The organism is Streptomyces aureoversilis, assembly GCF_042657885.1.
GTDB classification, from domain to species: Bacteria; Actinomycetota; Actinomycetes; order Streptomycetales; family Streptomycetaceae; genus Streptomyces; species Streptomyces aureoversilis.
This window is the reverse complement of sequence record NZ_JBHSKJ010000001.1, coordinates 287168-342851: the sequence shown is the minus strand read 5'-3', so window position 1 is coordinate 342851 and position 55684 is coordinate 287168. Positions and strand designations below refer to the sequence as shown.

Here is a 55684-nt window from a genome sequence, read left to right as displayed (position 1 = left end):
CGAAGAGCACGGCGCGGGCGTGCAGGCGCACGGGGCGCTCGCGCTCGCCGCTGAAGCCCGCTCGGGTGCGGCCTTCGCGGCTTCTGCCGGTGCCACTGCTGCGGGCATCCGAAACGTCGTCGCTCCCGCTGCCGGAGGCCGCACCGCCCTCGCATCCCGCGTTCGCGCCGGCCTCCTCGCCCACGAGCGCGTGCACGCTCCACACTTCCTCGTCCTGCCGCGTGACGGCCCACACGTGGTGCCCGGCCAAGTGCGCGGCGCCGCTCACCTCGAAGCGCCCGCGCAGCTCGGTGAAGGCGGCCCAGTCGTGGTGCAGGGCCTGCGGGCGCGCGGCGCCCAGGCCCGGGGCGGGGTGGCGGAAGTACTGGCCGCCTGTCCGTGCGGCGGCGTCCAGGACGGCGACGGACAGGCCGAGCCGGGCAGCGGTGGCCGCTCCGGCGAGGCCGGCGGGGCCCGCGCCGATCACGGCGAGGTCGTACGGTTCAGACGGCGAGCCCGGCACGGCCGTGTCCTTCCTGGGTGGTGACGGCGTCCCCCGGCCGGGCGGGCACCAGGCAGGCCCGGCGGTTGGGCTCGCCGTTGACGGTGGCGAGGCAGTCGTAGCACTGCCCGATGCCGCAGAAGGCCCCGCGCGGGCGGCCGCCGTACCGGGTGGTGCGCCAGGCGAGGATGCCCGCCGCCCACAGGGCGGCGGCCACGGACTGGCCGGGCAGGGCGGTGACCGTACGGCCGTCGAAGGTGATCTCGAAGGGCGGGTCGGGCTCCGCCCTGACCAGGTCGGCGGGGGTACGGGCCACGTGCGGGCCTCCTCTCGGGACGGTGCGGGGCAACGGGTGGACGCGGGGCGGGGGTTCGGGCGGCGGAGGTTCGGCAGTGAGGGTTCGGCGGTGGGGGTTCAGGCGGCCGGGGCGAAGCGGCCGGGGTGGAACGGGCCGAGGTCGAGCGGGGGTTCGCCGCCCGTCAGCTGCCGGGCGACGGCCAGGCCGGTGGCGGGGGCGAGCCCGATCCCCGCGCCTTCGTGGCCGCAGGCGTGCAGCAGCCCGGGGACGTGCGGGTCGGGTCCTATGGCGGGCAGGTGGTCGGGCAGGTACGGGCGGAATCCGGCGTACGTGCGGATGGCCCGCACCCCGGCCAGCACCGGGAACAGGGCCGTGGCCTGGGCGGCGAGGCGCCGGAGCACCTCCACCGACAGGGTGCGGTCGAAGCCGACCCGTTCGCGGCTGGCGCCGATCAGGACCGGGCCCGCCGGGGTGCCCTCCACCACGGCGGAGGTCTGCAGCGCCGCCGAGCCGCTGGCCACGTCGGCGACGTAGTCGGCCGCGTAGACCTTGTGCCGCACCACGCGCGGCAGCGGTTCGGTGACGAGCACGAAGCCCCGGCGGGGCAGTACGGGCAGGTGCCCGCCGGCCAGCCGGGCCACCTCGCCGCCCCAGGTGCCGGCGGCGTTGACGACGAAAGGCGCGTGCAGCTCGCCGGCCGCCGTGCGCACACCCCGCACCCGGCCGTCCGTACCGGTGAGGACGGCTGTGACCTCCTCTCCGGTACGCACCCTTGCGCCGGAGGCGCGCAGCAGGTGGGCAGCGGCGAGGGCGGGCTGGACCTGGGCGTCCTGCGGGTAACGGAAGCCGCCGCCGAGGCCGGGGGCCAGGTGCGGCTCCACGTCGTGCAGCCGGTCGGCCGGGATCTCCTCGGCCGTGACGCCCGCCCCGGCCTGCGCGGCGGCGAACTTCCGCAGCGCAGCCATGGCGGAGGCGTCGGAGGCGACGACGAGGCCGCCCTTGGCCTCGTACTCGATCCGGGCCGGGAGCTCCCGGGCCAGCTCGCGCCACAACCGCGTGGAGAGCAGGGCCAGTTCGAGCTCCGGTCCGGGTTCCTTGTCGGAGACCAGGAGGTTTCCCTCTCCGGCGCCCGTGGTCCCGCCGGCGACGGGGCCACGGTCGACCACGGTGACGGAGAGGCCGCTGCGGGCGGCGTAGTAGGCGCAGGCGGCGCCGACCACACCCGCTCCGACGACGATGACGTCCGAGGAGGAGTTGCTCATGAGCACGTCAGTAATATTTCACATTGCACTGCGTGCTGCCAAGAGCCGGTCCGTACCTTGTGGTTGACGGTTCCCCGATCCCCCCGGGAGTTCGTCTATCCCTCGAGGAGTTCTCCCATCCACGTCTCGACAGCGTCGGGCGTACGGGGCAGCGCGTGCGACATCAGCCGGGCCCCGTCGGCGGTGATGACCAGGTCGTCCTCGATCCGCACGCCGATGCCGCGCAGTTCGGCCGGAAGCGTCTCGTCGTCGGGCTGGAGGTAGAGCCCGGGCTCGACGGTGAGGACCTGCCCCTCCTCCAGGACGCCGTCGAGGTAGGCGTCCGCCCGCGCCTGGGCGCAGTCGTGGACGTCCAGGCCGAGCATGTGGCCGCTGCTGCACAGGGTGTACCGGCGGTGGAAGTCGCCTTCGGCGCTCTTGAGCACGCCCCACTCGGCGAGCCCCTCGGCGATGACCCGCATGCCGGCCCGATGGAAGTCGCGGAAGCTCGCCCCCGGCTTGAGGGCGGCCATGCCCGCGTCCTGGGCGGCGAGGACGAGTTCGTAGACCTGCCGCTGGACGGGTGTGAAGCGTCCGGACAGCGGCAGGGTGCGGGTGATGTCGGAGGTGTAGAGGGTGTCGGTCTCCACGCCCGCATCCAGCAGGAGGAGTTCGCGGGGGTCGAGCCGGCCGTCGTTGCGTATCCAGTGCAGGACGCACGCGTGCGCGCCGGAGGCCGCGATGGTCTCGTAGCCGGGGCCGTTGCCCTCGGCGCGGGCGCGCAGGCCGAAGACGCCCTCGATCCACCGCTCGCCGCGCGGGTGGGCGAGGGCGCGGGGCAGCGCCCGCACGACGTCCTCGAAGCCGGCGGCGGTGTGGTCCACGGCCAGCTGCAGCTGGCCGATCTCCCACGCATCCTTGACCAGGCGCAGTTCGCTCAGGGCGGCGGCGAGTTCGTCGTCGCCGGAGGCGTCGCGGCCCGGTGGCAGCCGGTCGTACTCCTCCCGGTGCACGCAGCGGATGCCGGTCATGCGCTCGGCCTCGGCGAGGTCGGGGCGGCGGCCGACCCAGAACTCGCCGTAGCGCCGGTCGCGGTAGAACTCCGCGCCGGCGCGCGGCGACCGCGGCCGCACGTACAGCACCGCCTCGTGCCGGTGCGGGCCGTCGGGCTCCAGAACCAGCACGTGACCGGCCTGGTCCTCGCCGGTCAGTCCGGTCAGCCAGGCGTAGGCGCTGTGCGGACGGAAGCGGTAGTCGCAGTCGTTGGAGCGGACCTTGAACTCGCCCGCGGGCACGATGAGCCGCTCGCCGGGAAAGCGTGCCGACAGCTTCGCGCGGCGCGCAGCGGCGAGGTCCGCCACGGGCAGCCGGATGTCGGCGGGCAGCGGCGTCGCCGCCCAGCCGTTCGTCATGAACGCCTCGAACTCGGCCGAAACCGGCAGGTCATGACTGACCGTACGGATCGCGGCAACTGCGGGTTCCTGCACGGGACTCCCCCTTGGACACAGGTGGGTAACGGAGCGACTGACGCCTTGTCAGTGCAATTTCACATTACTATGTTACGGGTCACATTTCAGCCGTCGGGCTGTTCGACTGTTCACGGAGTGACCACTGATGAACAAGCGCACGTGTACTGCCATGGCCGCCGTGCTGGCGGCCTCCCTCGCCCTGGGGACGGCCGGGTGTTCCGGCGGAAAGCGGTCGGCCGGCGGCAAGGACGGCGGGAAGAACCCCGCCACCGCCCACGAGGGCAAGGCGATCGGGGGCACCCCGCAGAAGGGCGGCACGCTGACGGTGCTGTCCAACCAGGACTTCACCCACCTCGACCCGGCCCGCAACTGGGTCATGAACGACATGGACTTCGGCACCCGGCTGCTCTACCGCACCCTGGTCACCTACAAGGCCGCGCCCGGAGCGCAGGGCGGCGGGCTGGTCCCCGACCTCGCCACCGACCTGGGCACGCCGTCCGCCGACGCCAGGACCTGGACGTTCCACCTCAAGCCGGGCGTGAAGTACGAGGACGGCTCGCCCGTCACCGCGCAGGACGTCAAGTACAACGTCGAGCGGTCCTTCTCCCCCGACCTGCCCGGCGGCGCCGACTACGCCGCCCGCTACCTCGTGGGCGCCGAGGGCTACCGGGGCCCCGCCCGGGGCGAGCACCTCGACTCCGTCAAGACGCCGGACGACCGCACCATCGTCTTCGAACTGCGCAAGCCCTTCGCCGAGTTCCCCAACGCCACGGTCATGCCCACCTTCGCTCCCGTACCGCAGGCGCGGGACAAGGGCCCGCAGTACGACAACCGGCCGTTCTCCTCGGGCCCGTACAAAGTCGACTCCTACGCGCGCGGCAAGAAGCTCGTCCTCGTCCGCAACGAGCACTGGGACCCCGCGACGGACGAAGTCCGCAAGGCGTACCCGGACAAGCTGGTCGTCATGATGGGCCTGAAGCCCAACCAGATCGACGACCGGCTGATAGCGAGCCAGGGCGCCGACGCCTCCGCCGTCTCCTGGGGCGCCCTGCGGCCGGAGAGCGCCGCGAAGGTCCTGCCCGACGCCGGGGTGCGGGAGCGGCTGCTCGCCGAGTCCACCAACTGCACCGACATGGTCCAGATGCACACCGGCCGGGCGCCCTTCGACGACGCCAAGGTCCGGCAGGCCGTGCAGTACGCCCTCGACCGGGACGCCGTCCTCACCTCCTCCGGCGGCCCCGCCTTCAACGACCCGTCCACCGCCTACATGCCGGCGTCCCTCTTCGGCGGCAAGCAGCCCGACACCCTGAAGATCCCCGCGACGGGCGACACGGAGAAGGCCAGGCAACTGCTGAAGGAGGCCGGCAGGCCCGACGGCTTCTCTACGAAGATCACCGCGTCGGTCGGCGACAAGGGCCGGGCCGAGGCCGTCCAGCAGGCCCTGGGCCGGGCCGGCATCAAGGTCACCATCGAGACCGTGGACCCGTCCGCGTTCTACGCCACCATCGGCGACACCGGGAACCGCACCGACATGGTCTACACCGGCTGGTGCCCCGACTACCCCTCCGGCTCCACCTTCCTGCCCTTCGTCTTCGACGGCCGCTTCATCAAGGAGAAGGGCAACTCCGGCAACCACTCCCTCTTCCGCGACGAGGCGACGATGAAGCGGATGGACGCGATCGCCGCCATGACGGACGCCAAGGAGGCCGCCGGGGCCTGGCAGCAGCTCGACGGGCAGATCCTCGCCCAGGCGCCGGCCGTCCCGGTGCTCGTCCGGCGGTGGCCGCTGGTCCTGGGCACCAACGTCGCGGGCGCGTACGGGCACACCTCCTTCGGCGGCCAGATCGACTACGCCACGGTCGGTCTCAAGGACCCCGCCAAGAGCCGGGACTGAGTCGCGCCGTGACCACCACCGCGAACACCACCCCACCCGCCCCGGCGGCCGTCCCCGCGGGCAGCGGACCCTGGCAGCTCGCCCGCGCCGAACTGCGCCGCCGCACCGCCGTCAAGGTCTCCCTCGCCGTCGTCGCGCTCTTCCTGCTGATGGCGGCGGGCGCCCCGCTGCTGAGCTCGCTCGCCGGCTGGTCGCCCGAGGAGTTCGACAAGACCGCCGTCGACCCCTACCTCGGCGGCCGCCCACTCGGCCCGCTGGGCGGCATCTCCGCCGACCACTGGCTCGGCGTCGAACCCGTCACCGGCCGCGACCTGTTCGCCCGGGTCGTGCACGGCGCCCAGGTGTCACTGCTGATCGCCCTCACCGCCACCGCGATCGTCGTGCTCGCCGGGACGGCGGCCGGCATCACGGCGGGCTACTTCGGCGGCCGCACCGACGCCGTCCTCTCCCGCCTCATGGACCTCACGATGTCCTTTCCCTCCCTCATCTTCATGATCGCGATGATGTCGGTGGCCAAGGACGTCAACCGCATCCTGCTGATGACGGCCGTCATCGGCCTGTTCGGCTGGCCCGGCGTCGCCCGCGTCGTACGCGGCCAGACCCTCTCGCTCCGGCATCGCGAGTACGTCGACGCCGCCCGCGTCGGCGGCTCCGGGCCCTGGCGCATCCTCACCCGCGACATCCTCCCCGGCGTCGCCGGGCCCGTCATCGCCTACACCACCCTCATCGTCCCCGGCATGATCGCCACCGAGGCGGCCCTGAGCTACCTGGGCGTCGGCGTCCGCCCGCCCACCCCCTCCTGGGGCCAGATGATCGCCGAGAGCGTCGCCTTCTACGACACGGACCCCATGTACTTCGTCATCCCGAGCACCTGCCTGTTCCTGACCGTCCTCGCCTTCACCCTGCTCGGCGACGCGCTGCGCGACGTCCTCGACCCGAGGAGCGGCCGCACATGACCCTCTACCTCGGCCGCCGCCTGCTCGCCGTCGCCGGCGTGCTCGTCGCCATCGCCGCCGTCACCTTCACCGTCTTCTACGTGCTGCCCTCCGACCCCGCGGCCGCCGCCTGCGGCAAGTCCTGCAGCACCGACCGCCTGGAGGCCATCCGCGCCCACATGGGCCTGGACCGGCCGCTGTGGCGGCAGTTCGCGGACTTCGTCACCGGCATCTTCACCGGCCGCACCATGGGCAGCGGCCAGTACGCCCTGCACTGCGGCTTCCCCTGCCTCGGCTACTCCTACGAGAACTCCGAGGCGGTCTGGGACCTGCTGACGGACCGCCTGCCGGTCTCCGCCTCCCTGGCGCTGGGCGCGGCCGTGCTGTGGCTGGCGCTCGGCCTGAGCGCCGGCGTCACCGCGGCCCTGCGCAAGGACACCCTCACCGACCGCGCCCTGATGGTCGGCGCCGTAGCCGCGGCCTCGCTGCCCGTCTACTTCACCTCGATGATGCTGATCTACGGCCTGATCCGGACGGCCGGGCTGCTGCCGTACCCGCAGTACGTGCCCCTCGGCGACGACCCCCTGCGCTGGGCGTCCAACCTGCTCCTGCCCTGGCTGGCGCTGGCCGTGCTGTACGCCGCCATGTACGCCCGCCAGAGCCGCAGTTCGATGATCGAGACGATGGCGGAGCCGTACATCCGCACCGCCCGCGCCAAGGGCCTGCCGCACCGCACCGTCGTCGTCAAGCACGGGCTGCGGGCCGGCATGACGCCGATCCTCACCCTCTTCGGCATGGACCTGGGCGGGCTGCTCGCCGGCGCCGTCATCACCGAGTCGATCTTCGGGCTGCCGGGGATCGGGCGGCTCTTCTACGGCGCGCTGTCCACCGGCGACCAGCCGGTCATCCTCGGCGTCACGCTGATGGCGGCCGCCTTCATCGTCGTCGCCAACCTGGTCGTCGACCTGCTCTACGCCGTCGTCGACCCGCGAGTGAGGTACTGATGGCCGTACCGGCCGTTTCACAGGAACAGCCCCTGCTGTCCGTCACGGACCTGACCGTCACCTTCCCCACCCGGCACGGGGACGTACGGGCCGTGGACTCCCTGAGCTTCGCGGTGCGCCGCGGGCAGACGCTCGGCATCGTCGGCGAGTCCGGCTCCGGCAAGTCCGTCACCTCCCTGGCGGTGATGGGGCTGCACACCGGCGCCCGGGTCACCGGCTCCATCGCCCTCGACGGCCGCGAGCTGACCGGCCTGCCCGAGCGCGAGCTGAACCGGCTGCGCGGCCGCCGCATCGCGATGATCTTCCAGGACCCGCTCTCCAGCCTCCACCCCTACTACACGGTCGGCGAGCAGATCGCCGAACACCACCGGGTCCACTTCGGCTCCCGCAGGGCGGCGGCCCGCAGACGGGCCGTCGAGATGCTCGCGGAGGTCGGCATCCCCGAGCCCGCGCGGCGGGCCGGCGAACACCCGCACCAGTTCTCCGGTGGCATGCGCCAGCGCGTGATGATCGCCATGGCCCTCGCCTGCGAGCCCGACCTGCTCATCGCCGACGAGCCGACCACCGCCCTCGACGTCACCGTCCAGGCACAGATCCTGGAGCTGATCGCCCGCCTGCAGGAACAGCGCGGACTCGCCGTCGTCATGATCACGCACGACCTCGGCGTCGTCGCCCGCGTCGCCCGCGAGGTGCTCGTGATGTACGGCGGCCGGGCGGCCGAACAGGCCCCGGTCGACACGCTGTTCACCGACCCCGGCCATCCCTACACCCGCGGGCTGCTCGACTCGCTCCCCCGTCTCGACGACGCCGACGACGCACCCCTGCGCGCCATCCCCGGCAGCCCGCCCTCACTGCTGGACCCGGCCCCGGGCTGCGCCTTCGCCCCGCGCTGCCCGCGCGCGGCCGCAGCGGCACCGGCCGAGCGCGAGCGCTGCGCCGCCACCCGGCCCGGACTCCGGCCTTCCAGGGGGCACCTGGTCTCCTGCCACCTGTCCCTGCACACCGCCTCCCACGTGCCGGGAGGCACCCGATGACCGCCGGAACCGCACCCCTGCTGTCCGTACGGGACGTGACCATGGCCTTCCCCGGCAAGCGGGGCCGCGCGGCGCCCGTCCGGGCCGTCGACGGCGTCTCCTTCGACCTGGCGGCGGGCGAGACCCTGGGCCTGGTGGGCGAGTCCGGCTGCGGCAAGTCCACCACCGGCCGCATGATCGTACGGCTCCTGGAGCCGACCGCGGGGTCGATCACCTACGACGGCCGCGACATCAGCCGGCTCGGCAGGCGCGAGCTCAAGCCGCTGCGCAAGGACCTGCAGATGGTCTTCCAGGACCCGCACTCCTCCCTCAACCCGCGCCAGACCGTGGCCCGCATCATCGCCGACCCGCTGCTGGTCCAGGGCATGCCGGCCGCCGGGGCGCGCGAGCGGGCGGCGGAGCTGATGGAGCTGGTCGGGCTCATCCCCGAGCACATCGACCGCTATCCGCACGAGTTCTCCGGCGGGCAGGCGCAGCGCATCGGCATCGCCCGCGCGCTGGCCACCGGTCCGCGCCTGATCGTCGCCGACGAACCGGTCTCGGCCCTGGACGTCTCCGTGCAGGCCCAGATCGTCAATCTGATGGAGCGGCTCCAGCGTGAACTCGGGCTCGCCTACCTCTTCATCGCCCACGACCTGTCGGTGGTGAAGCGGGTGTGCGACCGGGTGGCCGTGATGTATCTGGGGCGGATCGTCGAAGTCGGCGCCAAGGAGCGCGTGTACGCGGCCCCGGCCCACCCGTACACGCAGGCCCTGCTCTCGGCCGTGCCGCTGCCGGACCCGGCCGCCGAGCGGACGCGCGAGCGGATCACGCTGCTCGGCGACCCCCCGAGCCCGGCGGCTCCCCCGCCCGGCTGCACGTTCCACCCGCGCTGCCCGAGGGCGCAGGAGATCTGCCGGACCGAGGCGCCGCTGCTGCGGGTCGCCGTGCCGGGCGAACCACGCGAAGTGGCCTGCCACTTCGCCCTCGCGGACAACCCGTAGCGCCTGAGGGGTTGTCAGTACCATTTCACATTACTACGTTACGCATGACATGGCGCAGCAGCGGCCCCCCACGTGCCGCCTGTCAGACGGCAGTTGAACCACCCCCTGCGCCACGGCTTTCGCTGTTCTCGCTTTTCTCGCTGTTTCCGCTTTGCCGCGCGCATGACCTCGCTTGACGTGCACGCGGCAACCCACACCTCCCACACAGGAGTCATCGGTGTCCCACTCCAGATCGCTGCGCAGATCCCTGCACGCATCCCTGCTCACCACCGCCATAGCCACGGCGCTCTGCGCCACCGCCGTCCAGCCCGTTCACGCGGACTCCCCCTCGCCCGCGCCCAGGCCGTCCTCCGCCGCGTCCACCCCGGCGCCGACGGCGGGCGTGCGGCAGGACACCCCCACGCCCAACCCCTTCGACGAGGTCACCCGGCTGGCGAATGCGCCCGAGCCGACCCGCGTCTCTCCCACCGCCCCCGGCAGCCTCAAGGACGGCCGCGTCCCCGGCGCTCTCACCGCCAAGCCGAAGCCCACGGCCGTACCGCCCCGCGCCACCCTCGGCGGCACCGCCGTGCCGTGCACGCTCGACGGCATCACCCGCCTCGCCCCCGAGCAGTTCGCCGACTTCCTCGCCGACCGGGCCGTCACCGCCGACGGCTGCCTGCGCACGCTCATCTGGACCTGGGACCAGCGGCTGGTCCCGGTCATGTCCAGGCCGCACGTCCAAGCGGTCTCCCGCCGGATCGAGAGCCTGGCCGCGGCGCACGACGGCAAGAACAACAGCCACCTGCTGGAGATGTTCACCTACCTCCACGCCGTCGCGTACCACGACTTCTCCCGCAGCGAGATCGACCTCACCGACGCGCCGACCGTGGAGGCGATGCGCCGCGCGGTGTCCGCCTTCGGCACCGCCTCGCGCACCTTCGACGTGACCCGCACCAACGCCGAGACCCTGCGCGAGGCCCTCTACGCGGCCGGTTCCCCGGGTCTGCGCCACCACCAGCTGCCGCTCGTCCAGCGCGTCCTGGCCACGATGGACGCCGCGCACTCCGCCACCAACAAGGACACCTCCTGGGCCGGTGCCGCGCTCGCCGCGCTCTCGCTCAACTACCTGGGCGTCTACCCGGGCAACCACGACACCGCCTTCCACGCCGCCGTCACGGCCGACGCCTCCTACCGCGCGGCCTTCAAGGCCTTCGCCGGCTACACCCACCTCAAGGGCACGGCCAACGCCTGGGTGGTGCGCGACGCCGTCGGGGAGTACGGGCGGATGGGCCAGATCGACGCGCTCAGGAGCCGGATCACCTCCGACCTCGGCGGGCTGCTGGCCACCACGACCGGCAACTTCGGCGAGGGCAGCGAGCCCTGGGCCAAGGTCGTCACCTGGCTGATCGAGTTCGACGCCTGCAAGCAGTACGGGGTGTGCAAGGCCGACATCGAGCGCCGCATCTTCCCGTCCACCTACACGTACGACAACGGCGCCATCAAGGTCCGCACGGCCCTGCCCCGCGCCACCGTCGACCGCCTCTACTACGCGAGCAAGCAGGTCAAGGCGCAGTTCCACCGGGTCCTGGGCACCGAGAAGCCGCTGGCGGGCGACACCAACACCACGCTCAACATCGTGCTGTACGCCTCCCGCGCCGACTACGAGGTCTACCACCCGATGCTGACCGGCATGGGCACCAACAACGGCGGCATCTACATCGAGAACGGTGCCACCTTCTACACGTACGAGCGGCGCGTCCCCCAGGACTCCACGCTCACGCTGGAGGAGCTCTTCCGGCACGAGTACACGCACTACCTCAACGGCCGCTGGGCCGTCCCCGGCTCCTTCGGCGAGGGCCCGTGGTACCAGGGCGACCGCACCACCGCCATGGACGAGGGCACGGCCGAGTTCTTCGACGGCGCCACCCGGGGCGAGGGCATCAAGGTCCGCAAGTCCCTGGTCCAGAGCATCATCAACGACACGGCGGGCGGCACCAAGCCGCGCATGAGCGTGTACGAGCTGCTGCACGCGGAGTACGACCGGGACGGCTTCCGCTTCTACTCCTACGCCGGCACGTTCTTCGAGTTCCTGTGGACCGAGCGCCCCGCGCTGCTCAGGGAGATGTACGACCGGCTCCGTGCGAACGACGTCGCGGGCTTCGACGCCTGGCGCGACCGGCTCGGCCGGGACACGGGGCTGCAGCGCGCGTACGACACCTTCCTCGACCAGCAGATCGCCAAGGTCAAGGACCTGTACGTGCCGAACACCTCGTTCACGCCCGTCGGCGGGCTGGACGCCGGCCACCCCGCCACGGTCCGCGCCTCCTTCAAGGCCACCACCGGCATCACGCCCGAATGCCGCACCAACGAGGCCCCGGAGCGCCCCCGCTTCACCTGCACCGGCCGCATCACGGCCAACCTGAGCAGCCCGGGCAGCCCCGACCTGGTCTTCAAGGACATGTCCGGGACGGTCGACTACTTCATCCTCGACCGCACGAAGAAGGGCACCAACAACTTCGCCGACATGAACTGTTCCTTCGGCAAGGTCGACCTCTGGTCGGACCGCCCCGCGGGATCGGCGGACTTCACCTGTGAAGGACCGCTGAGAGGCTGATTCCACGGGGGTTTCGGTCCTGCCCCGGAAGGCAGGACCGAAACCCCCCGCTCATGTGTGCTCACTCACCCGCTCAAGAAATGTGCCGCGTCACACATTCCAAAGAAAAGCGATCACCATTCCCCGGCCGTCAATTGGCCGCCCGGCCCGGAATGCATACGGATCAATAGCTGCCGATTCCCATCCTGACCTGCGAAGCTTGCGATTCCCCCGCAAGAGTGTTCAGGTTTATCGGGCACCGAGCCCGGCCGTTCCCCGAGAAAGTCTCATTCCGGCAACAAGCCGGTAACGCACGGCCGGTCGTCGATAAGCCTTTCCGCTGTAAGGTCCTGCGTTCGCCGCAAGGGCCTGTGTTGGGAGAAATCCGCGTGTCCGCTCTTCCGTCCGAGACGCCGCTGTCCGTCGTCCGCCCGCCTGAACCGGCCCGCACCCTCACCTCCGGCGCCCGCCACGCACGGCCGCTGAGCCTGTACGACTCCTGGTGGACGGTGGCCGGCGCCGCGCTCGCGCTGTGCGCGGCCTGGGCGGTCTGCGTCTGGATCTCCTTCCACGTGACGGCCGACGCGACGCTCCACACCGCGGCACTCTTCATCCACCTCGCGAGCCTCGTCCTCGGCTTCGGCGCCGTGCTGGTCGCCGACTACTACGGGCTGCTGTGGGTCACGGGCCGCTGCAGCCTCCAGGAGGCCCTCGGCAGCGCGGGCCGGCTGCACCTGCCCATCTGGGCCGGTCTCGTGGGACTCGTCCTCAGCGGCATGCTCCTCCACCCCAGCCCGTCCTCCGCACTCACCGCCGTCAAGCTGGTGCTGGTGCTCCTCCTCAGCCTCAACGGCCTGCAGGCAGGCCTCCTCAACAAGCGCATGGCCGAGCGGAGTTCCGCGTCGCCCGCGCCGCGGCTCCTCGCCTGGGGCGGCGCCACCGCCGCCGTCTCGCAGGTCTGCTGGTGGGGAGCCGTCGTCATCGGCTTCATGAACAGCCAGAGCTAGCGACCGACCGGTTCCGGCGATCCGTCTGCCCCCGTGCGGGGCAGACGGTGTCGCACGGACCGGTCTTGCGGCCGTACCGCCCGGTCGTCATGCTGGCTGCTGCTCACGCTCACCAGGCGGCTCCGTCATCACGGGCGGTCCCCGGAGAAGCCGGCGCCGCGCCACCCCGGTTCACCGATCGTGGGAGGGCCCGTGACCGAGGCGCAGCCGGCGTCCCGTACAGACGGCCGTGCCGATGGGCGGGCCGGTGGGCGGAAGGGTGACCGGGCAGGCGAGAAGGCGCCACGGCTGGTGCACTTCGTGGCCGTGCTCGGTGGTCTCTCCGGGATCCTGTACGGCTACGACGCCGGGGCGATCTCCGGCGCGCTGAAGCCCCTGACCGAGCGCTTCGGCCTGGACTCCACCGAACAGGGCCTCGTGACCGGCCTGATGCTGCTCGGCGCGCTGCCGGCGATCGTCGGCGGTGCGCTGGCGGCGCGGCGCTGGGACCGGCGGCACCTGCTGATCCTGGCCGGTGGGGTCTTCGTGGCCGGCTCGGTGGGGTGCGGCGTCGCGCAGGACGTCGTGGTGCTGATGGTCTCCCGGTTCGTGCTCGGCTTCGCCGTGGGCCTGGCCAACATGTTCGGGCTGATCTATCTGAGCGAGCTCGCTCCCGGACGGCTGCGGGGCCGGATCACGGCGTTGTACCAGCTCTCGGTCAACGTCGGCATCCTGCTCGCCTACGCGGTGGGCGACGCGCTGTCGGCGGCCGGCGCGTGGGAGTGGATGCTGGGGCTGGGGGCGCTCCCCGCCGTCGTCTTCCTGGCCGGGATGCTCGTCAGTCCGCCCGGGCCCCGCTGGCTGATGCTGCGCGGCCGGGAGGCCGAGGCCCGACGGGTGCTGCGCCGCCTGCGCGCCACCGCCCGCGGCGCGGACGAGGAGGTGGCCGAGATCCGCGCGGGCCTGGCCGGCCGGCACGCGGGCCTGCGCGAACTGCTGGGCGGCGGATACCGTCCGGCGCTGCGCATCACCCTCGTGCTGACGTTCTTTCAGGTCTTCACCGGGATCAACGCGGTGGTGTACTACGCGCCGGTCATCTTCTCCCACGTCGCCGGCGGCGGGAGCGCCGGTGCCGGCACCGTGGCGAACTACTGCGTCGGCACGGCGCTCGTCCTGTCCACGGCCGTCTCCCTGCCGTTCGTCGAGCGGCTGGGGAGGGTGCGGATGCTGACGGTCTCGCTGGCCGCGCAGGCGCCGCCGATGGTGGTGCTGGCCGCCTTCCCGGACGTCGGGCCGCTCGCCGTGGCGTGCGTGTTCGCCTACACGCTGGCCTTCGGGTTCGGTCTCGGCCCCGTGTTCTGGCTGTACTGCCCCGAGGTGCTGCCGCTGCGGGCCCGGGCGGCCGGCATGGGCGTGGTGACCTTTGCGCAGTACCTGCTCAACTTCGTCTTCTCCCTGGTCTTCCCGGATGTGCTCGGGGCGGCCGGCAGCTCGGTGTTCGCGTTCTTCGCGGTGCTGTCCGTGGTGGCCGCGTGGTACGTCGCCCGGTGGGTTCCGGAGACGGCGGGGCGGTCGCTGGAGGAGATCGAACGGTATTGGCGGCGCCGCGGGGCGGGCGGGGGCTGTGGGGAGTCCGGGGAGCGCAAGGAGTACGGGGAATCCGGGGAGTGCGGGGACCGGGCAGGTGCCCCGTGACCGCCTCTCCGGCGCCCCTCGCCCTCCCCGGTGGCCCGGCCGCGTTCGCCGTGCTCGGCCGGTCCGGTCTCCCGGTCACCCGGATGGGCTTCGGCGGCGCGGCGCTCGGCGGGCTGTTCCGCCCGGTCGGCGCGGCCGCGGCGGAAGGGGCCGTCCGCGCGGCCTGGGAAGCGGGCATCCGCTACTTCGACACCGCTCCGCACTACGGTGCGGGTCTGTCCGAGGAGCGTCTCGGAGCGGCCTTGGCCGGGCTGCCCCGCCCTGCGTTCACCGTCTCCACCAAGGTCGGTCGCCTCCTCGCCGATGCCGACCGGAACGCCGGGGTGCCGCGAGGCGGGGACGGCAGCGAGTTCGCCGCCGGCCGGGACCGGGTGCGCGTGCGCGACTACAGCCGGGACGGAGTGCTGCGCAGCCTGGAGAGCAGTCTGCGCCGCCTCCGCCTCGACCGGGTCGACGTGCTGTACCTCCACGATCCCGACGACCACTGGGAGCAGGCGGCCGGCGAGGCGTTCCCGGCCCTGGCCCGGCTGCGCGACGAGGGCGTGGTGCGGGCGATCGGGATCGCCATGAACGACGCCGCGATGCTCACCCGGTTCGTCGCCGAGACGGACCCGGACGTGGTGCTGTGCGCGGGACGCTGCAGCCTGCTCGACGGCGGCGCGCAGCGCGAGCTGTTCCCGTTGTGCGAGCGGCACGGGGTCGCTGTGGTCGCGGCCGGAGTGTTCAACAGCGGCATCCTCGCCGACCCGCGCCCGGGCGCCCCTTACGACTACCAGCGGGCGCCGGAACGGTCGGTGGCCCGGGCGCAGCGCATCGCCGCCGTATGCGAGGCCCACGGCGTACCGCTGCCCGCGGCGGCACTGGCCTGGCCGGGCCGGCACCCCGTGGTGGCTTCCGTGCTCGTCGGCATGCGCAGCGCGGAGGAGGTCACGGCCGATGTCCGCCTGGCCGGCACGGGGGTGCCGGATCAGCTGTGGCGGGACCTGGCCGCGGCCGGGCTGCTGCCGGGCCGATGCGATGATGGAGGTGCATCCCCGAGCGCCTGACCTGCTGAAATGGTGGTCCCATGGACAAATCGACCGCGGCGGCCGCCCAGCAGCGGGTCGCCGGCTACCGGCGCCGGTTCGACACCCGCTTCGAGGCGTACTTCGACTCCCTCGCGGAGAGCCTCGACACCCCGCCGCTCAGCCGCTTCACCCCGCGCTGCCTGGAGCTCCTGCGGGACCTCTCCCTGCGCGGCGGGAAGCGCCTGCGGGTCGCCCTGCTGTACGAGGCGGCCCGGCTGGTGACCGGCGAGCAGGTGCCCGGCCTGGAGGAGGCCGCGCTGAGCATCGAACTGCTCCAGACGCACGGCCTGGTCCACGACGACATCATCGACGACTCGCCCGTGCGCCGCGGCGGCCCGTCCACGTACTACGCCTACCGCCGGGAGTTCCCCGGGGACGACGGCACCGCACTGGGGCTCGCCGTGCTCGCGGGGGACCTCGCGTCCTTCCTGTCCATGCACGTCCTGCTGGGGGCGGACGCCCCCGCCGAGCGCAAGCAGGCCATGCTGGAGGTGCAGTCGCGGGCGGGCGCGGAGACCGTCGCCGGCCAGATCGCCGACCTGGAACGCGACTTCGAGGCCCTCCCGTCGGAGGACCTGCTGCACACCGTCTGCGAGTACAAGACCACCCGGTACTCGATCCTCGCCCCGCTGCGGCTGGGGCTGCTGGCAGCCGGCGAGCACCTGGCCGGGCACGACGAGCGGTTGCGCCGCTACGCGACGCCGGCCGGCATCAGCGGACAGATGCGCGACGACTACCTCGACCTCTTCGGCGACGAGGACGTCACCGGGAAGTCACCGGGCTCCGACATCCGCTCCGGCCGCCGCAGCTACGCCGTCCGCGCCGTCCTGGCCGCCGCCACGGCCGCGGAGCGCAGCCTGCTGGAGTCCGCGCTCGGCGACCCCGGCTGCACGGCCGAAACGATCGGCCGCATCCGCCGGATCGCCCGGGAACACGGCGTGGACGACGCGCTCCGGGCCGCCATGCTCCGCCACGCCCAGGAGGCCGCGGGGGAAGCCTCCGGCTGGCGCGCGCACTGGCGCGAGGAGGCGGTGGCCTTCTTCGAAGGGCTGCCGCTGTGGAACGTACAGCGCGCCCACTGAGGGGCGCGGCCGCCCGCGAAACCGGCTGGCGCCCGCGGCACGCCCTGACCAGAATCGCCGCATGATCACCTTCCTCACCACCCCCCGCCTGGCCCTGCGCTCCTTCGCCGACACCGAGGCCGACCTGGACCTCGTCGTGGAACTCGACGGTGATCCCGAGGTCATGCGGTACATCACGGGCGGCCGCCCCATGACCCGGGCCGAGGTCCGCGCCGAGTCCTTCGAGCGGATGCTGCGCGGCGGCTTCTGGGCGACGTACCTGCGGGACACCGGCGAGTTCATCGGCTGGCACTGCCTCCGTCTCCTCGAGAACGCCCCCGCAGGCTCGGCCGACCTCGGCTACCGGCTCCGCAGAGCTGCCTGGGGCCACGGCTACGCGACGGAAGGCGCCCTCGCCCTCATCGAAAAGGGCTTCACCGAGCTGGGCTACGACCGGATCACCGCGAACACGATGTACGTGAACGCCGGCTCACGCCACGTCATGGAGAAGTGCGGGCTCTCGCACTCCCGCACTTACGTCGAGGACTGGCCCTACCCGGTCGAGGGCGACGAACACGGAGACGTCGAATACGTACTGACCCGGGAGGAGTGGGCGGCCCGGTCCTGAGCCCAGCAGACCCGTGCGGTGACCTGCGCGGGTTTTTCTTAGTGGCTTCTTAAAGCGTTTCGCCAAGCTGCGGCCATGGCTGCAGCAGACGACAACCTTTCGGTGGTCATCGGCGCAGGCGGGACCGGCGGTCACATCTACCCCGGGCTGGCGGTCGCCGACGCGCTCCGCAGAGCAGTGCCGCACGCCGTCATCAGTTTCATCGGTACGGAACGGGGTCTGGAGACCCGTCTGATACCGGATGCGGGATACCGGCTCCACACCGTGGACATGATCCCCTTCGATTCCTCCCTCGGGGCCCGCCGCTATCTGCTCCCCGCCGACCTGTTGCGCTCGGGCAGACAGGCGCAGCGCGTGATCGAGGCGCAGGGTGCGCACGTCGTCGTGGGCATGGGCGGCTATCCGAGCGCGCCCGCGGTACTGGGGGCGCGGATGGCGCGCCGGCCGGTGCTGGTGCACGAGTCGAATGCGGTGCCGGGCAGGGCGAACCGTTTCGCCGCGACCCTCACCCCGCACATCGCGCTCGCCTTCGACCGCACCCGCGAGCACTTGCCGGCGCGTACGGCCCTGCGCGCGGAGACGGTCGGCATGCCGCTGGTCAGCGACGTCGCGGGGCTCGACCGGGGCGGGCGGCAGGCTCTGCGCGGGGAGGCCCGCCGCTGGTTCGGGGTCCCGGAGAGCACGCGGCTGGTGCTGTTCAACGGCGGGAGCCTGGGCGCGGCCCGGCTGACGGAGGCCGCGCTCCAGCTGGCCTCGCGGTGGCGCGGGCGGCCGGACGTCCACCTGGTGATCAAGACCGGGCCGGGCGCGCTGGAGCAGGTACGGGCCCGCCTCGCCGCCGAGGGCGGCGACCGGGTGGCCACCGCGGTGGGCTACCTCGACCGGATGGACCTCGCCTACGCGGCCGCCGACGTCATGGTGTGCCGGGCGGGGTCGGCGACGGTGGCGGAGCTGTCGAGCGTGGGCGTGCCCGCGGTGCTGGTCCCGTACCCGCACGCGCCGCACGACCACCAGACCCACAACGCCCGGGTGCTCTCGGACGCCGGCGCGGGGCTCCTGCTCCCCGACGGCGAGGCCACCGGCGACCGGCTCGCCGGCCTGATCGAGCCGCTCTTCGCCGACCCGGCCCGGCTCGCCGCGATGGGTACCGCGGCCGCCCCGGGCACGCATGCCCTCGCGGCCGGCCTCATGGCGGCGTGGGCGCTGCGCCTGGCGGGCCGCGCCCCCGCACATCCCCTTCCGTTCCAGGCTGTTGAGAGGAACCACGCATGATCCCCGAACTGAACGACTCCATCGACTGGACCGGCCGCAGCGTGCTGGTCACCGGAGCCGAGGGCTTCATCGGGTCGACGCTCGTCGACCTGCTCGTCGAGCGCGGGGCACGCGTACGGGTGCTCGTGCACTACAAGCCGTACGCCGAGCGCGGCCACCTCGCCCGCCACCTCGGGCCCGGTTCGCCGGTGGAGACGCTCGCCGGTGACGTCCGCGACGCCGGGCGCGTGATGGACGCGGTGGCGGGGTGCGACACCGTCTTCCACCTGGCGGCGCTGATCGGCATTCCGTACAGCTACGCGTCGCCGGAGGCGTACGTGCAGACCAACGTGGCCGGTACGGAGAACGTGGCCGCGGCCTGCCGCCGCCACGGCGTGCGGCGCATGGTGCACACGTCGACCAGCGAGGTGTACGGCACGGCCCTGACCGCGCCGATCAGCGAGGAGCACCCGCTGCAGCCGCAGTCGCCGTACTCCGCCTCGAAGATCGGCGCGGACATGCTGGCCCTGTCCTACGCCCACTCCTTCGAGCTGCCGGTGACGGTCGTGCGGCCCTTCAACACCTACGGGCCGCGCCAGTCGGCACGGGCGGTGATCCCCACGATCCTCGCGCAGCTGCACTCGGGGGCCGAGGAGATCCGGCTGGGGTCCACGTCACCGACGCGCGACTTCACCTACGTCACCGACACCGCCGAGGGGTTCCTGGCGCTCGCCGCCTGCGACCGGGCCGTGGGGCACGCGGTCAACCTCGGCGCCGGGCGGGAGATCTCCATCGGCGACCTCGCCGAGTCGCTGGTCCGGGCCTCCGGCCGGGACGCGAAGGTCGTGGTGGACCGGTCGCGGCTGCGGCCCGCCGGCAGTGAGGTCGAGCGGCTGCTGTCGGACAACACCCGGGCCCGGGAGTGGGCCGGGTGGCAGCCCCGGGTGGGGCTGGAGGAGGGCCTGGCCCGCACCTCGGACTGGGTCCGGGACAACCTGCACCTCTTCGCCCCGGACCGCTACCAGGTCTGACCGGTCCGGTCGGTGACGGCCCCGCCACCATCCGTGAGGAGGTGGCGGGGTCTCGTCCCTGCGGGAGACGACTCCCCGCGCACCCCCGCGCACCCCCTCCGACCGGAGGGGGTATCGCACGATTTGCCACCCATTCGACCGATACGCATTCAGCGGGTGCTTCGTAACGTGGATCACGTTGCCGTACAGCGGACAGACGAATCCCGAGGAGGCGGACGGTATGTCGCAAACGGTGGAGCGCGTCGTCGTGGGCGTGGACGGTTCGGCGGGCAGTGTCGCCGCGCTCAGGCAGGGCGCGCAGGAGGCGGCCCGCCACGGCGCGGCCCTGTGTCCCGTGCTGGCCTGGTCGCCGCCGGGCGGAGAGGCTGCGGACGCCCTGCAGCCCGCCCCGGCCGACGTCCGCGCGTACTGGGAGGCCCAGGCCCGCAGGGCCCTGACGAAGACGTGCGAGAGGGCGCTCGGCGCCGCACCGTTCCGCCTGAGGGTGGCCCCGCGGATCGTCCGCGCGGAGCCGGGTCCGGCCCTGGTGGCCAGCGCCCGGCACGACACGGACATGCTGGTGCTGGGCGCCGGCAGCCACGGGCTGTGGCACCGGTTCCTCCACGGCTCGGTCAGCCGCCACTGCCTCCGGCACGCCCGCGGCCCCGTCATGGTCGTCCACCCCGACGAGGCGGACGTGAAGGACGCGCGCGGGGCGGCGCGGGCGCCCCGGAGGCACCCTCCCGTCGTGGTGCCGGTCGGCCCGACGGACACGTGGCACCGGCCGACCGGCCTCGGGCACGACCGCGGGCGCAACGGCTGAGCCGGACGGACCGCGGACGGCTGACCCGACCCGGGGGCCTCAGGCGTGACCGCCGGCCTCAGGCGTGGTTGCGGGCGGAGCGTCGCCGCATGGCCAGGAACAAGGTGGCGGAACCGGCGGCCAGGACGCCGGCACCCGCGACGGCCAGCACGGCCGTACGGTCGTCGCCACCGGTCTCGGCGAGGCGCCCGCCCTGGGCGGCCGGGGCGTTGGCGGCCTTCACCGCGGACCCGGGCTCGTTCCCGGCACCGGCATCTCCGGCGCCGACGTCTCCGGAACCGGCCGCCCGGCCGCTCCCGCCGTGACCCTTGTTCTCCGCGTGGCCGTTCTCGCCGTGTCCTCCCGCACCGTGGTCCCCCGCGCCGGAACCGCTGTGGCCAGGACCGTCACCGCCGTGCCCGCCGTGGTCCACGGTCGACTTCCCGGCCTCCTCGGCTATCTGCCGGTCGCTGGGAGCGGACGCGGCCGGGGCCTCGGCCGCGGCCTGCGCCGCCGTCGCCGTCGCCGCCTTCCCCTTCCCGCCGAAGTCCACGTCCGAGCAGGTGTAGAAGGCCTCGGGGCTGTCGGAACGCTGCCAGACGCTGTACACGAGGTGGCGGCCGGACCGCTTCGGGACGGTGCCGTCGAAGACGTAGCTCCCGTCCTTCAGCGTGGGGTTGGTGACCTTGGCGAACGGCTTGGCCTCCAGGTCGGACCACTTCAGCGGCTTCCGCGGGTCATAGCCCTCCTTCGTGAGGTACAGCTCGAACGTGCCGCGGTGCGGTGCGGTCGCCCGGTACCGGAAGGTGTGCTTGCCCGGGGCCAGCTTCGAGCCCGGCCAGTCGGCGCGCGGCAGGTCCAGCCCCTTGTACTTGGCGCGTCCTGCGCTGCACAGCTTGCCGTCCGGGATGATCTGGCGGTGGCGCCCGGCGGCGTCGCCGATGTTGACCTCGTTCCAGTCGTAGAGGGGCTGGGTGCCGCCCGCCGCGACCATCGCCTTGCAGGCGGCCGAACGCGGATGCTCCGGCCCCTCCGCGAAACAGGCGGACACCCGGCTGACCGGGTCCGTCATGGAACCGTGCGCCTGGGCCGGTGCGGCGGTCAGCGCGGTGAGCGCGAGAGGGGCGGCGCCGAGCAGAGCCACCCGTACGGCCTTGTGACGCGTGCGCATGAGGGTCTCCTTGTGGGGTGAGGGGTGGCCCCGCACGCCGGCCGTGAGGTGGGGGGTGCCGGACGTGCGGGGCGGTGTGGGGGGTATGGGGGGTATGGGGGGGACAGGGAGGTGGGGAACGGGAAGCGCGTCAGCCCTTGCGGGCGGCGAACGCCTTGGTGAAGGCGAGTTCGTCCTGGAGGATCGAGCTGCAGGTCGCCGATGCGGAGTTCTGCGCACCGCCCGGGCACTGCTTGTCGCGCGCGGCGGACCACATCGACAGCCAGCCGATCCCCTTGGACCGGCCGAACGCGGCCAGCTGCGCCGCGTCGTCGACCTTGAAGACCTCGGCGGCCACGTCGTTGACACCGATCATCGGAGTGACCGCCACGGCCTTCCACGCGGCCTTGTCGCTCAGCCCCAGTACGCCCTTGACCTGCGCCTGCGTCGCTGTGGCGGCGTCGATCGCGTACTGCCCCATGTCGCCGTTGAAGGACGACCCGTAGTCCATCGCCATGATGTTGACCGCGGAGACGGACACACCGTTCTTCTTCGCGTTCCCGACCAGGTCGACGCCCTCCTGGGTGAGGCCCGTGGGCATGACCGGGAGGGTGAAGGAGACGTCGAGGCCGGGGTGCTTCTTCTGGAGCGAGGCGATCGCCTGGGCGCGCCGGGTGTTGGCGGCGGCGTCGGGCAGGGCCGCGCCCTCGATGTCGAAGTCGACCTTGGTGAGCTTGTACGCGTCGACGACCTTGCCGTACGCGGCGGCGAGTTCGTCCGCGGAGGAGCAGACGAGCCCCAGCTCGGAGCCCGCGGCGCCGCCGAAGGAGACCCGTACGTCACCGCCGGCCTGGCGCAGCTTCCCGATCTGCTGCGCGACGGGGTCGCTCCCGAGGTCGGTGACACCGCCCCACTTGGGCGTGCAGCCGCCCCCGGAGGTGACGAAGGCGAGGTTGAAGTTCCTGACGCCGGTCTTCTTGGCGGTGTCCAGGAGGTCGTAGGAGGGGTGGAGGGAGGTGTCGACGTACGGGGCGAAGGCCGCGTTCGCGCCGCCGGGGGCCGGGGAGGTCGCGGTCGGCTGCGGTTGGGGCCGGGACGGTGCGGACGTGGGGGTGGTGGGATCAGTGGGCTTGGTGGAACCCGTGGACCCAGTAGACCCCGTGGGTTGCTGCGGGCCGGGGTCCTTGTCCACGGAGCACTTCGTGCCGTTGATCCGGCAGTTGGCCGGGGCGTCGGCCGCGCCGGCGCCGATCCCGTTGCCGGCGGCGACGAAGCCGACGGTCACGGACTTGCCGGGGGCGATCGTCGCGTTCCAGCTCTCCGGCTCGACGGTGACGCCGCGGCCGCTGACGGTGTGCTTGCCGTTCCACAGCGAGGTGATCTTCGCGCCGGCCGGGAGGTCGAAGGTGAGCTTCCAGCCCGACAGGTCCTTGCCGGTGTCGTTCGTGAGGACGTACTGCCCGGTGTAGCCGTCCGACCAGGCGCCGGTCCGGGAGAAGGCCGCGCCGACCGAGGCGGCCTGCGCCGTGCCGGTGAGGGTGAACGCGGCGCCCGTCGCGATCGCCGCGGCGAGGCCGGCGCCGGCGAGCTTCGCCTTGCGGCTCACTCGTCGGCGGTGTGCGGAGGAACCCATCGCGTGCCTGCCTGTTCTGGGTTGGGGGGTGTGTACGTGCGGCACGCTAGCGAGACCAAAACAGGCAAATCGTCGAATCGGCTTCCCGGGCCCGCTCCTTATGGCTGCGTTAAGGAATGCATCGGCGGGGGTTAATGAGAGGTGCTGATGACAGGGGCGTCGCCGGGATCAGCGGCGCGACCGGCCCCGCCGTACCCGCCGGCGGCGGCGCTCACGGCCCTTGGATCCGCCGCCGTCCGGCGAGAGCCACACCCGCACCTCCGTTCCGCCGAGCACCGACCGCCCGATCCGTACGTCGCCGCCCGTCGACTCCGCGACGCGGCGCACGATGTCCAGGCCGAGGCCGGTGGAGCCGGGGCCGCCGTCGCCGTGGCCGCGGCGCAGCGCGGCGTCCGGGTCGGCGATGCCGGGGCCCGCGTCGGAGACGAGGACGATGACGGCGTCGTCGCTGTGGTGCACGTCGACCGCGAAGGCGGTGCCCTCGGGGGTGTGCCGGAAGACGTTGCCGAGCATCGCGTCCAGTGCGGCGGCGAGTTCGGGGCGGGCGACGGGGACGCGTACGGTCGCGTCGACGCCCGAGAGCCGGACCGTGCGGCCCTCGTCCTCGGCGAGCGCGGACCAGAAGTCCATCCGGTCGCGGATCACTTCGCCGGCGTCGCAGCCGAGCGTGGGCCGTTCCTTCTGTTCGCCCTGCTCACGGGCCGCGCGGATCAGCTGGTCGACCTCGCGCTCCAGCTGGGCGACGGCTGCGCGGGTCTGCTCGGCGGCCGGGCCCTCGCCGAGCGACGCGGCGTTCAGGCGCAGGACGGTGAGCGGGGTGCGCAGGCGGTGGGAGAGATCGGCGGCGAGCTCGCGTTCGTTGGAGAGCAGCCGCACGATCTTGTCGGCCATGGAGTTGAACGCGACGGCCGCGGCGCGCAGTTCCGCCGGCCCGTCCTCGCGTACCCGGACGCCCAGTTTGCCCTCCCCCAGCTCGGCGGCCGCCTTCGCGAGCCGCTCCGCCGGTCGTACCAGGCGCAGGCCGAGGCGGTCCGCGGTCACGAGGGAACCGGCGATCAGGCCGAGGCCCACGCCGGCGAGAATCACCCAGGAGGTGGTGACGCCGTTGCCGACGGCGCGGTGCGGCACGTACACCTCGACCACCGCGAACTCGCCGGTGCTCAGGGCCGTCGGCTGCAGGAGGGCGTAGCCGCCGGGCACGGAGGTGACGGCGGAACGGCCGCGGCGGGCCGTCTCCACGTCCCGCGGGTCGGCCCGGCGGGGGCCGATGTCGTAGGCCTTGTGGCCTTCGGCGCCCGCACCCTGCTGTGTTCCGTCGTTCTGTGCGCCGCTGTTCTGTGCGCCGCCGTCCTGCGTGCCGTCGTTCCGTGCGCCGTCGTTCTGTTTGTCGACGTTACCGGGTACGTGGACGGCCATCCGTCCGTCCCCGCCGGCCTGTGAGCTGGCGACCGCCCGTTCCAGCTGGTCGCGGTCGGTGGTGATGGCGAGCGCGGGCCGGATCTGGGCGGCCTGCCGTTCGGCGTCGGCGAAGGCGCGGTCCCGGGCCAGTTCCTTGACCACCAGGCCGAGCGGCACGGCGAAGGCCAGCACGACCATCACCGTGACGGCCAGCGAGACCCTGACGAGCGCCCATCTCACGGCTGCTCCGCGAGCGCCGTCCCCACCGCCGGGGGCTCCAGCTTCACCCCGACCCCGCGGACAGTGTGCAGGTAGCGCGGGCTGGCGGCGGTCTCGCCGAGCTTGCGGCGCAACCAGGACAGGTGCACGTCGATGGTCTGGTCGTCCCCGTAGGACTGCTGCCAGACCTCGGCGAGGAGCTCCTTGCGCGGGACGACGACGCCCGGACGTCCGGCCAGGTAGGCGAGCAGGTCGAATTCACGGCGCGTCAGGTCCAGGGGGACGCCGTCCAGTTCCGCCAGCCGGCGCAAGGGGTCGACCGACAGGCCGCCGACCTGCAGCGCGGCGGACGGCGCGGGCTCGCCCGCCGGCCCGCCCCGGCCCGACCGGCGCAGCACGGCGGCCATGCGGGCCGTCAGGTGCGCCACGGAGAACGGCTTGACCAGATAGTCGTCGGCACCGTCGGTGAGCAGCCGGATGATCTCGGCCTCGTCGTCCCGGGCGGTGGCCACGATGACCGGCACGTCGGTGATGCCGCGCAGCATCTTGAGCGCCTGCGCCCCGTCGAGATCCGGCAGCCCCAGATCGAGGATGACCAGGTCGAAGCCGACCTGTGCCACCTCGCGCAACGCCTCGAGAGCGGTCCCGACGCTGCGCACGGTGTGCGAAGCCTCGGTGAGCTGCCGGATGAGGGCGGAGCGCACGAACGGGTCGTCCTCGACTACGAGCAGTCTTGCCATGGCCCGCACCGTACGCCATACGGGTGAGGCACTATGAGCCAGGTGAGACGAGGAATCATGCAGGCCCTGGCGTGGATGCTGGCGACCGCGGCCGCCATGGCGGTGTCCTGGTACGGGGTGCGCACCGTCCTGGCGGGCACGGCCTACGAGCCGCCGCGCGCACTGCCGATCTCCGGCACAGCGGCACCGGCCATCGGCGAACCGGCCTCCTCGGCCCGCACCCCGGGCCCGCCGCCCTCCCCCTCACCATCGGGCACCGCGTCCCCCTCCGGGAAGCAACTCCCGCCCGCGGCGCCGGACACGTCCGCGCCCGGGTCCGAAGCCGGGTCCGGGTCCGGGTCGGCGCAGAGCCCTCAAGCACAACCCCGGCCGGGCGCCGGTGAAGTGAAGAGCTATCCGGTCCGGGGCGGCCAAGCGGTCTTCGACCTCGGCGAGAAATCCGCCGCGCTCGTCTCGGCGACGCCGGAGGAAGGGTGGCAGATGCGGGTGTGGAAGCAGAGCGCCTGGATCCGGGTGGACTTCATGGCCGGCACGAAGACGACGTCGGTGTTCGTCACGTGGAACGGCCATCCGCCGCGGGTCCAGACCGTGGAGAACTGACAACGGGGAACCGGCGACGGTGGGGAACCGGCGGCGGGGAACAGGCGGCCAAGGGTCGGTCCGGTTGCGAAGGTGCATCGTTCGCCTAGGGTGACAAGCGTGACGCGTCCCCCCGCCGGCCGGGAGCCGTCGTGGCGGTGACCGGCCCACTCCGGTGGCTGCTGCGGCAGGACCAGGGGCCGGAGCACCTCCGGCGTGCGACCTGGGCCGCCGTCGCCGGACTCACCGGCTTCTACGCCTTGCGCTACGGCGTCGACGCGCCCGGCATGGCCCTCTACGCCCTGTTCGGCGCGCTGCCGCTGACGTTGTTCTCCCAGGTCCCGGGGCCCGCCGAGCAGCGGACGCGGACGTTCCTCGCGGTGCTGCCCGCCGGCTGGGTCCTGGTCACCGCCGGCACGCTGCTCGCGGCGCACTCGTGGAGCGCCGCCTGCGGCATGTTCGTGGTGGGCTTCACCGCCTCGTACCTGGGGGTCGGCGGCCCGCGCCTGGGCGGCCTGGCCTCCGCCTTCCAGCTGTACTACCTGCTCCCGTGCTTCCCGCCCTACGCCCCGGAGACGCTGGACGAGCGGCTCGGCGGACTCACGGTGGGAATCCTGCTGACCGCCCTCGTCGACCGGCTCCTGTGGCGCGACGAGCAACCGGTCCCGTACCGGGTCCTCCTCGCCGACGCGGTGGACGCCGTGGCCGGCTACTGCGCCTCCACCGGGCGCCTCATGGCCGACTCCGGCTCCGGCACAGCTGCAGGTGCAGCAGGTGCAGGTGCAGCAGGTGCAGGTGACGCCGAAGCCGCGGACCGCTCCGCCGCGCAGCGGGACCAGGAGGCGGCCTACCTGGCGTTGCAGGCGACGCTGCTGTCCCGGGTGGCGCCGGCGGAGCGCCCCACGTCCGCCTCCCTGCGGGACCGCGCCTGTTACGACGTCCGTGCGGCCGTGCGGCACGTACGGGCTCAGCTGGACCGGCTGCTCGCCGGCGCCAGGGGACCGGACCCCGCCGCCGCGCACCTGCTGGACCGCACCGCGGCGGCCTTGCGGGGAGCCGGGCGGGTGCTGCGCTCCGGATCCCCCGGGCCGCGCGATGATGCGTTGGCCACGGCCTTGTCCTCCTTCCGTGCGGACCGCACCCGGCGCCTCGCGGGCGTCACGGCCCTGCGGCTGCGGCAGGACTCGGTCGTCCAAGCGGCCGCCACGGGCGCGTTGCTGGCCGGCGAGGGCGCCCGGATCGCCTTCGGGGCGCCGCTCGACGCCCGGTGGCAGCGGCCGGGCGGCCCGTTCCCGTACGCCGCACTGCACGCCCCCGCCCGGTGGTGGCGGCGCCTGCGGCTGCATCTCACCCCGCGCTCGGTCCTCCTGCAGAACGCCCTGCGCCTCGCCCTCGCACTGGCGGTCGCACGGCTGATCGTGGGTGCCCTGGGCCTGCCGCACGGCTTCTGGGTGCTGCTGACGATCATCAGCCTGATGCGCACCTCGGCCGCGGGCACCCGGGGCGCCCTGCCGCCCGCCGTCCTCGGGGTGGCCGCCGGCGCGGCGCTCGCGACGCTGATGCTCGTCGTGGTGGGCGATGCCCCGGCCTTCTACATCGCCGCGGCGCCCGTCGTGTTCCTGGTGGGCTTCAGCGTGGGCCCCGTACTGGGTACCGCCTGGACACAGGCCGCGCTGACCCTCGTCCTCATCCTGCTCTTCGCCCAGATCCTGCCCCCGGACCGGCACCTGCCCGCGGTCCGGCTCCTCGACGTGGTGATCGGAGGATCCCTGGGTGCCGCAGCGAGCCTGCTCGCGTGGCCCAAGGGGGCGGGCGGCGAACTGCGGCGCTCCGTCGTGAACTTCATGGTCCGGGGCGCGGAGGCGTGCAAGACCGTGACGCTCGGGCTGTGCAACGGCCCCGGCCGAGAGCAAGCCCAAGACCATGAACACGGCTACGGCCTCGATCGCGCCCGACCCCAAACCCGACCCCAAACCCGCACCCACACTCGCGCTCGCGACCGCACGCGCGACCGCTCCGCGGATCCCCTGCGCCCGGCCCACGCCGCGATGCTCCTCGCCCAGGCGGCCCACACCCAGTACCGGACGGAGCACGCCGGCCGGGACCAGGCGACCCCTCCCTGGGAGACGGCCATGCAGCCCGGCCACCACACCGTCAGCGGCGGCGGACTGCTCCTCGCGGCCCGCCGCGACGGGGAGGGCGCCGAACTGCCCGCGGACGCGGCCGCCCTGCTCGTGGCCCTGGCCGACCGCGTGGCGGACGACTGCCTGCGCGCCACCGAGGTCGTCCGCTCGGCGGGGGCGGACGTACCGCAGCTCTCCGGACCGTATCCGGCGGCGGAGTCGGCGCCGTTGCGCTGTGCGGTTGCGCAGGCGCAAGCAGAGGTATCGGGTGCGGATGCGGATGCCGCCACGGTCCTGCTGATCGCCGACGCCGAAGCGTGGCTCACCGGCGTTGCGCATGACGCGGCCCGGGTCGTCCGCAAGGCCGAGGCCGCTCGCTGAGCGCGACGCCGGCTCCCGCCGTCCCCCTCCCCCGCGACGTACGGTGGTGAGCATGAACGATCTTTCCACCCCGTACGTCCAGGTCGACGGCCGTGCCCTCGATGCCGACCCGCTGTTCCTCGCCCTGATGGGCGGCTACGGGCACATGACCGCCATGCAGGTCCGGGACGGCCGGGTGCGCGGGCTGGACTTCCACCTCACCCGGCTGGACACGGCCACCAAGGAGCTCTTCGGCGAGGGGCTGGACGGCGAGCTGGTGCGGGACCGGATCCGGCGCGCCCTGGACGAGGCGGGAGTGCGCGACGCGTCGGCGCGGGTCTACGTGTACGCGCCGGATCCGGGCGACAGGACGGTGACCGCGGTGATCCTGCGGCCCGCCGTGCCGGAACCCGGCCCGCAGCGCGTGCGCAGCGTCCCGTACGCCCGGCCCGGCGCCCACCTCAAGCACGTGGGGGTCTTCGGGCAGGTCTACCACCTGCGGCAGGTGAAGGCCGCGGGCTTCGACGAGGCGCTGCTGGTGGAGCCCGACGGCACGGTGGCCGAGGGCGCCATCACCAACGTGGGCTTCCTCGACGGCGACACGGTGGTGTGGCCCTCGGCCCCCGCCCTGGACGGCATCACCATGCTGGTGCTGCAGCGGGAGCTGGACCGGGCGGGCCTGCCGTGGCGGCGGCAGGCGGTGCGGCTGGACGAGGTGGCCCGCTTCGACGCGGCGTTCGTCTGCAACTCCGTGGGCGTCTCTCCCGTGCCGCTCATCGACGACGTGAGCTTCCCGCTCGATGCGGAGCCCGTGCGCGTGCTGAAGCGGCTGTACGAAGCCGCGCCGTGGGATGTGATCTGACCCCGGCGGTACGGACCCTGCGGTCCGGACCCGACGGTCTGGCCCCCTGCGCCCCGTCACCCGCCGAGCGCGCAGGGCCCCGGCCGCGGTACGACGTTCCAGGACTGCTTCGCCTTCAGCTCGGGCGAGAAGAACCGCGCGCTGACCTTGTTGTCGTTCCACCACGTCAGCAGCGTCGTCGGGCCGGCGCTCATCAGGTGGCCGTTGCTGCAGTCGAAGATCCAGAGCTGGCCCGAGTCGGAGCGGTCGCAGGGCAGCGTGTAGACCTGCTCCGAGGGCTGGGGTCCTGCGGTCAGGCACTTGCCCGAGGCCCAGTTCTTGGCCATGAAGTAGCCGTGGTCGTTCCAGGGGATGATGCGCCAGTTGCCCCGGAGGTCGTCGGTGTCGCATCGCTGGAGAACGATCGGGCGGGAGGAACGTTCGAATTCGGTGGCGCATTCGTTCTGGCCGTTCCCGGCCTTGATGCGGACCTTGTCCGCGACCCAGGGGGCCGCCGAGGCGGAGCCGGCCTGAGCCCCCGCCAGCAGGGCGGCGGCCAGCCCGACCACGGCGGCACGCGCCGCCGTCCTGTTCTTCGTACCGGTCACGCGATACCTCCAACAGTCGTTCTCCGTCATTGCTTTGCGGCCTTGCTGTGCAGCGACTGCCCGTCGGGCATCGAGGCCGTCACCCCGCCTCTCTCCCGCGCGCACCCGGATCGGCCGCCGCAGGGCGAAGTTACGGTCACGGGCAAGGGCCGGAGTGACTCTCCGCGCCCGAGGACTTGTCGCTGAGCGCCCGCCGCGGCCGGTCCCGCGGGCGACCGCCCGTCACACCGATTGGATCTCGACCTGCTCCGTGGTGTAGAAATCCCCCTCGATCGATCATGATCACGTCATATTTCACTACGGGGGATCAGACATGACTCGCACGCGAATGACCCGCACCCGACGTCTCATCAGTACCGTCGCCGTCGTGGCCGCGCTGGGCGCCGCCACCGCCTGCGGGCCCGAGGAGGACACCGCCACCGGCCCCGGCGCCTCCTCCCAGCCGTCGGCGAAGCCGAGCACGGGCAACGGCGGCAGCGGCGGCAGCGGCGGCAGCGGCTCCGCGGACAACGGCGGCGGCGACTGCGGGCAGCCGCCGAAGCTGCCGGCCGGCCACAAGATGGTCGAGGTCGCCGTGCCCCCGTCCAAGGGGTCGATGTCCGCCAAGGACGCCAAGCCGGCCTGCACGCCCAACGACTGGATCTACCGCGGTGACGGCAAGGCCAACTACTACCTGTTCTCGGAGAACGTGAAGGCGGAGCTGGCCACCGGTGGCGGCTCCACCAAGACGGTCCCCGTCGGGGAGCTGTGGACGCACGCCGGTGACTGCATGACGAACAGCTCCGCCGTGAAGTCGCCCTACAGCTGCTCCGGGAACATCTACGACATCACGCTCGACTCCGAGGGCAAGGTGAAGACCATCAAGGAGATCTGGCACCCCTGATCCGGTCCGGCTCCGGGGCGGGCCCCGTAAAGGCCCGCCCCGGGACCGCTCTTCCCGTCTTCCCGCAAGGGTTCGCTAAGCGTTCACCTGCTTGCGCCCTGTCCTGCCGCGACGGCAGCTTCACCGCCCGGCCGTTGCCCCTGAGTCGAGTACATCAGGCAGGAGCTCGCCAGGAAGTCGGGGTGGCTCATGGCCGCACCCGCCTCTTCGAGCTGCTCCTCGGTCATGCCCGCGGCGAGGAACCGGTCCCGCAGGTGCCGCGTGTTGTGGACCTGCAGGGCCGTTCCCGGCGAATGCGCGCGCCACTGCTGGACCTCCGGCTCCGCGTCGATGCCGACGAGACCGGCCCGGTGCATGGCCGTGGCGGCGGACCGCCCCCAGGCGAGGTCCACGCCGGCGGATTCCAGGAGGCGGAGCTTGGCCCCGAGGTAGCGCCGGTACGCCTCGGCGGCCGCGTCCCCCGATGCCCCGAGCGGGATCAGCGGCCCGTACGTGGTCTCGTCGAACTCGTCGAGCTGCAGCCAGCCCCCGGGCTTGAGCGCCGGGACCAGACGGCGGAGGACGTCGATGCGCTCGGGCAGGTGCAGGAGCACCAGCCGGGCGTGGATGACGTCGAAGGCGCCCTCCGGGAGGGGGTCGCACGTGATGTCGTGGGTGAGCACGTCCACGCCGGGCGTGGGCGGGGTGTGCTGCGGCTTGACGTCCGTGGCCAGTACCGAGCCGCCCGGCGCCACCCTCTCCGCCAGCCATCGCGCGACGCTGCCGCCGCCCGCGCCCACCTCCAGGCACACCGACCCCGGCGCGAGGGGAAGGCGGGACAGGCGGCGGGTGGTGAAGGCGTCGTACGCACCGGCGAGGCAGCGGTGCTGTTCGGCGGCGTCCGCGTGCTCGTTGTCGAACACGTAGCCCGGGACCTGCGTCGTCGTCATGTACCGATGCTACGGAGCGGCGCCGCCCCGCAGCGGCCGACTCGGCGGCCCGGCACCCGATCGGTTCCGCGGTGACGACGGTCACCGGACCGGGCCGGAGCGAGCGCTGCGATCATGGACCGGATACCGGTACGTCCTCGTCATCCGTATGGAAAGGAATCATCAGCCATGCCCGTTCCCGCAGATCCGATTCCCGCAGATCCGACCGTGCTCCACCCGATGCCCGGCCAGCCCCGGGTGGTGCTGCTCAAACCACTGGTGAAGTCCCCCTTGATCGAGGTCGGGGAGTACTCCTACTACGACGACCCGGACGACGCGACCGCGTTCGAGACGCGCAACGTGCTCTACCACTACGGGCCGGAGAAGCTGGTCATCGGCAAGTTCTGCGCGCTGGGCACGGGGGTGCGGTTCATCATGAACGGCGCCAACCACCGCATGGACGGCCCGTCGACCTTCCCCTTCCCCACCATGGGCGGTTCGTGGGCGGAGCACTTCGACCTGATCACCGGCCTGCCGGGGCGCGGCGACACCGTCGTCGGCAACGACGTCTGGTTCGGCTACAACACCACCGTCATGCCCGGTGTGCGGATCGGGCACGGCGCGATCATCGGCTCGGGCTCGGTCGTCACCGCGGACGTGCCCGACTACGGGATCGTCGGCGGCAACCCGGCCCGTCTCCTGCGCACCCGCTACGGTGCCGAGGACGTCGCCCGGCTGCTGGCGGTGGCCTGGTGGGACTGGCCCGCGGAGCACATCACCGAGCACGTGCGGACGATCATGTCGGGCAGCATCGACGACTTGGAGGCCGCCGCCCCGGGAGCATGAGACAGCCCGGGGGTACGCGTCACCCACCTGCTTTACTCTGGGTCAGCATATTTTCGAGGCGAACGACAGCACGAGGGGGATGCGTTGGGGTCCGGGGACATGGAGCTCGCCGAGGCGGTACAGGCCGTGCGCGACGAGTTGATGAATGCCGCCGCTCAGGGCGCCGGAAGCGACGTCACCTTCAAGGTGGGCCCGATCGCACTGGAGTTCACCGTCGAGCTGCGCAAGGACGCCCGTGCGCGGGGCGGGATACGCGCCTTCGTCGTCTCCGGGGAGACCGACGCCGGCATGAGCCGGACGCGCACGCACCGCGTGTCGCTCACCCTCGAGCCCGTCCGGGCCGACGGGGCGCCCGTGCTGATCTCCGACGACGACGAGGGTGACGTGTCCGGCCTCGCCGGTGCCGGTTCGCTGTGAGCGGCACCTTACGCGCCGGCCGGCCGGTGGGCCCCGAGCACAAGCGCGTCGCCGCCGTGCAGATCACCGGCGGCCGGGGCAGCGGCTATCTGCTGACGCCGCGGCTGGTCCTCACCGCCGCCCACGTCGTCGGGGACGCGCCCGAGGCGCGGGTGACGGTGGTGGGCGGCACGGGCAGCCACGACGCCCGGGTGGTGTGGCGCGGAGAGGGGGCGTGCGACGCCGCCCTGCTGCTCTCCGGCAGCGACCTCGTCCGGCCGGAGACCGCCGGCCGGCTGTCCCCGGTGCACTGGGCGCGGCTGACGGACGACTCACCTCTCCGCGGCTGCCAGGCCATGGGCTTCCCCCGCGCCCAGCACGACAGGTCCCGGGGCGTGGACATCGAGCACATCGAGTGCGCGCTGCGCCCCGGGTCGGGCATCGTCCGCAACCGGTACGTCCTGGATGTCAAGGACGTCTCGCCCGAGCTGGCGAGCGGCAATTCGCCGTGGGAGGGCATGTCGGGCGCTGCGCTCTTCGCCGACGGGCTGCTGCTGGGCGTCGTGGCGGAGGCTCCCCGCAACTGGCGGCACCAGCGGCTGGAGGCGGTCAAGGGCAGGACCCTGCTCGACGACGCGTCCTTCGCCGAGGTCTTCACCCGCCATGCCGGGGCCGCGCCGTTCGTCACCGAACTGTCGCCGGCGACGCGGACGCGGAAGCCGCTCGCCCTGGCCGGTGCGCTGCACTCGGCGCCGCGGGACCTCGCGGAGACCGTCCGCGCGCACTGGACCGCCGCCCGGCAGCAGTTCTTCGACCGTACGGGCACGCCGACCGAGCCCGCCGACGGCCGGCGCGATCTGCTGGCGTGGCTGCAGCAGTTCGACGACCCGTTCACCGACGACGTCGAAGGCCGGCGCAACCTGATCGACCGCCGGCTGACGAATCCGGACGTGACACCGGACCTGAAGGTCCTGCGCCTGCTGGGCTGGCTCGACCCGGACGGGCAGGCGGTCTGGAAGGGCGCCGGCGTGACCATGGAGTCGCTGGCCACGGCGTGCCTGGAAGGCCGCCTGGACACCGACGGCCCGGCGGCGGAGGTCTACCGGGACCTCTGCGCGGGCGGGTTGCTGGACGCCCTGGCCGCCTTCACCGAGCTGGGCGGCCTGCGCGGGGTGCAGGAGGCGTGGGACGACACCTGGGAGACCTGGCGGCAGGTGGCCGGGGCGGTCCACTTGCCGGCTCCTGCCCGGGAGTGGGCCGGGGGCGGCGCGCGGGGCTTCCTGCTGGCGGCGCTCCTGCCCGGTCCCCTGGCCGGGGAGCGGATCCGTACCGCCCTCGGGCGTGTGGTGCCTCCCGCCGCCGGAACAGTCGGATGGTACGACGAGCTGTGCGCGGCGGGCGGCGACCCGGACTCCCCCGTCGGACGGCTCGTGCGCGCCGACTTCGCCGCCTACGCCGCGGTCGATGCGGAGCGGCTCGCGCAGCAGGCGGCACACGAGGCGAAGCGGCGGGCCGAACGAGCCGCACGCGAGGAGGAGGCCCGTGCCTTCGCGGCCGCCCATGCCGAACACGAGCGTCAGTGGGCCGCCTACGAGGCCGCCCGGTGCACACCCGCCGCCCGGCTGGGGGCGGCCGTCCGCGTGACGCTGTGGCTGGGGGCCTGGGGCGTGCTGCCGGTCTCGGCGGCCTGGCTCGTATGGGGCATGACGTGGCCGTCCATGGCCGCAGCGATCTCCTGGCACCTGCCCTTGCTGACCCTGTCGGCCTACGCCGCACGGCTGCCGAAGGCCGTACGACTGGGCGCCGCCTATCAGCCGCCTCTCCGGCGCCCGCGGATGTGGATCCCGGCCGGCCCGGCGACTCTCCGGGGAGGCCTGCTGAAGGCAGGTTTCGTGTTCGGCACGGTCCTGGTGGCCGGGGTGGTGCTGCACGACGTCGGCCGGATCCTGATGACCGTCTTCTTCGTGTGCCTGTGCGTCGTGGTGTTTCAGTTCGCCCGCCACGAGGAGGGCGAGGTCTCGTGGACGCTGCGCGACTGGGACGACGAGCACCGGGCGGGCCTGCGGGCCCACGTGACTTGGCAGCAGGAGGCCGAGGCCCGCCTGGTGAACACCCGCCCCTCGTCGGCGCGGGAGCGGGCGGATGCCTACCAGGCCCTCCTGAGGGGCTTCGCCGAAGGCGGCATCGACATCGCCGTCCACCGGCGGCAGCCGCGCTCCACCGGCCGCGACGGCGGCTAGCGGCATCACCTGCCGTGCAGGCGCCGCCGAAGGCCCCGGCGGCGCTCAGACCCCTCGCACCCCGCCACCGTCGTCCAGGCGGGCGATCCGCCGCTGCGCGGCGTAGGCGGCGGCCGGGTAGCGCGGGTCGGGGCGCAGGGCGTACTCGCGCAGGCACGCCTCGGTGAACTTGATGACGTGCTCGTCGCCGTGTTCGGCGGCCCGGGCGCCCAGTTCGTCCAGCGGGGGCAGGTCCCGCGCTTCCGAGCGCCAGGCGTCCGTGCCCTCCTCGCGCCGGTCGGTGGTGAAGGCCAGCAGGAAGGCGGTGTGCACCTGCCAGAGCCGGGCCAGGGTCGGTTCGTGCAGTTCGTGCGGCAGGTGCGGGAGCACGATGCGGACGGCGGCGGGGGCGGTGACGCCGTGGACCAGCGGGACGGGGTACACCTCGGGGTGGCCGAGGTAGACGTCGGCGAACTGGAGGGTCATCTCGCTCAGCAGCCGGGGCGCCTGCTCCGGGGCGAGCCGGCCAAGCGACTCGTCGTAGCCGGGCAGCCGGTCGAGCGTGTCCAGGCGCCGGCGGGCGGTGCCCGGGCCCATCGGGCCGTCCGGGGCCACGCGGGGCAGTGCGGCGACCGCGGCGGGCAGGTCGTAGGAGCCGCCGAGCCTTGGGTAGCCGGGGAGTTCGGCGTACCGGGCGGCCCAGTAGGCCAGACCGCGGGCCAGCTCGTTCAGCTGGAGGGAAGTCGGCTTGCCGGTGGCCGCGTACAGGCCGCGCACGGCGTGGGCGGTGCGGATGAGGCCGTGGGTCAGGCCGGCGAACAGGCCCGGGATCAGGCGCGGCCACCAGCGGGCGAGGACCTCGCGCCAGTGGGCGTCGGCCAGTTCGCGGGCGAAGAGCCGCTCCCAGTCCCCGGCCCGGTCGAAGGCCCCGAGGGCGGGGCGCCACGAGGACTCGTCCGCGGGGTCCAGGGCGAAGCGGGCGGCCGGCGGCTCGTGGTGCTCCATCGCCTTGCGGTAGCGCACCACCCAGCGGGCGACCTCGTCCTCCTGCCCGAGCAGGGCGAGCGCCTCGGCACCCATGGGGCCGTGGTTGGCGAGGTCGACGCCCTGCCCGCGCTCGTAGCCGAGGTCGTCCATCCGTTCCAGAGCATCGTTGAGCGCATCGCTGTAGCTGATCGACGTCATGGCGAGACCCTTCGATTATTCTTCGATTATCCAAATAGTTTGGAGATCGAAACCATATACACTCGTAGTATGCAGCACACCCCAGAGGCCGGGAAGGCCCCGCGGAAGCCGACACCGGCCGAGCTCGAAGTCGTCGGCCTCGTACCGCTGTTGGAGCCGTTCTACCGAGGATCGGTGGTACGGGGGCTGATGCCGGCACCGCTGCGCGAGGCCATGGAGACCCACGGCCTGACCCCCCGTCACGGCGCGGTCCTGCCCCAGCTGCTGGCCGGGCAGCCGCTGACCGTCAGTGAGATCGCCCGGCGGCTCCAGGTGTCGCTGCCCACCGCCAGCGACCTGGTCGGCGGCCTGAGCCGGGCCGGGATCGTGGAGCGGGCCGAGGACCCGGCGAACCGCCGCCGCGTCCTGGTGTCCCTGGCCGAGGAGTTCCGCCCGCCCCTCGAAACCTTCATCGTCCGGCGCACCGAGCCGCTGCTGCGTGCCCTGGACGGGCTGTCGGCCGACGAACGGGCGGGGTTCCTGGCCGGGCTCACGGCCTGGGTCCGCGAGGTGCAGAAGTAGCCTCCGCCGGCGCGGGACGGCGCGGGCGAAAGGCCCGCGGAGCCTTCCGGCATGATCGGAGCCTGCCCGGAGAACCACGAAAGAGGTACGCCTTGCCCGCACCGGCCGTGTCCCCGACAGCCGAGTCCCTGATGGCGGAGGTGCCGGCCCTCGCGGCCCACGCCCGCACGGCGACGCTGCTGAGGCCGTCCGAGGGCGCTCCCGGCGTCCGGGACAGCTCCGCCGGCGGGCCCCTGCTGTGGCCGGAGGGCAAGCCGTGGCCCGTGTGCCGGGCGCCGCATGCGGTGCAGGTGCGCGAGAAGCTGACGGACGACGAGCGCGAAGCCTGGCAGCGGATCGACCGGGCGAGGCGGGAGCACCGTCGCCGCAACCCCGGCCGGTCGTACCCGGTCACCGAGGAGGACGCCCGCATCCAGGAGCAGATCATGGCGGGCGCATCGGGGCTCGACAAGGTCACGTGGGAACGGATGCGCTGGGTGCAGGACACCTCGGGCCCGGGCGTGCCGATGGTGCCGGTCCTGCAGCTGTACGCCCGGGATGCCCCGGCAGCCGTTCCCTGGCCGGACGGCGCGGACGTCCTGCAGATGCTGTGGTGTCCGAACGAACACAGCGACCCGCCCGGCCAGCCGCGCTACTGGGGACCCACGGTCGCGCTGCGGTACCGCTCGTCATCCTGCGCAGGGACGTTGCCCGACCCGCCGCGGCCGGACCGGGCCGACGACTGCTACCTGCCCCGGCCCTGCGTCCTCGACCCGCTGGAGGTCACCGACCTGCCCGACGAGAACGAGATCCCCGAAGACCTCTGCGCCGAGGGCGACCGCTGGGCGGAGGCGCACGGCGTCGAGTACCACCGCACGCCGGCCTGCCGCCCCGGCTGGAAGGCCGGCGGCTGGCCCAGCCGGCACCTCACCGGCCTCGTCCCCGTCGACTGCTCCTGCGGCGCCCGCATGCGGCTGCTCCTGACCGTGGACAGCAGCCACGACGGTCCGTCCGTCACCGTGGGGCGCCACGGCGAGCTCCGCGTCTTCACCTGCCCGGCGGACCCTGCCCACCCCCTGAGCCTGAACATCCAGTAACGGAGCCTCGTTCAGAGCCCTTCCGGCCCTTCCGCCTCTTCCGCCTCTTCCGGCCCTTCCTATTCTTCCGGCCGGTCGAGCACGAGGATCCGTCCCTCGGCCGTTCCGATGAACACACCCCCGCCCGGTGCGACGCTCAGGCTCATGGGAGTGAAGTCGTGCGCGTCCACGGCGGTCGGCCGGCGGCGTACCACCTCGCCGTCGTCCGGCCGCAGGGTCAGCAGTTCCTTCGCGCCGGTCACCGCGTAGAGGAGCCCGCCCCCTGCGTCCACCGCCCGGACCTCGGCGTCCATGCGGTGCGCCCACACCACCTCGCCGTGGGGGAGCGCCCGGCGGAGCAGGAACGGCCCTTCGGCGGTGGTGGCGACGTGGACGACCCCGGGTCCCGGGCCGTCCTCGACGTACACGCCGGGCCCACCACCGATGCGTCCGGCGGGGCACTCCTCCCACCGCAGCGGGAACAGGGGCTCGATGCCCCGGGGAGAGGCCTCGACCACCCACTTCTCGGGAAGGGGCTCATCGCCGTCGCCTTGCAGGAACAGCAGGTGCGGAGAGCGGCGGATGCCGAACTCGAAGGACCTGTCGCACTCCCCCAGCGCCACTGTGCCCAGCTGACGGCCCGTGGGCGTGAACACGGGCGTCTCGGAGGGCGGCCACCTGGCCGGCGGGAACAGGTCGCGCGAGTCACGGGCCGCCCACGCGCCGTCGGTCCGCGCGGCGAGCCGGGCCGGGAAGTCGACCTGGTGCTCGGCGACGACCGTGCCGTCCGCGAGGTCGACCCGCTGGAGCCGCGTCCGCCTGTTGGAACTGTCGCCGACGAGCACGGTGACCCACGCCGTGTGTTCGTCCGGCGCCACGTACATCTGGCAGCCGGAGCGCTGGAAGGTGTCCTCGGGCACGGGCACGGACCACAGCAGGGAGCCCTCGGGCGACCAGCACTCCAGCAGGCTGCTGCTGAGCAGGCTGCAGAGGACCCGGCCGTCCCTCAGCGCCTCCACCGCCATGACGGTGTCGCGGAACACCCACGTTCGCCCCGCCTCGGCGGCCAGGGCGACGAGGCGGTCACCCACCCGGTAGCCGGGTTCCGGCGGCGGGCCCCAGTCCACGTCCACGTCCTCGTCCGCAAGGGCCTTCCGCGCCTCCAGGTCGATCTCGCCGTCCTCGACGCCCAGCCATGCGTCACGCTCGACGACGCACTGCGCAAAGGCGTCCTCGCCGTCCCGCTCGTAGGAGACGTCCGGTACGGAGAAGGTCACTTGCAGCCTGCGCTCGTCGAGCCACCGCAGCGCCGTCACGCCCGCGCCGGTGACGGGGAAGGAGACGAGGCGCCGCGTCTGCGGCTCGTAGAGGAACAGGCCTCCCCTGCGATTCCACTCCTCGCCCCCTTCGGTGGAGATCGCGAACAGCGGGAGGACCGGGTGGAACGCAAAGGCATCCACGTATTGGTCGACCTCCACGAGGTCCCACAGGGAGAAGTCGCTCTTCCTGTAGAACGCCACCCGCGACCCGCCGCCGGGCCCCGTCCCGGAGGCCTGCGTGGCCAGCCAGAGCCCGTCGGCGCTCACCGCGGCCCAGTGCGGACGGCCGGCTTCGAGAAACGGTTGGTCAGGTATCGCGCGCATCCCCGCATTCTCGGGGACGTCCGGACCGGCTCGTGCAACCGGGCCGTTCCGGACGGCCATCGGACGGGAACAAGCCACCCCTAACGGACTTCTCTCCTCCCCGTCGGAGGGGCCGGGATCCTTGAACGGTTCCGGTCGACGGACTGACCGCAGGGGCGAGGAGCCGCATGTTCAGGTGGGGGAAGCCGGCGGATGAGGAGCCACTGAGGAAGCTCGGAGAGGCCATAGCCGACGTGCGGGGCGAGTTGAGCAAGACGCTCCGGGACGGGTTTCACGAGCTGTGCAGGAAGAATGACGCTTTGCGTCAGGAGCTCGGCGGCGGCCTGGGCGGCAGACTGGGTGAGCTGCACGAAGAGCTGCGCGATCTGCGGCGCACGCTGACGGAGGTGCGCGAGGACGTCGCGGAGACCCGCCGCGAGAACGAAGCGCTGCGGCAGGAATTGCGGGCCGCCTGCCGGGAGGCCGGCGAAGATCCCGCCGGGCCGCGCAACACCGTACGGGCACGGCGCCCCGATCCCGTGCCTGCCGCGGACCCGGGCGTGGAGGCCGGCACGGCCGTGGAGCCGGAGGACGGTGGGAAGACACCGGAGAAGCGGCTGGAAAAGGCCGCGGGAATCGGCGCCGCGGAGCTGGTGTGCCACCGCGACACCTGGGCGTTCATCGTCGAGCAGGCCACGCGGAACGCCCACTTCAGGGTGCCGGGCGAGGTTTTGGCCGGGGAGGACGGCCAGGCGCGCGTCATCGTGTCCGGGCGCAGTCTGATGGCGATCCTCACCGCCCTGGACGCCGTCGTGCATCAGGGTCCCGGCGGCGATCCCGGCGACTGTGCTCTGGCGAGGAAGTTCTCCGAGCGCATCGGCAAGGTCGTGGACACCGTCGGCCCCGACGACCGCCAGGGCGCGGGCCCGGGGCAGGCGGCCCGGGGCCGGACGGTGATCGTCATCGACGACCGTCCCGGCCGGTCGTAACCGATGAGCCCGGGTCGTGACCGATAAGCCCGGGTCGTGACCGGGTACGCCAGGTCGTGGCCGGTCCGCCTCGCACGGACCGGCTCCCCCGGCCTCCCTCGCTCCGGCCCGGGCCTGCCCCTTCACTCCACCCCGGGCCGCGCCGCCTCCCGCAGGGCACGCCGCGTGATGTTGCGGGCCATGCCGCCGAAGACGATCGCGTGGAAGGGGGACACGCTCCACCAGTAGGCGTGTCCGGCCAGCCCGTGGGGGCGGAAGAGGGCCCGCTGCCGGTAGGTGGAGCGGGAGGGGCCGTCGGGTGTGACGGTCAGCTCCAGCCAGGCCCGGCCGGGCAGGCGCATCTCAGCCCGCAGCCGCAGGACGTGGCCGCGTTCGATCTCCTCCACGCGCCAGAAGTCCAGCGAGTCGCCGAGGCGCAGCGCGTGCGGGTCGCGCCGGCCGCGGCGCAGGCCCACGCCGCCGGCCAGCCGGTCGAGCAGGCCGCGCAGGGACCAGGCCAGGGGGAAGGAGTACCAGCCGTTCTCGCCGCCGATGCCCTCGACCACGCGCCACAGTTCGCGGGCCGGGGCCTCGATGTGCGCTTCGCGGCGGTCCTCGTAGAGCGTGCCGCCCGACCAGTCCGGGTCCGAGGGCAGCGGGTCGCTGGGGGCGCCGGGCAGGGAGGCGGAGGACCAGCGGGTGGCCACGTCCGTGTCGCGCACCCGCTTGAGGGCGAGGCGGACGGCTTCGTTGAAGCCGATCGGGCCCTCGGGAGGGGCGGGGGCGTAGCGGGCGAAGTCGTTCTCGCGGCAGATGACTTCGTGGCGCAGCGACTCCACCAGCGGGCGGGCGATCGAGGCGGGCACCGGGGTCACGAGGCCGACCCAGAGGCTGGACAGGCCGGGGGTGAGGGCGGGCACGGGCAGGATGAGCCGGCGGGGCAGCCGGGCCACGGCCGCGTAGCGCATCATCATCTGCCGGTAGGTCAGCACGTCCGGGCCGCCGATGTCGAAGCCGCGGTTGACGTCGGGCGGGAGCCGGGCGGCGGCGAGGAGGCAGCGCAGGACGTCCCGCACGGCGACGGGCTGGATGCGGGTGGCGACCCAGCTGGGGGTGACCATCACGGGCAGTCGTTCGGTGAGGTAGCGCAGCATCTCGAAGGAGGCGGAGCCGGAGCCGATGATGACGGCGGCCCGCAGCTGGGCGGTGGGCACTCCGCTGTTCAGCAGGATCCGTCCGACTTCGGCGCGGGAGCGCAGGTGGGGCGAGAGGTCGCGTTCGGCCACCTGGCGCGGGGCGAGCCCGCCGAGGTAGACGATCCTGCCCACTCCGGCCGTCTTCGCCGCCCGGCCCACCGCGAGGGCCGCCCGGCGGTCGGTCTCCTCGAAGTCCGCTCCGGTGCCGAGCGCGTGCACCAGGTAGTAGAGGACGTCGACGCCCTCGCAGGGGCCCGCGAGGGTGTCCGGGCGGGTGACGTCGCCCCGGACGGCCTCGACGCGGTCGGCCCACGGCTGGTCGCGCAGCCGGCGGGGGTCGCGCACCAGGCAGCGCACCCGGTATCCGGCACCGAGCAGGACGGGCACCAGCCGGCCCCCGATGTAGCCCGTGGCCCCCGCGACCAGCACCAGCGGCGCCCGCCCGGTGCTGCCGCCGGGCCGGGAGGGCCCCTCCCGCGTCGTCTCCATACCCCCACGCTCTCCCGGAACGGTCGTTCCGCGCAGGCGAAGCTGGGCCTTCCGGGTGTCCGGCGGGGCCTTGCCCGCGCGGAATGCGGTTGCCCCCGCCCGGGGCACGGCGGCTAGGGTGCCGCGCATGGCACCCTTGATCGTTTTCTGCAGCGACCCGCTCGGCTCCCGGCGGGCGGACCCGCACTTCGCCGACGAGGCCCGCGCCGCCCGCGCGCTGGGGCTGCGGACCGCGCTGCTGGATCACGACGCGCTGCTCGCCGGGGACGTCTCCGGCGCGGTCCGCGGCGTGCCGCGCGGGGCCGGGGCCGCCTGGTACCGGGGCTGGATGGTGCCGTCCGGGCGGTACGCGGAGCTGGCCTGTGCGCTCGCCGACCGCGGGGTCACGCTGCTGACCTCGCCCGGCGCCTACCGCCGGGCGCACGAGCTGCCGGGCTGGTACTCCACGCTCGCCCCCGTCACCCCGCGGAGCGTGTGGCTGCCCGCCCGTCCGGGGCACGCCCCGGGCGCCCGCGAGCTCGCGGCCCTCACGGCGCCCCTCGGCGGCGGGCCCGCGATCGTCAAGGACTTCGTCAAGTCCCGCAAGCACGAGTGGCACGAGGCGTGTTACGTACCGGACCTCGCCGACACGGAGCGGCTGGGCGCCGTGGTGGCCCGCTTCGTCGGGCTTCAGGAGGAGTTCCTCGCGGGCGGCGTGGTGATACGGGCCTTCGAGCGCTTCACGGAGGGCGGCGAGGCCCGCGCGTGGTGGGTCGACGGGCGCCCCGTCCTCGTCACGGCCCACCCGGACCGGCCCGACCTGCGGCCCGCGCCGGTCCTCGACGCGGTGTCACCGCTGGTCGCCGCCCTGGACTGCCGGTTCGTCACCACCGACCTCGCGCTGCGCGAGGACGGGGTGTGGCGGGTGGTGGAGGCCGGGGACGGGCAGGTCAGCGACCTGCCGCGGGGCGTCGATCCGGGAGTGCTGATGGCGGCCCTGGCCGGGGTGCGGTAGCCGCGGACGGGCCGCGGCTCTTCATGCGAGCGGCCCGGACACCGTGTGTGATCATGACGCATGCTCTTCGTTCTCATCATCCCGGCGATGCTGGTCCTGGCGGCGGCCCTCCTCCACCTGGCCCTGCACGCCCGGCGGCGGATCCGGGGCGGGCACCGGCCCCGTCTGGCGAGTCCCAAGCCCCTGGCTCTGGTGTCCGTGGCGGCCCTGAGCTCCGCGTTCCTGGTCTTCAGTTACGCGGAGGGCACGTACTCGCCCGGGCTCTGGGGAGACAAGACCTGCATGTTCACCATGGGCGTCAGGGCCCACCCGGAATCCTCCAGCCTCTTCCCGCTCAGCACGGTCTGCAGCGGCATGGAGATCGTCCCGGCCTGGGTCAACCCCACGCTCGTGGCCCTGACCGCTCTGGCGGCGGCGACCCTCGTGGCCGTGCCCGTCGCCTACGTGGTGCGCCGGCGTACCGTCAGCCCGCGAAAGGCGACGGTCGGCTCTTGAAGGGCACCTTCGCTCTTGAAGGGCACCTTCAGCTCTTGAAGGGCACCGTCCGCCACGGGCTCTCCGGGTCCGTGGTCAGTGCCCGGTGGGCGTCGAGGACCGTCGTGTACCAGGGGCCGAACTCCTCCTCGTCGAAGTGCAGGCAGCGGCCCAGGACGTAGCCGGCCGAGAACTCCTCCCACGAGTCGTAGGCGGCCTGCGCCTCCCGGGACGCGTGCTCGATCGCCGTGTGCATCTCGGCCTCCGTGGCGTACCGCGCGCCCCGGCCCCAGCGGGCCATCTTGGAGCCGCGGCCTATGTCCCAGGCGGCGATCGTGCGCACGAAGCCGTCCGGCGGCAGGAGCCCGTCGGCGCGGAAGCGCGCCTCGTAGCGCAGGATCTCCCCCACCAGGGCGCGCAGGTGGGCCACGAGACCGGCGAGCTCGGCGTCGTCCGCGGCGGCCCCGCCCTCCTGGGCGCGCACGCGCAGCGTCGACTCCACGGTGCCGCGCCATTCCGCGGGATCGACGCGGCCGCCCCTCGCGCGGGCGAGCGCACTGCGCGCTCCCAGGACGAAGTCCCAGTACCAGGGGCTCACGTCCCGGCCGAGGAGCCGCTCCTGTATCGAGAGCCAGTCCTCGCGGCCGTGCACGCCCCAGCTGTCGGCGATCCGCTCCACCTCGCCGCGGTAGCCCATGCCGTGCCAGTGCGGGGTGTTCCACGCGTCGCCGTTGGCGAAGCACAGGTGGGCGCCGCAGGCCAGGCCGTGCAGCAGCGGGCCGGGCGCGGGGGCGCCGGTGCGCCGGGTCACCACACGGTCCATCAGCCCGTCCGAGGAGAACAGCTCGTGGTGCAGGTCCAGCCACACGTCGCGTTCCTCGTCGCTGATGAGGAAGTACTGCTCGCAGGGCGTGGCCGGGTTGACGGCGAGGACCTCCACGTCGCCGGGGACGATCTGCGCGAGCGCGCCGAGGGTCGCGTACTCGTAGACGAGGAACGGGTGCGGGCGCGGCAGCAGACCCGGGGTGTAGACCTGTGCGACGGTCTGCCCGTCGGGGGTCTCGATGGTGAGCATGGGGCGCTCGTCCTCGGCGGCGGCCTGCGCGTGGTCGAGGCGCACGGGGTAGTACACGCCCTCGATCGCGAGCGTGCGGAGGTACGCGTACGCGTTGTCCGCCCGGCTGAGCTTGTACAGGTACTGCTCCAGATCGGTGGGCGCCTCCCAGCGGGAGCCGTCCTGCGGTGCCGGGACGAGCGGGAAGAACTCGTCGTGCGCCTCGTCCTGGGCTGCCGCGTGCATGGGACTCCTCGTGGTTCCGTTCCGGTCCGGGCCTGCTGACGGCCTCAAGATCGCCTGAGTACGGTAGCGGCGGCCTCTCCGCGTCGGGAAAGCGGGGGCCGTGGCCGCGCGGGGCCGGTCAGGTCGTGAACTGGCCCAGGATCAGCATCGTGGTCAGCAGGACCACCAGGGCTCCCAGCCCGTAGGCGCCCACCCGGGCGCCGCCCCGGGGAAGGAAGATGCCGATCACCGTCCCGAGCGTGACGATCGGAACGGCGCCCCAGGCGACGGTGATCCCGCCGAAGAAGCGCAGCGGGCCGCGGACGCCGTCCTCGCAGGAAGGGCAGGTGATGGCGAGCAGCGGTCCCACCACCCCGACGAAGGCGCCGACCGCGAGGACGGCCACCGCGACGACGGCGAGCCAGATCCAGTCGCCGGCGGTGCGCCGCCGGGGGACTCCGGGACGGCTCGGGCCGGGGGCGGGGGCGCGGGTGTCGGACGCGGTGCTGGTGTTCTCCATGTGCCGGACCCTACGAAACCGCGCCCACCGGCGGACATCCGCCTCCGTACTCAGATCGTCCCGGTCCGGGATCTGAGTACCTGACCGCCCGCGGCCGTGCCGTTGCGCGGTGTTGTGTGCCGTTGCGTGCTGTTGCGTCAGGCGGCGAAGCGGCGGACGTAGCGCTTCTGCCAGGGGGTTTCGACAGCGTGCCGGTCGTAGTGACGGCGTACGAATTCCACGGCGCCCTCGGCGGGGACCCCGTCCAGGACGGCGAGACAGGCCAGCGCCGTGCCGGTCCGGCCCCGGCCGCCGCCGCAGGCGATCTCGACGCGCTCGGCCGCGGATCGCTTCCACGCCTCGTGGAAGGCGTCACGGGCGTCCGCGGCGCTGCGCGGCAGCCGGAAGTCCGGCCAGGGCAGCCAACGGGCCTCCCACGGGACCTCGGGCGGCTGCTTCCCGAGCAGGTACACGGCGAAGGAGGGCGCCGGGCCCGCGGGCAGGGGCCTGCGCAGCCCACGGCCCCTGACGAGGCGTCCGGAGGGCAGTTGCAGAACGCCGGGGTCCCCCGGCGTCCACGTCCGGGCCCCGTCCGTCACGCCGCCACCTCCGGGCTGCGGTCGGGGCGCACGGCGTCCAGGTACTCCGACACCGCGTCCCTGTTGCGGATCAGGCACTCGATGCGCTCGGTCATGCGGTCGCGTTCGAGTTCGAGGGTGGCCAGCATCTCCGGCGTCGCGTCGGGGAAGTGGATGACGCGGGGCTTGTCCAGGCAGGGGAGGATCTGCTTGATGATGCGCGTGGGCAGCCCGGCGTCGAGCAGCCCCCTGATCTGCAGGACGCGGTCCACGAGGCGCTCGTCGTAGTGGCGGTAGCCGTTCGGGGAGCGCTGGGAGACGATCAGCCCCTGCTCCTCGTAGTAGCGCAGCAGCCGGCGGGACGTGCTGGTGCGTTCCGACAGCTCCCCGATCCGCATGATCCGCCCTCGCAGTCCGTCGGCTCGACCCCTGACACACGTGTGATCGTTCGAGCATACACACCGGGTCGCGGAGCGGGGCGTTCCTGTCACACGGCTGCCCCCGGGGGGCCGTTCTCCCCCGGGGGTGAGGCTTCCGCGCGCCCGTCAGGCCGCCACGGACCCGGTGCCGTTCCCGTTCCCGTTGCCGGTCCCGTTCCCCGTGCCGGTCCCGGTCCCGGTCCCGCCGAAGCTGACGGTGTTCGCCAGGACGACGCCGTGGCTCTTGACGTCGATGGTGATGCGGTCGCCGTCGGCGATGCGGAAGCCGTCGTGGAAGCTGGCCTCGTCGGCGCCGAGGAGGACGTAGTTCACCAGGCCGGGGCGGCGGACGGCGGGGTAGGTGAACAGGTGGTCCGTCATGTCCCCGACCTTGAAGTACAGGGAGTCCTCACCGCAGTCGAAGTTCCCTTCCCACGCCGCCACTCCCTCCCGCTCGATGGTGACCCGGCCGGTCACCGACCGCGGCGGCTCGCCGAGGAAGAGCCAGGGGGCCATGGAGGTGTCGCAGAGCTTGCAGTACGGGTTCCAGCCCGGGTTGCGGCGGTGCAGGCCGATGTCGCACAGGTCGTTGCCGAAGGTGTAACCGGCGTAGTGCGGGGTGCCGTCGGCGTCGTTGACGTAGACGAGGGCGACCTCCGGCTCCTCGATCAGGGCGACCGCGGAGGCGGGGACGGTCAGCGTCTCGCCGGGCATCCGCAGCCAGGAGCCGAAGCCCTTGAAGAACCAGTTGGGGGCGATGAACGCCTCGCCCTCGGCCGGCTCGGTGTCGAACTTGGACTTGTGGGTGCGCATGAAGCCGCTGAGCAGCGCGTTGTTGCTGCTGGTGGGCAGCAGGGGCGGCAGGAACCGCAGCTGCGGGTCCCCGTCCGCCACCGTGATCCACTCGGCGCCGTCGGTGAGGGCGGCGACGAGCGCCTCGGGGCCGCTCGTGGCGATCACGGCTTCACGGACCTGCCCCTCCGTCACCCGGTAGAGGGTCAGGGGCTCGCCGGGGGCCGGCTTGGCGAAGCCTGTGTAGCGCTCGCCCCGGTACTCGCACTCGAAGAGGATCGGCGTGGACGTCATGGTCGGTCTCCTGTGGCTGCTCGTGTGGCTTCTCATGAGGCTTCTGATGAGGCTGTTGCTGTGGCTGGGGGCTTCCGGCGTGGTGCGGCGTTCCGGGCCGGTCAGGCGTGCAGTGCGCTCTGCGGGCGTGCCGCGGGCGTTCCCGTCAGTCCTGCCAGGACCTCCTCGACGCGGTCGAGCGAGGCGCGGATCCAGGGGAGGGCGAGCGGGTCGGCGGCGTTGAGGGCGGCGGTGCGCTGCTCCTCGGTGTCGCCGTAGAGCCGGCTGGTGGCCGCGCGCAGGCGCAGGGTCCGCGGTTCCTCGCCGAAGGCCTCGGCCGGCAGGACTCCCACGCCGTAGCGGGTGAGGAGGAGGTCGGCGAGGCCGGCGCCGGTGTGCACCCCGTGGGCCCGGCCGAGGTGTTCCCGCAGGGGTTCGAAGTCGGGGTAGAGGTAGCAGGTGGCCCGTACGGGGGCCAGGCCGGCGCCTGCCGCGACGAAGCGGGCGGCCACTTCCCGTGCCACGGCGGCGTGGAGGCGGCGGCTGGCGGCGACGTGCTCGACGATGCCGGGGGTCTCGCCGAAGGCGTAGGCGGCGGCCGCCTGGACGGGGGCCGCGGCGCTGGACCAGATCTGGCTGGCGATGCCGGTCAGCCGTGCGTGCAGCGCGCGTCCCGTGTCGCTGTCGGGGAGGCGGGCGACGCCGATCCGCCAGCCGCCGACGGCCAGGTTCTTGGTGAGCCCGGTGGTGACCACGGTGCGCTCGGGGGCGAAGACGGCCGGGGAGACGGCGGGCGTGGCCGCGTCGAAGACGAGGTCGCAGTAGATCTCGTCCGAGATGACGGTCAGGTCGAGGTCCCGGGCCGCCTCGGCGAGGCGCCGTACGGTCCCGGGCGAGGCGATGGTGCCGGTGGGGTTGTCGGGCAGGGTCACGACGACGGCCCGCGGGTCACGCCCGGCGGCCCGGGCCGCGGCGACCGCCTCCCGGAGCCGGTCCGGGTCGGGCACGCCTCCCTGGCCCGGCAGGACCGGGACGGGGACGGGGCGGGCGCCGGCGAGCCGGGCCTGTGCCGCGTAGCTGACCCAGCTCGGCACGGGGACGACCACGTCGCCGCCGACGGCCAGCAGGAGGGCGAACAGCAGGGGCTTGCTCCCCGGCCCGGCCACGACGAGGCCGGGGTCGGTGACCAGGCCGCGCCGCTGCCAGTAGCCGGCGACGGCGGCGCGCAGGTCCGGGCTGCCGGCCACGGGCCCGTAGGCGTTGTGGGCGGCGGCCGCGGCGAGCCTGGCCTTCAGGACGGGGTGGACGGGGAGGCCGATCTCCCCGCTGGCCATGGGGAGTACGGGCAGGCCGGCCCGGCGTCTGCGGGCGAGGGACTCGTCGGCGGCCAGCGTCGCCGACATCGTCACCGGTGCGGTTGGGGGCATGGGAGGGGCTCCAGCAGTGGGGTCGTCGCGCGTGGGTGTGCTGCGCGTGGGTGTGCTGCGCGTGGGGTTCGCGGTACGGGTTCCGCGGGCGGTTGCCCACGGGGGCCCGGGCGGGCCGGCCGCCGGACGCGGCGGCCGGCCGGGCCTCAGGTCCGGGCGTAGCGCAGGCGGAGCTCGGCCTTGCGGACCTTGCCGGTGAGGGTCTTGGGCAGGGCCGGGACCACTTCGAGGCGCTCGGGCAGGAACCTTTCGTCCTGTCCGGACTCCCGCAGGTGGTCGCGGATCTCCTCCAGCGTGGGCGTCCCCGTGCCGCTGGGGACGACGACCGCGCAGATCATGTCGTCCACCTGGCCGGTCGGCCCGACGAGGGTCGCCTCGACGACGGCCGGGTGGCGGGAGATGACCGCCTCCAGCTCGGTCATGGGGACGACGATGCCGTCGCGCATGATGGCGTCCTTGGCCCGGCCGAGGATGCGGATGCCCCCGCGCTCGTCGTCGCGCGCCACGTCCCCGGTGTCGAACCAGCCCTCCACGGTGAGCTCGGCGGCGAAGAGGTCGTCGCGCTTGTAGTAGCCGAGGGCCTGGGAGGCGCCGCGGACGCGCAGGCGGCCGACGGGGGCGCGCTTGCTCGGGTCCTTGCAGGCGTCGATGCGTATTTCCATGGAGTCGATGGGCCGGCCGTTGCTGTAGGCCGCCCAGTCCTCGCAGTAGTCGAGGCGGGTGATGGTCACCGGGCCGTGCTCGGACATGCCCCACACCGAGTACGTGCGGGCGCCGAGCGTTTCGCGGAGCTCGTCGACCAGGGACTGCAGGACCGGGGCGGAGCCGGTCACGACGTGGCGCAGGGTGCTGACGTCGCGCGGCTCGGCCCGCTGGGACTCGGCGATGTCGGTGAGGGTGGGCGGCGGGCCGTAGAGGAGCGTGGCGCCGTAGCGCTCCACGAGGTCCAGCAGGGCCGAGTTCTTGCGGACGTCCTGGAAGGCGATGGTGCCGCCCAGCATGACGCCGGCCAGGAGGCCCTGGGCGAAGCCGGAGTAGTGGACGAGGGGGGTGGTCACGGCGGCCACGAGGTCGTCGCGCAGGAGGAAGGTGTCGACGTAGCCGCGTACGGCCGAGTGGATGGTGTTCTGGCTGTGCAGGACGCCCTTCGACTCGCCGGTGGTGCCGGAGGTGAACAGCACGACGAACGGCTCGTCGGGCTGGAGGGCCAGTCCGTCCAGGTCGGCGCCGCGGCGCTCCTCCCACGGGATGTCGACGAAGTGGTCGTCGAAGTCCAGGGCGCCGGCGGGGGCGTGGCCGCCGACGACCGCCACCTTCTCCAGGGTGGGGAGTTCGGCGCCGAGCCGGGTGACGACGGAGGCCAGCGGGTAGCCGTCCCACTCCGGGGTGGTGATGCACACCCGGGCCTCGGTGAGGGTGAGGCGATGGCGGAGCTCCTCCTCGGTGCACAGCGGCGAGATGGGGCAGATGGCGGCGCCGATGCGCATGCAGGCGAACATCAGGGGCACCATCTCCCAGCGGTTGGGGAGCTGGACGGCCACGAAGTCGCCGCGCTGTACGCCGAGTTCGAGCAGGGCGCCTGCGAAGCGGTCGGTGAGCTGGGCGAGTTCGGCGTAGTCGAGGGTGTCGGTGCGGGCCTCGGCGACCCGGCGGCCGGCCACCGCCAGCTTGTGGGGGCGCGTGCGCGCCTGCCGCCACAGGTCGTCGAGGAAGGTCTCGTCGCGCCACCAGCCGCGCCGCCGGTACTCCGCGGCGCGGGCCTCGTGGCCCTCGGGGACGAATCCGTTCGCCGGCTTGGCTGCCGTGGTCATCGGCGGTCCTTCCTGCGGGCCGCGAGCAGGGCCGGGAGGGGGTCCCCGGAGGCCGCGGCGGAGATCTCCAGCAGATCCCGGGTGTTGTTGCGGACGCGGGTGCCGACCCAGTCGAAGACCCAGTTCTTGCGTTTGGCCGCCTCCAGCTCGAACGGCACGGTCCGGGTCAGGGCCAGTCCGGCCGCCGCGGCGCCGCCGACGTTGGCGACGACGTCCGGGATCAGGGTGGAGCCCTGCACGGCCATCTTCAGCTTGGCCTCCGGGCTGACGCAGATGTTGCCGCCCTCGACGACCAGGCCCGCCCGGAGGCGGTGCACGTTGGCGTCGTTGATGGCGTGGTGGTTCGCGGCGAGGATCAGGACGTCGGCCTCGACGTCCAGCCAGGCGTCCGGCTCGGTGGAGACGGTGACGCCGCCGGGCAGGCGGGCGTGGTCGATGCGGCCGCCGGCGTCGGTGACGGCCAGGAGGTCCGCGATGGGCAGCCGCTCGGCGCTGACGGTGCCCTGGACGTCGGCCACGCCGACGATGCGGTGGCCGCGGTCCTCGAGGAACTGCGCCACCGACCGGCCGACCGTGCCGAAGCCCTGGACGACGACCCGCAGGGACTCGCCGCGCCGGTGGAGCACCTCCAGTGCGGTGACGGCGGCCACGCCGACGCCGTGGCCGGTGCAGTCCACCAGGGGCTCGTAGTAGGTGCGCCAGTCGTAGGGCATGTCGACGCCGCGCGCCTTGCGGCGCGGGTCGTAGTCGGCTTCGGCGAAGAACACGGCCCGGTCGGCCGGTGTCACGCCGAGGTCGCAGCCGAGGTGGATGCCGCCGTGCATCAGCGGCGCGACGGTGCGGCCGAAGGTGCGCAGCGTCTCCTCGCGGTCGCCGCCGTCCGCCACGATGCCGGCCTTGGCGCCGCCGACGGGCAGGCCGACGAGGGTGAGCTTGTGGGTCATGCCGCGGGCCAGGCCGCGCACCTCCTCCTCGGTGACGTCGGCGGTCATGCGGGTGCCGCCCATGGCCAGGGAGTCGACGAGCGAGTCGACCACGACCCAGCCCTTCAGGGGGCCGCCGCTGCCGTTGAGCGACACCGTGAAGGCGGGCTCCCGGACTTCTTCCGGTATGTCTTCCGTGCTGGTCAGAGCGTTCATCGTCAAAGGACCTCGTGATCGGTTCGAAGGGTGTGATGCGGTGCGGGTGGTGCGGTGCGGGTCGTACGGAGCGGGTGGCGCGCAGGCCTCGGTGTCCGGGTCACTGGTAGAGCCGGGCGAAGCCGCGCAGGATCTCCATGCCGTCGCTGCGGAACTCCAGGTGGGCCTGCGAGCCGTGGATCCGGCCGTCGTCCGAGGCGAGGAACTCCACCGGGGCGTGCTCGGAGCGTCCGATGGAGCGGAAGCCCGGCGGTGCGCCCTGCAGGTAGAGGGTGTGGCGGTGGAAGACCGTCACGGTGGGCTTGACGTAGGCGAACAGCGGCTCGGCCGTGTCGACCTCGACGTCGTAGCCGCCGACCCGTTGCTCCCCCTCGGCCAGCTCGGCGCCGGCCGCGACGGCGATGATCTGCATGCCGCCGCAGATCCCCAGGACGGGGACGTCGGCGTTCATGACGAGGTCGATCAGGGGCCGGTAGTAGTCGCTGTCGTAGGCCCGCACCTTGGTGCCGCTGAGCACGACGGCCCGGTGGCGCGGATCGAGGCGGGCGGGCACCGAGGCGGCGTCGACCGTGTCGGTTTCCGACCCGAGGTCCTCGAAGCGCTTGCGCAGCTGCTTGAGGGAAAGGGTTCCGTTGTTGACCACGAGCACCCGGGAAGACGTCACGTCTGCTGCTCCTCTCGCTGGTTCTTCTTCCGACCCGTCCGGTTCTTCTCCTGACGGGTCATGTCCGGGTGATGACCGTTCCGGTGTGTTCGGCGAGCAGCTCGGTGACGGGTGCGCTGCCGATGACGGCCCGCTCCACTCCCCCGTCCAGGGCCTCTCCGGCCGCCCGCAGCTTCTTGCGCATGCCGCCGGTGGCTCCGCGGTCGCGGAACGCGGCGGCGTCCGCGGCGGTGATGCGGCGCACCGGTTCGCCGTCGATCAGGAGGTGGGGCACGTCGGTGACGAGGACCAGGGAGGAGGCCCCCGTCGCCCCCGCGATCGCGGCCGCGGCGCGGTCGGCGTCGGTGTTGACCTCCTGGCCGGCGGTGTTGCGGGCCAGCGGGGTGACCAGGTAGCAGTGCCCGGGCTGCAGGTTCTTCAGGGCGCTGGGGTCCACGTCGGTGATCGGTCCCACGAGGTTGTCGAGTTCGACGAGTTCCTTGCCGCGCCACCACCAGCGCTCGCCCTCGCCGGCCTGGACGAGGCCGTCGCTGCCGACGAGGCGCTCGGCGGTGATGCCGCGCGATTCGAGCCGTGCGAAGACCTGCTCGCCCATGGCGTCGCTGACGGTCTTGATGTCCTCGATCACCTCCGGCGTGGTCCACCGGCTCTGGTTGCCGTAGCGGTCGCGCAGGATGGCCGAGGGCTCGGTGTAGCGCGGGTCGAGGAGCCTGAGCGGCTTGGACCAGCCGTGCACCAGGACCAGGGGGGTGGTCCGGCCGTGGGCGGCGAGGTCGTCCCACCAGGCGTCGGTCATGTCGTCCAGGCAGCTGCCGCCGAGCTTGACGACGGTCGGCACGCTCTCGGTGCGGTCGGTGCCGGTGCTCATGCCGGCATCACTGGCTGCATGGTCAGCCCCGTTTCTTCCGGAAGGGAGTAGCGCTTGTTGATGGCCTGGACGGCCTGCCCGGCGGCGCCCTTGACCAGGTTGTCGAGTGCGGCGAGGACGACGATGCGGCCGCCCTCGGGGTCGTGCATGACCGTGACGTCGCAGTAGTTCGAGCCCAGCACGGCCTGCGGGTCGGGGACCGGGATCATCGTCTCGGTGTGCCGCCGGACCCGGACGAATGTGTGGTTCTTGTAGAAGCGCAGGTAGGCGCGCTGCAGCTCTCGGGCGTCGACCTCGTCGTCGGTGAGGACGTAGGAGCTGGCGAGCAGCCCGCGCACGTGCGAGACCCCGTAGGCCGACATCGTCAGGGAGCCGACCGTCCCGGGCTTGCTGCGCTCCAGGAAGTCGCTGACCTCGGCCGCGTGCCGGTGCCCGGTGGGGGCGTACGGCGTGATGGCGCCGTTGCGGAACGGGTGCAGGCCGGCCGTGCGCAGCTGCTGCCCGCTGCCGCTCGATCCGCTTTTGCCGTCCACCAGGACGGTCTTGAGGTCCAGGCCGAGGGAGAGCGTCAGGGGGGCGAGGCCGAGGGTGATGGCGGTGGCGTAGCAGCCGGCCAGGGAGATCAGCGGCGCGCCCGCCATCTGCTCGCCCACGAGTTCCGGCACGCCGTAGACGAAGCGGTCGGCGAGCTCCGCGTGGCGTTCGACCTTGGGGTACCAGCGCCGGTGGAGCTCGGGGGTGCGGATGCGGAAGGCGCCGCTGAGGTCGATCACGCACGCCACCTTGTCGGCCAGCTGGGCCGCGAGGCGGGCCGAGACGTGGGCGGGGGTGGCGAGGAGGACGACGTCGCACCGGTCGGCGAGGTCGTCGGTGACGGGTTCGAGGGTCAGGCCCAGGTCCAGGCGCAGGCCCGGGTGGAGTTCGGCCGGGCGGCGTCCGATGTTCGACGACCCGCCCAGGAAGGTGAGTTCGAGCCCGGGGTGCTGGGTGACCAGTCTGATGAGTTCTCCGCCGGCGAAGCCCGAGGCGCCGACCACTCCCACGCGGATCACCGGAGCGTCTCCTGCACGTGGCGGCAGACGGCCGCGGGGATGTCGGCTCCGGTCGCCGAGGCCACGGCCCGGAAGCCGGGTGCGTGGTTGACCTCGTTGACGACGTAGCCGGAGGGGGTCGTGAACAGGTCGATCCCGTAGATGCCGCTGCCGAGTTCGTCCACGACGCTCTCGACGATCTTCACGACGTCGGGGTCGTGCGCGACGGCCCGGTTGCGGTTGCCGAGTGCCGCGTTGTTGCGCCAGTCGGTTCCGTTGCTCCGGAACTCCGCCGCGCCGACCAGCTCCCGGCCCACGACCAGGCAGCGGATCGAGCCGCCGCCGAAGTACGGCTCCACCAGGCAGGCCTGCTCGAAGGCGTGTCCGAGGTCCTCGACGTAGTCGTAGACGGACTGGGCGGTGTCGGAGTGGCGGATGAGCGTCACCCGCTTGCCCATCCCGCCGAAGACCGGCTTGAGGACGACGGGCAGGGACAGTTCCTCCAGCGCCTTCTCGAAGTCCTTGCGGGAGAGGACGAGGCGGAAGTCGGGCACGGGCACGCCGGCGTTGCGCAGCACGGCGCGCAGGGTGAGCTTGTTCTCGCAGGCGTGGATGGCGGCCGCGCTGTTCAGGGTGGGGATCTTCGCTGCTTCGGCCAGGGTGGCCAGCAGGCCTCCCCGGGTGTAGCTCCGGCTGCGGACGAGGACCGCGTCGTAGGTGCCGATCGACTGCGGATCCGGGTGCCCGAGGCACAGGGATTCGTCGTTGACCCACTCGGCCTGCAGTCCGAAGTCCGGTGCGGTCTCGATCAGCCGGCGTTCCTCCCAGCTGATCCGGTCCGCGACGATGGCGATTCTGCCGCCCATGGATGGACTCCTCAGTGTGGTGTGTGCGGTGGCGCCGGTGTGGTCCGGCGCCGGGCCCACCGGACACGGGCTTCCCGGAGGTCCGGTGCGCCCTGTGTCCGGTGGTGCCGGTAGTGCCGCTGTGTCCGGCGGTCCGGGCCGCCGGGCTCCTACTGGCCCCAGTCGCGGAGCTGGACC

The 55684-nt window shown here is 73.1% G+C and carries 52 protein-coding genes (2 of these 52 cut by a window edge); 26 read left to right on the top strand and 26 right to left on the bottom strand.

Translation table 11 applies throughout. The annotated features are described in order from the left end of the window. The 4 genes from ACFPP6_RS01350 to ACFPP6_RS01335 form a co-directional block, all read right to left on the bottom strand. Window positions 1–502 carry the 5' end (the start) of an FAD-dependent oxidoreductase gene (locus tag ACFPP6_RS01350; protein ID WP_382036033.1) on the bottom strand. The gene continues 1073 nt to the left of window position 1, outside the view, so only the first 502 of its 1575 coding nucleotides appear in the window; its start codon is at window positions 500–502; the stop codon falls past the left edge of the window. Beyond that, window positions 483–797, bottom strand: coding sequence for a (2Fe-2S)-binding protein (locus ACFPP6_RS01345; protein WP_382036030.1), 315 nt, complete (start codon window positions 795–797; stop codon window positions 483–485). The genes ACFPP6_RS01350 and ACFPP6_RS01345 overlap by 20 nt, the downstream gene beginning before the upstream one ends. A 98-nt stretch (window positions 798–895) precedes the next feature. Then, window positions 896–2041 carry an NAD(P)/FAD-dependent oxidoreductase gene (locus tag ACFPP6_RS01340; protein WP_382036027.1) on the bottom strand — a complete coding sequence of 382 codons (1146 nt, stop codon included), beginning with the start codon at window positions 2039–2041 and terminating at the stop codon, window positions 896–898. 95 nt (window positions 2042–2136) lie between these two features. Continuing rightward, on the bottom strand, window positions 2137–3507 hold the full coding sequence (locus tag ACFPP6_RS01335; RefSeq protein ID WP_382036024.1) for an aminopeptidase P family protein: 1371 nt from the start codon (window positions 3505–3507) through the stop codon (window positions 2137–2139). A 127-nt stretch (window positions 3508–3634) separates the two neighbouring features. Here ACFPP6_RS01335 and ACFPP6_RS01330 point away from each other — a divergent pair, with 127 nt between their 5' ends. The 14 genes from ACFPP6_RS01330 to ACFPP6_RS01265 all read left to right on the top strand — a co-directional run bounded on the left by ACFPP6_RS01330 (window position 3635) and on the right by ACFPP6_RS01265 (window position 20435). Further along, window positions 3635–5383, top strand: coding sequence for an ABC transporter substrate-binding protein (locus ACFPP6_RS01330; RefSeq protein ID WP_382036021.1), 1749 nt, complete (start codon window positions 3635–3637; stop codon window positions 5381–5383). 8 nt (window positions 5384–5391) lie between these two features. Next, on the top strand, window positions 5392–6339 hold the full coding sequence (locus tag ACFPP6_RS01325) for an ABC transporter permease (protein WP_382036018.1): 948 nt from the start codon (window positions 5392–5394) through the stop codon (window positions 6337–6339). Continuing rightward, on the top strand, window positions 6336–7322 hold the full coding sequence (locus tag ACFPP6_RS01320; RefSeq protein WP_382036015.1) for an ABC transporter permease: 987 nt from the start codon (window positions 6336–6338) through the stop codon (window positions 7320–7322). Before ACFPP6_RS01325 ends, ACFPP6_RS01320 begins: the two co-directional genes overlap by 4 nt. After that, window positions 7322–8356, top strand: a complete 1035-nt coding sequence (locus ACFPP6_RS01315; protein WP_382036012.1) for an ABC transporter ATP-binding protein — start codon at window positions 7322–7324, stop codon at window positions 8354–8356. The genes ACFPP6_RS01320 and ACFPP6_RS01315 overlap by 1 nt, the downstream gene beginning before the upstream one ends. After that, the gene (locus tag ACFPP6_RS01310) at window positions 8353–9339 is read left to right on the top strand and encodes an ABC transporter ATP-binding protein (protein WP_382036010.1); all 987 of its coding nucleotides are present in this window, start codon (window positions 8353–8355) and stop codon (window positions 9337–9339) included. Before ACFPP6_RS01315 ends, ACFPP6_RS01310 begins: the two co-directional genes overlap by 4 nt. Window positions 9340–9556: 217 nt before the next feature. Continuing rightward, window positions 9557–11935, top strand: a complete 2379-nt coding sequence (locus ACFPP6_RS01305) for a collagenase (protein WP_382036007.1) — start codon at window positions 9557–9559, stop codon at window positions 11933–11935. 368 nt (window positions 11936–12303) lie between these two features. After that, window positions 12304–12921, top strand: coding sequence for a hypothetical protein (locus ACFPP6_RS01300; RefSeq protein WP_382036004.1), 618 nt, complete (start codon window positions 12304–12306; stop codon window positions 12919–12921). A gap of 291 nt (window positions 12922–13212) precedes the next feature. Next, window positions 13213–14595: a sugar porter family MFS transporter gene (locus ACFPP6_RS01295; RefSeq protein WP_382036002.1), complete on the top strand. Its 1383-nt coding sequence runs from the start codon at window positions 13213–13215 to the stop codon at window positions 14593–14595. Continuing rightward, the gene (locus ACFPP6_RS01290) at window positions 14592–15641 is read left to right on the top strand and encodes an aldo/keto reductase (protein WP_382035999.1); all 1050 of its coding nucleotides are present in this window, start codon (window positions 14592–14594) and stop codon (window positions 15639–15641) included. Before ACFPP6_RS01295 ends, ACFPP6_RS01290 begins: the two co-directional genes overlap by 4 nt. 20 nt (window positions 15642–15661) lie before the next feature. Continuing rightward, window positions 15662–16744, top strand: a complete 1083-nt coding sequence (locus ACFPP6_RS01285) for a polyprenyl synthetase family protein (protein WP_382035996.1) — start codon at window positions 15662–15664, stop codon at window positions 16742–16744. Between the two features lie 61 nt (window positions 16745–16805). Beyond that, window positions 16806–17351, top strand: a complete 546-nt coding sequence (locus tag ACFPP6_RS01280; protein ID WP_382035993.1) for a GNAT family N-acetyltransferase — start codon at window positions 16806–16808, stop codon at window positions 17349–17351. Between the two features lie 75 nt (window positions 17352–17426). Continuing rightward, entirely contained in the window at window positions 17427–18623 is a 1197-nt protein-coding gene (locus ACFPP6_RS01275; RefSeq protein ID WP_382035990.1) for a UDP-N-acetylglucosamine--N-acetylmuramyl-(pentapeptide) pyrophosphoryl-undecaprenol N-acetylglucosamine transferase, read from the top strand. Then, window positions 18620–19633 (top strand): SDR family NAD(P)-dependent oxidoreductase, encoded by a 1014-nt coding sequence (locus ACFPP6_RS01270; RefSeq protein WP_382035987.1) that lies wholly within the window; start codon window positions 18620–18622, stop codon window positions 19631–19633. Before ACFPP6_RS01275 ends, ACFPP6_RS01270 begins: the two co-directional genes overlap by 4 nt. A gap of 220 nt (window positions 19634–19853) precedes the next feature. Further along, entirely contained in the window at window positions 19854–20435 is a 582-nt protein-coding gene (locus ACFPP6_RS01265; RefSeq protein ID WP_382035984.1) for a universal stress protein, read from the top strand. 58 nt (window positions 20436–20493) lie between these two features. Here the strand turns inward: ACFPP6_RS01265 and ACFPP6_RS01260 are convergent, their stop codons facing one another. The 4 genes from ACFPP6_RS01260 to ACFPP6_RS01245 form a co-directional block, all read right to left on the bottom strand. Continuing rightward, on the bottom strand, window positions 20494–21585 hold the full coding sequence (locus ACFPP6_RS01260) for a lytic polysaccharide monooxygenase auxiliary activity family 9 protein (protein ID WP_382035982.1): 1092 nt from the start codon (window positions 21583–21585) through the stop codon (window positions 20494–20496). Between the two features lie 130 nt (window positions 21586–21715). Further along, window positions 21716–23197: a glycoside hydrolase family 18 protein gene (locus ACFPP6_RS01255; protein ID WP_382035979.1), complete on the bottom strand. Its 1482-nt coding sequence runs from the start codon at window positions 23195–23197 to the stop codon at window positions 21716–21718. Between the two features lie 168 nt (window positions 23198–23365). Next, the gene (locus tag ACFPP6_RS01250) at window positions 23366–24835 is read right to left on the bottom strand and encodes a sensor histidine kinase (protein WP_382035976.1); all 1470 of its coding nucleotides are present in this window, start codon (window positions 24833–24835) and stop codon (window positions 23366–23368) included. Beyond that, complete coding sequence (locus ACFPP6_RS01245) at window positions 24832–25554, bottom strand: response regulator transcription factor (protein ID WP_382035974.1); 723 nt, start codon at window positions 25552–25554, stop codon at window positions 24832–24834. The genes ACFPP6_RS01250 and ACFPP6_RS01245 overlap by 4 nt, the downstream gene beginning before the upstream one ends. Before the next feature lie 33 nt (window positions 25555–25587). On the opposite strand from ACFPP6_RS01245, the gene ACFPP6_RS01240 reads away from it, so the two are divergent. The 3 genes from ACFPP6_RS01240 (at window position 25588) to ACFPP6_RS01230 (ending at window position 29478) form a co-directional block, all read left to right on the top strand. Beyond that, window positions 25588–26154, top strand: a complete 567-nt coding sequence (locus ACFPP6_RS01240; RefSeq protein ID WP_382035971.1) for a hypothetical protein — start codon at window positions 25588–25590, stop codon at window positions 26152–26154. Window positions 26155–26291: 137 nt separating this feature from the next. Then, window positions 26292–28637 carry an FUSC family protein gene (locus ACFPP6_RS01235; RefSeq protein ID WP_382035968.1) on the top strand — a complete coding sequence of 782 codons (2346 nt, stop codon included), beginning with the start codon at window positions 26292–26294 and terminating at the stop codon, window positions 28635–28637. 52 nt (window positions 28638–28689) lie between these two features. Then, window positions 28690–29478, top strand: a complete 789-nt coding sequence (locus tag ACFPP6_RS01230; RefSeq protein ID WP_382035965.1) for an aminotransferase class IV — start codon at window positions 28690–28692, stop codon at window positions 29476–29478. 56 nt (window positions 29479–29534) lie between these two features. Here the strand turns inward: ACFPP6_RS01230 and ACFPP6_RS01225 are convergent, their stop codons facing one another. Further along, window positions 29535–30065, bottom strand: a complete 531-nt coding sequence (locus ACFPP6_RS01225) for a ricin-type beta-trefoil lectin domain protein (protein WP_382035964.1) — start codon at window positions 30063–30065, stop codon at window positions 29535–29537. A gap of 313 nt (window positions 30066–30378) precedes the next feature. Between ACFPP6_RS01225 and ACFPP6_RS01220 the strand changes: the two genes are divergently transcribed. Further along, entirely contained in the window at window positions 30379–30948 is a 570-nt protein-coding gene (locus ACFPP6_RS01220; protein WP_382035961.1) for a hypothetical protein, read from the top strand. An 83-nt stretch (window positions 30949–31031) separates the two neighbouring features. Here the strand turns inward: ACFPP6_RS01220 and ACFPP6_RS01215 are convergent, their stop codons facing one another. Then, window positions 31032–31877 (bottom strand): class I SAM-dependent methyltransferase, encoded by an 846-nt coding sequence (locus tag ACFPP6_RS01215; RefSeq protein ID WP_382035958.1) that lies wholly within the window; start codon window positions 31875–31877, stop codon window positions 31032–31034. 168 nt (window positions 31878–32045) lie between these two features. Here ACFPP6_RS01215 and ACFPP6_RS01210 point away from each other — a divergent pair, with 168 nt between their 5' ends. The 3 genes from ACFPP6_RS01210 (at window position 32046) to ACFPP6_RS01200 (ending at window position 35338) form a co-directional block, all read left to right on the top strand. Continuing rightward, the gene (locus ACFPP6_RS01210) at window positions 32046–32702 is read left to right on the top strand and encodes a CatB-related O-acetyltransferase (protein ID WP_382035956.1); all 657 of its coding nucleotides are present in this window, start codon (window positions 32046–32048) and stop codon (window positions 32700–32702) included. A gap of 99 nt (window positions 32703–32801) precedes the next feature. Continuing rightward, complete coding sequence (locus tag ACFPP6_RS01205; RefSeq protein WP_382035954.1) at window positions 32802–33119, top strand: trypco2 family protein; 318 nt, start codon at window positions 32802–32804, stop codon at window positions 33117–33119. Next, a complete protein-coding gene (locus tag ACFPP6_RS01200) occupies window positions 33116–35338 on the top strand; it encodes a trypsin-like peptidase domain-containing protein (protein ID WP_382035952.1) in 2223 nt (740 codons plus the stop codon). Before ACFPP6_RS01205 ends, ACFPP6_RS01200 begins: the two co-directional genes overlap by 4 nt. Before the next feature lie 45 nt (window positions 35339–35383). Here ACFPP6_RS01200 and ACFPP6_RS01195 read toward each other — a convergent pair whose 3' ends face one another. Then, entirely contained in the window at window positions 35384–36502 is a 1119-nt protein-coding gene (locus tag ACFPP6_RS01195) for a questin oxidase family protein (RefSeq protein WP_382035950.1), read from the bottom strand. 69 nt (window positions 36503–36571) lie between these two features. On the opposite strand from ACFPP6_RS01195, the gene ACFPP6_RS01190 reads away from it, so the two are divergent. Next, on the top strand, window positions 36572–37063 hold the full coding sequence (locus tag ACFPP6_RS01190; RefSeq protein ID WP_382035947.1) for a MarR family winged helix-turn-helix transcriptional regulator: 492 nt from the start codon (window positions 36572–36574) through the stop codon (window positions 37061–37063). Window positions 37064–37155: 92 nt separating this feature from the next. Beyond that, window positions 37156–38139 carry a hypothetical protein gene (locus tag ACFPP6_RS01185; RefSeq protein WP_382035945.1) on the top strand — a complete coding sequence of 328 codons (984 nt, stop codon included), beginning with the start codon at window positions 37156–37158 and terminating at the stop codon, window positions 38137–38139. A 59-nt stretch (window positions 38140–38198) separates the two neighbouring features. Here the strand turns inward: ACFPP6_RS01185 and ACFPP6_RS01180 are convergent, their stop codons facing one another. Continuing rightward, entirely contained in the window at window positions 38199–39761 is a 1563-nt protein-coding gene (locus tag ACFPP6_RS01180) for a hypothetical protein (RefSeq protein ID WP_382035942.1), read from the bottom strand. Between the two features lie 299 nt (window positions 39762–40060). Between ACFPP6_RS01180 and ACFPP6_RS01175 the strand changes: the two genes are divergently transcribed. Continuing rightward, on the top strand, window positions 40061–40729 hold the full coding sequence (locus ACFPP6_RS01175) for a hypothetical protein (RefSeq protein ID WP_382035940.1): 669 nt from the start codon (window positions 40061–40063) through the stop codon (window positions 40727–40729). Window positions 40730–40851: 122 nt separating this feature from the next. On the opposite strand, the gene ACFPP6_RS01170 is transcribed toward ACFPP6_RS01175, so the two are convergent. After that, complete coding sequence (locus tag ACFPP6_RS01170) at window positions 40852–42393, bottom strand: SDR family oxidoreductase (protein WP_382035937.1); 1542 nt, start codon at window positions 42391–42393, stop codon at window positions 40852–40854. 127 nt (window positions 42394–42520) lie between these two features. Between ACFPP6_RS01170 and ACFPP6_RS01165 the strand changes: the two genes are divergently transcribed. Together ACFPP6_RS01165 and ACFPP6_RS01160 are read left to right on the top strand one after the other, a co-directional pair. Then, a complete protein-coding gene (locus ACFPP6_RS01165; protein ID WP_382035934.1) occupies window positions 42521–43387 on the top strand; it encodes an ATP-grasp domain-containing protein in 867 nt (288 codons plus the stop codon). 60 nt (window positions 43388–43447) lie between these two features. After that, window positions 43448–43882, top strand: a complete 435-nt coding sequence (locus tag ACFPP6_RS01160; protein ID WP_382035931.1) for a hypothetical protein — start codon at window positions 43448–43450, stop codon at window positions 43880–43882. Between the two features lie 28 nt (window positions 43883–43910). On the opposite strand, the gene ACFPP6_RS01155 is transcribed toward ACFPP6_RS01160, so the two are convergent. The 13 genes from ACFPP6_RS01155 to ACFPP6_RS01095 form a co-directional block, all read right to left on the bottom strand. Then, window positions 43911–45161 carry a DUF1266 domain-containing protein gene (locus ACFPP6_RS01155; protein WP_382035928.1) on the bottom strand — a complete coding sequence of 417 codons (1251 nt, stop codon included), beginning with the start codon at window positions 45159–45161 and terminating at the stop codon, window positions 43911–43913. A 118-nt stretch (window positions 45162–45279) separates the two neighbouring features. Next, window positions 45280–45660 carry a hypothetical protein gene (locus tag ACFPP6_RS01150; protein ID WP_382035925.1) on the bottom strand — a complete coding sequence of 127 codons (381 nt, stop codon included), beginning with the start codon at window positions 45658–45660 and terminating at the stop codon, window positions 45280–45282. 137 nt (window positions 45661–45797) lie between these two features. Continuing rightward, the gene (locus ACFPP6_RS01145; RefSeq protein WP_382035922.1) at window positions 45798–46238 is read right to left on the bottom strand and encodes a protein-tyrosine phosphatase family protein; all 441 of its coding nucleotides are present in this window, start codon (window positions 46236–46238) and stop codon (window positions 45798–45800) included. Continuing rightward, window positions 46235–46615, bottom strand: a complete 381-nt coding sequence (locus tag ACFPP6_RS01140; RefSeq protein ID WP_382035920.1) for a MerR family transcriptional regulator — start codon at window positions 46613–46615, stop codon at window positions 46235–46237. Before ACFPP6_RS01140 ends, ACFPP6_RS01145 begins: the two co-directional genes overlap by 4 nt. Before the next feature lie 147 nt (window positions 46616–46762). Then, the gene (locus tag ACFPP6_RS01135; RefSeq protein WP_382035917.1) at window positions 46763–47722 is read right to left on the bottom strand and encodes a fumarylacetoacetate (FAA) hydrolase; all 960 of its coding nucleotides are present in this window, start codon (window positions 47720–47722) and stop codon (window positions 46763–46765) included. A gap of 101 nt (window positions 47723–47823) precedes the next feature. Beyond that, window positions 47824–49128 carry a pyridoxal phosphate-dependent aminotransferase gene (locus ACFPP6_RS01130; RefSeq protein WP_382035915.1) on the bottom strand — a complete coding sequence of 435 codons (1305 nt, stop codon included), beginning with the start codon at window positions 49126–49128 and terminating at the stop codon, window positions 47824–47826. Window positions 49129–49274: 146 nt separating this feature from the next. Then, window positions 49275–50939 carry an AMP-binding protein gene (locus ACFPP6_RS01125; RefSeq protein ID WP_382035912.1) on the bottom strand — a complete coding sequence of 555 codons (1665 nt, stop codon included), beginning with the start codon at window positions 50937–50939 and terminating at the stop codon, window positions 49275–49277. Then, window positions 50936–52078, bottom strand: a complete 1143-nt coding sequence (locus ACFPP6_RS01120; RefSeq protein WP_382035909.1) for a Glu/Leu/Phe/Val dehydrogenase dimerization domain-containing protein — start codon at window positions 52076–52078, stop codon at window positions 50936–50938. Before ACFPP6_RS01120 ends, ACFPP6_RS01125 begins: the two co-directional genes overlap by 4 nt. Window positions 52079–52178: 100 nt before the next feature. Then, a complete protein-coding gene (locus ACFPP6_RS01115) occupies window positions 52179–52742 on the bottom strand; it encodes a type 1 glutamine amidotransferase (protein WP_382035906.1) in 564 nt (187 codons plus the stop codon). A 58-nt stretch (window positions 52743–52800) separates the two neighbouring features. Next, window positions 52801–53610, bottom strand: coding sequence for an amino acid kinase family protein (locus ACFPP6_RS01110; RefSeq protein WP_382035903.1), 810 nt, complete (start codon window positions 53608–53610; stop codon window positions 52801–52803). After that, window positions 53607–54662 (bottom strand): N-acetyl-gamma-glutamyl-phosphate reductase, encoded by a 1056-nt coding sequence (argC, locus tag ACFPP6_RS01105; RefSeq protein WP_382035900.1) that lies wholly within the window; start codon window positions 54660–54662, stop codon window positions 53607–53609. The genes ACFPP6_RS01110 and argC overlap by 4 nt, the downstream gene beginning before the upstream one ends. Continuing rightward, entirely contained in the window at window positions 54659–55507 is an 849-nt protein-coding gene (locus ACFPP6_RS01100) for an ATP-grasp domain-containing protein (RefSeq protein ID WP_382035897.1), read from the bottom strand. Before ACFPP6_RS01100 ends, argC begins: the two co-directional genes overlap by 4 nt. 149 nt (window positions 55508–55656) lie before the next feature. Then, window positions 55657–55684, bottom strand: the final stretch of a protein-coding gene (locus tag ACFPP6_RS01095) for a lysine biosynthesis protein LysW (protein WP_382035894.1). 158 nt of this gene lie beyond the right edge of the window; the window shows 28 of its 186 coding nt (coding positions 159–186); its start codon lies beyond the right edge, outside the window; it ends in the stop codon at window positions 55657–55659.

What these genes read in the sequence shown, in the direction of transcription:
- ACFPP6_RS01340 (WP_382036027.1), bottom strand. Translation starts at nt 2,041, where the DNA reads ATGAGCAACTCCTCCTCGGACGTCATCGTCGTCGGAGCGGGTGTGGTC.
- ACFPP6_RS01330 (WP_382036021.1), top strand. Translation starts at nt 3,635, where the DNA reads ATGAACAAGCGCACGTGTACTGCCATGGCCGCCGTGCTGGCGGCCTCC.
- ACFPP6_RS01320 (WP_382036015.1), top strand. Translation starts at nt 6,336, where the DNA reads ATGACCCTCTACCTCGGCCGCCGCCTGCTCGCCGTCGCCGGCGTGCTC.
- ACFPP6_RS01315 (WP_382036012.1), top strand. Translation starts at nt 7,322, where the DNA reads ATGGCCGTACCGGCCGTTTCACAGGAACAGCCCCTGCTGTCCGTCACG.
- ACFPP6_RS01310 (WP_382036010.1), top strand. Translation starts at nt 8,353, where the DNA reads ATGACCGCCGGAACCGCACCCCTGCTGTCCGTACGGGACGTGACCATG.
- ACFPP6_RS01285 (WP_382035996.1), top strand. Translation starts at nt 15,662, where the DNA reads ATGGACAAATCGACCGCGGCGGCCGCCCAGCAGCGGGTCGCCGGCTAC.
- ACFPP6_RS01280 (WP_382035993.1), top strand. Translation starts at nt 16,806, where the DNA reads ATGATCACCTTCCTCACCACCCCCCGCCTGGCCCTGCGCTCCTTCGCC.
- ACFPP6_RS01275 (WP_382035990.1), top strand. Translation starts at nt 17,427, where the DNA reads ATGGCTGCAGCAGACGACAACCTTTCGGTGGTCATCGGCGCAGGCGGG.
- ACFPP6_RS01270 (WP_382035987.1), top strand. Translation starts at nt 18,620, where the DNA reads ATGATCCCCGAACTGAACGACTCCATCGACTGGACCGGCCGCAGCGTG.
- ACFPP6_RS01265 (WP_382035984.1), top strand. Translation starts at nt 19,854, where the DNA reads ATGTCGCAAACGGTGGAGCGCGTCGTCGTGGGCGTGGACGGTTCGGCG.
- ACFPP6_RS01260 (WP_382035982.1), bottom strand. Translation starts at nt 21,585, where the DNA reads ATGCGCACGCGTCACAAGGCCGTACGGGTGGCTCTGCTCGGCGCCGCC.
- ACFPP6_RS01255 (WP_382035979.1), bottom strand. Translation starts at nt 23,197, where the DNA reads ATGGGTTCCTCCGCACACCGCCGACGAGTGAGCCGCAAGGCGAAGCTC.
- ACFPP6_RS01245 (WP_382035974.1), bottom strand. Translation starts at nt 25,554, where the DNA reads ATGGCAAGACTGCTCGTAGTCGAGGACGACCCGTTCGTGCGCTCCGCC.
- ACFPP6_RS01240 (WP_382035971.1), top strand. Translation starts at nt 25,588, where the DNA reads ATGAGCCAGGTGAGACGAGGAATCATGCAGGCCCTGGCGTGGATGCTG.
- ACFPP6_RS01230 (WP_382035965.1), top strand. Translation starts at nt 28,690, where the DNA reads ATGAACGATCTTTCCACCCCGTACGTCCAGGTCGACGGCCGTGCCCTC.
- ACFPP6_RS01220 (WP_382035961.1), top strand. Translation starts at nt 30,379, where the DNA reads ATGACTCGCACGCGAATGACCCGCACCCGACGTCTCATCAGTACCGTC.
- ACFPP6_RS01215 (WP_382035958.1), bottom strand. Translation starts at nt 31,877, where the DNA reads ATGACGACGACGCAGGTCCCGGGCTACGTGTTCGACAACGAGCACGCG.
- ACFPP6_RS01210 (WP_382035956.1), top strand. Translation starts at nt 32,046, where the DNA reads ATGCCCGTTCCCGCAGATCCGATTCCCGCAGATCCGACCGTGCTCCAC.
- ACFPP6_RS01205 (WP_382035954.1), top strand. Translation starts at nt 32,802, where the DNA reads ATGGAGCTCGCCGAGGCGGTACAGGCCGTGCGCGACGAGTTGATGAAT.
- ACFPP6_RS01195 (WP_382035950.1), bottom strand. Translation starts at nt 36,502, where the DNA reads ATGACGTCGATCAGCTACAGCGATGCGCTCAACGATGCTCTGGAACGG.
- ACFPP6_RS01190 (WP_382035947.1), top strand. Translation starts at nt 36,572, where the DNA reads ATGCAGCACACCCCAGAGGCCGGGAAGGCCCCGCGGAAGCCGACACCG.
- ACFPP6_RS01180 (WP_382035942.1), bottom strand. Translation starts at nt 39,761, where the DNA reads ATGCGCGCGATACCTGACCAACCGTTTCTCGAAGCCGGCCGTCCGCAC.
- ACFPP6_RS01170 (WP_382035937.1), bottom strand. Translation starts at nt 42,393, where the DNA reads ATGGAGACGACGCGGGAGGGGCCCTCCCGGCCCGGCGGCAGCACCGGG.
- ACFPP6_RS01165 (WP_382035934.1), top strand. Translation starts at nt 42,521, where the DNA reads ATGGCACCCTTGATCGTTTTCTGCAGCGACCCGCTCGGCTCCCGGCGG.
- ACFPP6_RS01160 (WP_382035931.1), top strand. Translation starts at nt 43,448, where the DNA reads ATGCTCTTCGTTCTCATCATCCCGGCGATGCTGGTCCTGGCGGCGGCC.
- ACFPP6_RS01155 (WP_382035928.1), bottom strand. Translation starts at nt 45,161, where the DNA reads ATGCACGCGGCAGCCCAGGACGAGGCGCACGACGAGTTCTTCCCGCTC.
- ACFPP6_RS01150 (WP_382035925.1), bottom strand. Translation starts at nt 45,660, where the DNA reads ATGGAGAACACCAGCACCGCGTCCGACACCCGCGCCCCCGCCCCCGGC.
- ACFPP6_RS01140 (WP_382035920.1), bottom strand. Translation starts at nt 46,615, where the DNA reads ATGCGGATCGGGGAGCTGTCGGAACGCACCAGCACGTCCCGCCGGCTG.
- ACFPP6_RS01135 (WP_382035917.1), bottom strand. Translation starts at nt 47,722, where the DNA reads ATGACGTCCACGCCGATCCTCTTCGAGTGCGAGTACCGGGGCGAGCGC.
- ACFPP6_RS01130 (WP_382035915.1), bottom strand. Translation starts at nt 49,128, where the DNA reads ATGCCCCCAACCGCACCGGTGACGATGTCGGCGACGCTGGCCGCCGAC.
- ACFPP6_RS01125 (WP_382035912.1), bottom strand. Translation starts at nt 50,939, where the DNA reads ATGACCACGGCAGCCAAGCCGGCGAACGGATTCGTCCCCGAGGGCCAC.
- ACFPP6_RS01120 (WP_382035909.1), bottom strand. Translation starts at nt 52,078, where the DNA reads ATGAACGCTCTGACCAGCACGGAAGACATACCGGAAGAAGTCCGGGAG.
- ACFPP6_RS01110 (WP_382035903.1), bottom strand. Translation starts at nt 53,610, where the DNA reads ATGAGCACCGGCACCGACCGCACCGAGAGCGTGCCGACCGTCGTCAAG.
- ACFPP6_RS01100 (WP_382035897.1), bottom strand. Translation starts at nt 55,507, where the DNA reads ATGGGCGGCAGAATCGCCATCGTCGCGGACCGGATCAGCTGGGAGGAA.